Raw genomic sequence first — 57,246 nt, 5'->3', positions numbered from 1 at the left:
CGTTCATTCTGGCGCGGGTGCCGGGCGTGCGGATGGTGGATGTCGATAACCCGGCCCAAGGCCTGGAATTGGTCATGAGCGGACAGGCCGATGCGGCCGTCAGCTCATTGTTCATGACCCGTTACCTGATTGCCCGGTATTACCCGGGACGTTTGCGGATTCGCAGTACCGTGGGCGATGAACCCGCTCGCATCGCCATGGCGTCTGGCAGTGGTGCGCTGGAGTTGCATTCAATTTTGAACAAAGCGTTGTTGAGCATTTCGCCCGAAGAAATGGACGGTCTGGTCGTGCGTTGGGGCAATGATGTGGTTGAGGATGACAATTATTGGCGGCGTTATCGTCCCACCATTCTTCGGGCGTTCGCCGCAGCTGCCGCATTGCTCACGCTGGCCCTGAGCTGGATCGCCTGGCAGCGCCGGCAGATCCGCCAGCGCCAGCAATGGTTACAGCAATTGCAGGACGCCAAAGACACTGCCGACGATGCCAATCGTGCGAAAACCACGTTCCTGGCGACCATGAGCCACGAAATCCGTACACCGATGAATGCCCTGATCGGCATGCTCGAATTGGCCGGAATGCGCGCGAAAGAGGGCGTCGCCGACCGCTCCGCGCTTGAGGTAGCGTCTACGGCTGCGCAGCAGTTGCTGGCACTGATCGGCGATATCCTCGATATCGCCCGCATCGAATCCGGACATTTATCCCTGACACCCGAACGGGTCAATTTGCATGCGCTGGTGGCCTCGGTGTGCCGGGTGTTCGAAGGCCTGGCGCGGGAAAAAGGCCTGGCATGGCGGGTCGACCTGGACGAGCGCAGTGACCGTGACGTGATGATTGATCCCACGCGTTTCAAGCAGGTGCTGTCCAATCTGTTGAGCAATGCAATCAAGTTTACCCAGGCCGGTGAAGTGACCCTGACACTGCGGGTGGTGCCGGGGATTTCAGGTCATCTGGCCGTGGCGGTGCACATCGAAGACAGCGGCATCGGCATCAGCGCCGTTGATCAACAGCGGTTGTTCAGCCCGTTCGTCCAGGCCGGCAACAATCAACAGTCGGGGCGCAAAGGCTCCGGACTGGGGCTGGTGATCAGCCGCACCCTGTGCGAAATGATGGGCGGACGGCTGGCGCTCGACAGCGTCCTGGGGCAGGGCACTCAAGCGGACATCAGTCTGTCCTTGGTGGCGTTGAAAGCTTTGCCAGCCGCTGACGCGATGGACAACGGATTGGCGCTATCCACCCGGTCCCTGACGATTTTGGTGGCCGATGATTATCCGCCCAATCGCTTGTTGCTGACACGCCAGCTGAGCTATCTGGGGCACCAGGTCGTGGAGGCCGAGGATGGTGAGCAAGGGTTTGAGTTGTGGCACGCCCATGAGTTCGACGTGGTCATCAGCGACTGCTACATGCCCCGGTTCAGTGGCTTTGAGTTGGCGGGCGCGATTCGTGATCAAGAGCGCGCCTATGGATTGCCGCCCACGCTGATTCTGGGGTTTACCGCCAACGCGCAACCTGAGGAAAGGATTCGGTGCCTGGAAGCGGGCATGGACGACTGCCTGTTCAAACCCATTCTGCTGGCGGATTTGAGTGCCTGGCTGGCCTTGCGATTTGGCAGTGAGCCGCCGGCACCGGTCGACACGCAAGCAAGCCTCGAGATGGACTTGACCGGCCTGGAGCCATACGTCGGCGACGACCGGACGCTGATCAATCAGTTGCTGCGCGAACTGGCCAAGGCCAACCACGAAGACCTCAATCATCTGCTGCAAGCCCACGCGGGCGACGATCACCCGCGTCTTCAGGAGCTGGCGCACCGTATCAAGGGCAGTGCGCGGATGGTCCGCGCGCAGCGTTTGATCGAATGCTGTGAGCAACTAGAGCGCGCTTGCTTGGAGGGGCGTGCGGCGACGATCGATAAAGCCGTCGATCAGTTGCAACAGGCCATGACCCGACTGGATCAAACCCTCTCACGGGGCTGACGCTTAATCCCACTGCGGCGCGATGCCTTTAGGGCTGGTCAACCGCTGGCCGCGATCAAGGTCGGCGATCAACGCCATGTCGGCGTCGCTCAAGGTCAGGTCGCAGGCTTTCAGGTTGCTTTGCAGGTTGGTGCGTTGGGTCGAGGAAGGGATCACCGCGTAACCCGACTGCATGGCCCACGCCAGCGTGACTTGCGCCGGGGTGGCCTGAAGGCGCTCGGCGATCTGCTGGATGATCGGGTCCTTGAGCACTTCGCCATAAGCCAGGGTCATGTAGGACGTGATCTGGATGCCCTGGGTCTGAGCGAATTCGACGACTTTGCGATTTTGCAGGTACGGGTGCAGTTCGATCTGGTTGGTGGCGATGTGCTCGGCACCGACGGCGGCGATGGCCTGTTTCATCAGGTCGACAGTGAAGTTGGAGACGCCGATCTGCCGGGTCAGGCCCAGCTGTTTGGCTTCAAGCAGGGCACCCATGAATTCCTCGACCGGCACCTGGTCCTCGGGGGAAGGCCAGTGAATCAGCGTCAGGTCGAGGTAGTCGGTTTGCAGTTTGCGCAGGCTCTCTTTGAGGCTGTCGATCAACCGGTCCCTGGCGAAGTTGGCGACCCAGATTTTGCTGGTAATGAACAACTCGTCACGGGGGATACCGCTGCTGGCGATGGCGTGGCCGACCTCGGCTTCGTTTTCGTAGATCTGCGCGGTGTCGATGACCCGGTAGCCCAGTTCCAGGCCAGTGCTCACCGAATCGATGACCACCTGGCCTTGCAGGCGAAACGTACCGAGACCGAAGGCGGGAATAGACATGTGTGACTCCAAAGATTGCAGTGGGAATGAGCGGGAGTATCCCCGCCGCGATCCTTGGGAAAAACCGCTGGATGGGCAAAGCACTGTTTACCGGAAGTCATGAATGCAAAGTGTGATGGTGTTTGTGCCGGCCCCTTCGCGAGCAGGCTCGCTCCCACATTGGATGTATGTACGGCACAACCCCCCTGTGGGAGCGAGCCTGCTCGCGAAGGCCGCGACTCGGTCTAGCCCCTTAACCGCGAGCCTCAAGAATCATGCAAGTCGTCGACCCCGTCGCATACAACCGTCCATCCACATCATAAATCCGCCCCTCGGCCAGCGCAGTCGACCGCCCCAAATGAACAATCTTGCCCTCGGCCCGCACCGGTCCGCTGGCGCCGGTCAGTGCACGCACATAGCTGATGCGCAGATCCAGCGTCGTATACCCCTGTCCCTTCTTCAGCTGTGTATGAATCGCACAGCCCATGCACGAATCCAGCAACGTCGCCGCATACCCGCCATGCACACTGCCCAACGGGTTGTAGTGCCGTGCGTCCGGGGTGCCTTGAAAGATAAACAGCCCGGCGGACCACTCGATGGGGATGAAATCCATCAGCGCGCCAATCGGTGGTGAAGGCAGTTCACCGTTGCCGATGCCTTCAAAGAACTCGGTGGGTGACAGCGCGATGACGTCGGCCATGGGCAGGCTGCCGGGGCCGGCGAGGCGGGCGCGCATGGCCTGTTCCTGGGCGATCCATTGAGCGAGCGTGGCTTCGCGGGTAGGGCTTTGCATGGTCATGTCCTCGGGCTGAGCGGATATTATGGTTGTAATCCAGACCGATATTATGTCCGAAATAAAAACTCCGCCAGCCCCGCGTGTCGCGGCACCTCAAGCGATGTCAGCGTGGTTGAACTCCTCGCCCAGGAAGTCGATCAACGTGCGCACCGATGGCAGCAGTCCACGACGCGATGGAAAGATGGCATGGATGACGCCGCTTTTCGGTGCCCAACCCGGCACCAGATCCACCAGCCGGCCGGCCGCAAGGTCATCGCGCACCACGACGCTCGGCAGGTGCGCGATGCCAATCCCCGCCACCACCGCGTGACGCAAGGCGAGCAGGTCATCGGTGACCATGCGTGGCGTATGCCGAATCAACGCGCTGGCGCCGTCGGCACCGAACAATTCCCACTGGTATTCACGCTGCGCGGCCCCCCAATGCAGGCTCGGCAAACCGCTCAGGTCGGCGGGGGAGGCGGGGGACGACAGGCGTTCGGCCCAAGCCGGGCTGCCCACCACGCACTGGGTGCTGTTGCCCAGCACCTTCATCACCATGTCGGTGTTTTCCAGTGGCGGAAAGCGCACGCGCAGGGCGATGTCGAACCCTTCGTGAATCAGGTCGACCCGGCGATTGGTGCTCTCGATAAATAACTCCACCAACGGGTATTTGAGCATGTAGCGCGTCAGCATCGGCCCGACCCACGAGTTGAGCAGCGCCGTCGGACAACTGATGCGCACCAGGCCTTGAGGCTCGGAGCGATTACGTTCGATCAGCTCGGCGGCGCTTTCAGCTTCCACGCGCATGGCCAGGCAACGCTGGTAATAGGCCTGGCCGATTTCCGTCAATGAACAATGCCGGCTGGTGCGATGCAGCAGGCGGACACCGAGGCGTTCTTCCAGCTCGGCGATGCGTCGGCTGAGCTTCGATTTAGGCATGTCCAGCGCCCGCCCAGCCGGGGCGAAACCGCCGTGTTCCACCACTTGGGTGAAGTAGTAAAGGGTATTGAGGTCTTCCATCATCGTTCCCCAAATAGAACGCAAAGGCTGATTTTTGCAGTCTAGCGCACCAAAGGTTCGAGTTTTAAGCTTTGTCCATGGCTTCACTCACCTCATCAGGAGACACCATGAAAAACATCATCGGTATCTACACCAGTCCACGCACCCATTGGGTCGGTGACGGTTTTCCGGTTCGCACGCTGTTTTCCTACGACACCTTGGGCAAGCACATCAGCCCGTTCCTGTTGCTGGATCATGCGGCTCCGGCCGAGTTCACCCCGACAACTGAACGACGTGGCGTTGGTCAGCATCCGCACCGTGGTTTCGAAACCGTGACTATCGTTTACAAGGGCGAACTGGAACACCGTGACTCCACTGGTAGCGGCGGCACGATCGGCCCTGGCGATGTGCAATGGATGACTGCCGGTTCGGGGATTCTGCATGAGGAGTTTCACTCCGAAGGTTTCGCCAAGTCCGGCGGCACTCTGGAAATGGTTCAGCTGTGGGTCAACCTGCCGGCCAAGGACAAAATGGCCGATGCCGGCTACCAGACGATTCTCGATGGCGACATCCCGAACATCCCGCTCAAGGACCAGGCCGGCAGTTTGCGCTTGATCGCCGGTGAGTTTGACGGCCACACCGGCCCGGCTCGTACCTTTACCCCGATTGACGTCTGGGACCTGCGTATCAAGGGCGGCAAATTGCTGACTCTGGATCTGCACGAAGGTCGCAACACGGCATTGGTGGTATTGCGTGGCACGGTTCAGGTCAATGGCCTGGAGTCGGTGCGCGAAGGGCAGTTGGCCCTGTTCGATCGCAAGGGCGATCAGTTGACCCTTGAAGCCAGCGAAGACGCAGTGGTGCTGTTGCTCAGCGGCGAGCCGATCGACGAGCCGATTGTCGGTCACGGCCCGTTCGTGATGAACACCGAGCAAGAGATTCACCAGGCCTTCGCCGACTTCCAGTCCGGTCGCTTCGGCCGGATGCACGGTTAACCCGAAGTCCGTCAACAACCCGCTCTACACAGGATGCGTAGGCCGGTTCCCAGGCCAGGGATGGCTATTGCCTGAAAGAAAGAGGAGACGCACATGAATACCGTCAACGCGGCCAACTTCAATGGCCTGAAACCGACCATCGATCCCAACGACAGCGCGATGCTGTTGATCGACCACCAGAGCGGGCTGTTCCAGATCGTCAAGGACATGGACGTGCCACAACTGCGCGCCAACGCGATTGCCCTGGCCAAAGCCGCGACCCTGCTGAAGATGCCGGTCATTACCACCGCTTCCGTCCCGCAAGGACCGAACGGGCCGTTGATTCCGGAGATTCACGAAGCCGCTCCGCATGCCCAATACGTGGCACGCAAGGGCGAAATCAATGCCTGGGACAACGCCGAGTTTCACGCGGCAGTCAAAGCCACCGGCAAGAAAACCCTGGTCATCGCCGGCACGCTGACCAGCGTTTGCCTGGCGTTTCCGTCCATCGCGGCGGTGCATGAGGGCTACAAAGTGTTTGCGGTGGTCGACGCTTCCGGCAACCACTCGAAACTGGCCACTGATCTGACCATTGCCCGTTTGGCACAGGCCGGGGTGGTGCCGATCGACATCATGGCTACGCTCTCTGAACTGCAAGGTTCGTGGAACCGTCCGGATGCCGAGCAGTGGGCCGCGGTCTACGCCCAGGCCATGCCGCATTATCAATTGTTGATCGAAAGCTACCTCAAGGCTCAGCAAGTGGCGAATGAACACGAAGTGCTGGACTCCCAGCGCTAAACGACTCCCCCACGCCGATATTCACTCGGCATCGACAACACGCGAGGACTTCTGCAATGAGCACTTCCTACAAACGTCTCGACAAGGACAACGCTGCGGTGTTGATGGTTGATCACCAGGCGGGTCTGCTGTCTCTGGTGCGCGACATCGAACCGGACCGTTTCAAGAACAATGTGCTGGCCCTGGCCGACCTGGCCAAGTACTTCAAGTTGCCGACCATCCTCACCACCAGTTTCGAAAGCGGCCCCAACGGCCCGCTGGTGCCTGAGCTCAAAGCGCTGTTTCCGGATGCGCCGTACATCGCCCGCCCTGGCCAGATCAACGCCTGGGACAACGAAGACTTCGTCAAGGCGATCAAGGCGACCGGCAAGAAACAGCTGATCATCGCTGGCGTCGTGACGGAAGTCTGCGTGGCGTTCCCGGCACTCTCGGCGCTGGCCGAAGGCTTTGAAGTGTTCGTGGTGACTGACGCTTCCGGCACCTTCAACGAGCTGACCCGACAATCGGCCTGGGACCGCATGTCGGCCTCCGGCGCGCAGTTGATGACCTGGTTCGGCCTGGCCTGTGAACTGCATCGCGACTGGCGTAACGACGTGGAAGGGTTGGGCACCTTGTTCTCCAACCACATCCCGGACTATCGCAACCTGTTTACCAGCTACAACGCGCTGACCAACAGCAAGTAACCCGATTGGGTGCCATACACCAATCAAATGTGGGAGCGGGCTTGCTCGCGAAAGCGGTGTAACAGTCAACATAGTTGTTGAATGTTAGTCAGCCTTCGCGAGCAAGCCCGCTCCCACATTTGTTTTGCATCAAACCCTCCTACACTGTGCCCAATGTGTGAGATCTTCGCGCCATTGGCCTTCGTTGGAGTCGCTCGATGCTGTCTTTTTTCACCAATCATCCGTTGGTCTGCGCGCTGGTCCTGATCGTAGTCGATCTTGGACTGTGGCGTTTGATCAGCGCCAGTGGCAGTAACTGGAAACTCCTCGTCAGGCTGGTGATTTTCTCGTTGTTCAGCGTTCTGCTGTTCAACGAAGGCTTGAACCCGCTCGAGATAGCCCCTTGGCCTGAGAATGTGCCATTGCACTTGGCGGCCACCGGCTTGCAGATCGGTTGGTGGTTGTTCGGCGCGCGGACCCTGACGGTGCTGATCGGCGCGGTGATGATGCAGCGGGTCGGGCACACCGGGCGTTTGCTCCAGGATTTGCTCGGCGCGGTGATCTTTCTGATCGCAGTCATCGCAGCACTGGCGTACGTGCTCGACCTGCCCGTCAAAGGCGTGCTGGCCACCTCCGGCGCCTTGGCGATCATCGTCGGCCTGGCCTTGCAAAGCACCCTCAGCGACGTGTTCTCCGGCATCGTCCTCAACACCACCAAACCCTATCAACTGGATGACTGGATCTCCATCGACGGCACCGAAGGCCGGGTCACCGACATCGACTGGCGTGCCACGCGCATGCAAACCGCCCAGGGCAGCATGGCGGTGATCCCCAACTCACTGGCGGCCAAGGCCAAGATCATCAACTTCAGTCGGCCGAGCGACATTTTTGGCGTGTCGATCAGCCTGCAACTGAGCCCCCACGCGCGCCCGCAAACGGTGATCGACGCGCTGGAGCGGGCCATGCAGGGCTGCCGCCATTTGTTGCAAAAACCGGCACCGTGCGTCGCCCTCAAAGGCTCCAGCGCCGCAGGCGTGGAATATGAAATCAGTGGTTTTGTGGTCTCGATGGATCAGAAGCGCATGGTGCGCAACCTGCTGTTCGATCTGTCTTACCGGCATTTGCAGGCGGCGGGTGTCAGCCTGTTGTCGTCCGTCGAATCGAATCTGCCTGCCAGTCTGTCACGGCCACGAGCCTTGCTGGAAAGCTCGGCGATTTTCTCGACCCTGCGTCAGGATGAGAAAGAGACCTTCAGCCAGCACATGACCCTGCAAACCTTCCGTGCCGGGGACATGATCCTGCCGGCGGGGGAGGTCAGCGATCATTTGTTCATCATTGAATCCGGCGTGGTCTCGGTGGAATTGAGCCGAGCCGGGGTCAAGTTCGAGTCGGGACGCATGGGGCCGGGCGAGGTGATCGGCGAGGGCGGGATCTTGCAGGATACCGCGATGCCGGCCGACTTCATCGCCAAGACCGCTTGCAGCCTGTACCGGATCGAGAAGGACTACCTCAAGCCGTGCCTGGATGCGCGGCATGACATTGGCGAGTCGATGAAGGCGCTGCTGGATTTCCGCTTGAACAAGGCGCAGACGTTGACCCAGGAAGTACCGAAGGTGGTGGCGCGGAAGGGGTTTTTGCAGTGGTTGCGTAATAGGGCTTAGCGGTTTGGGGTGAGTGGCCTCCTCGACTTCTGGAATATTGGCTATTTGTCCGAAGGGCCGGCGGGATTAACTTAGCTCCACCCCTACTTGCTACCGGAGCCAACCATGAAACCTCGTATCGATTTCTACACCGCTTCCCCTGACGCGCTCAAAGCCATGATCGCCCTGGAAACCGCGGTGTCGAAGCTGCCGCTGGAAAAGAACCTGATCGAACTGGTCAAGCTGCGCACCTCGCAAATCAACGGCTGCGCCTTCTGCCTCGACATGCACAGCGCCGATGCCCGCAAGGGCGGTGAAGACGAGCGCCGTCTGGCGACGCTGTCGGCCTGGCGCGAAACGCCGTTCTTCACCCCGCGTGAACGTGCGGCACTGGCCTGGACCGAATCCCTGACGCTGGTGAGCCAGACTCACGTGCCGGATGAAGACTACGAGCTGGCCACCTCCGAGTTCAGCGCGAAAGAAATGGTCGACCTGACCGTGGCCATTACCACCATCAACGCCTGGAACCGTCTGGCGATTGGTTTCCGTAAAATGCCTCAAGCCTGATCAGTGAGCGTCCGCTGACGGCGCGGCCGGTGGTTGCACCTTGCGCATCAAGGGCACCATCGCCGTGGCGATGATGAAGCAGACCATGATCATCAAGAACGCGTCGCCATAGGTTTGTGTCTGGGCTTCGCGGTAGGTCAACAGCCAGAGCTGATGCAGGCTGGCGGTGACGCCATTGTCACCGGCCTGGCCGAGGGCGGCGAAGTTGTTGCCGACCTGCGACAGCCACTGGTTCAGCGCCTCGTTGGTGCTGTTCAGGTGTTCCGCCAACCGGGTGAAATGCAGGTTGGTGCGGTCGTTGAGGATGGTCGCACAGGCGGCGATGCCGATGGCACCGCCCAGGTTGCGCATAAGGTTGAACAACCCCGACGCATGTTTGAGCCGTGCCGGCGCCAGACCACCTAAGGTCAGTGTCACGGCCGGTGGCACCGCCAGTTGCTGGGCAATCCCGCGCAACGCCTGCGGCAGCATCAGTTCCTTGGCCCCCCAGTCATGGGTGATCGGGCTGAAATCCCACATCGACAACGCGAACAGCCCCAGGCCGGTCATCATGATCCAGCGCAGATCTACGCGGTTGGCCAGAAAGGCATACAGCGGAATCGCCATGATCTGGAACACCCCGGTGGAGAAAACCGCCAAACCAATGTCCAGCGCGCCGTAGCCACGCACCCGGCCGAGAAACAGCGGCGTCAGGTAAATGGTGGCGAACAGGCCGATGCCGGTGACGAACGAGAAGAAGCAGCCGAGGGCGAAGTTGCGGTCTTTCAAGGCGCGCAAATCGACGATCGGGTTCGCCACATGCAAGGTCCGGCCGATGAAGGCCAGCCCGGCGAGGCCGCTGATCCATGCGGTGGTGAGGATGGTGCTGTCGCTGAACCAGTTCCAGCGCGGGCCTTCTTCGAGGGTGTATTCCAGGCAGCCGAGAAACAGCGCCATGAACACCATGCTCAGGTAGTCGGCGCCCTTGAGCAGCGACAATTCCGGCTGGTCGATTTTCACCAGCATCGGCACCGCCACGGCGACGAAAATCCCCGGCACCAGGTTGATGTAGAACAGCCAGTGCCAGGACGAAATGTCGGTAATCCAGCCACCAATCACCGGCCCCAGCGTCGGTGCCAGCGAAGCCACCGCGCCGATGGTAGCGGCGGCAATCACCCGTTGTTTGCCGGTGAAGAAAAAGAACGCCGTGGTGAACACCAGCGGGATCATCGAACCGCCGAGAAAGCCTTGCAGTGCGCGGAAGGCGATCATGCTCTGGATGTTCCAGGCCGCGCCGCACAACAGGCTGGCGAGGGTGAATCCCACCGCCGAAGCGCAGAACAACCAACGGGTCGAAAACACCCGCGACAGCCAGCCTGAAAGCGGAATCACGATGATTTCGGCAATCAGGTAGCTGGTCTGCACCCATGCCGTTTCGTCGGTGCCGGCCGAGAGCCCGCCGCCAATGTCACGCAACGAGGCCGAAACGATCTGGATATCCAGCAGCGCAATGAACATGCCGATACACATGCTGGCGAAGGCGAACACCTTGGTCGCCGTCGCCATGTTGGCGGGGTTGAACGGTTGCGCAGGGGCGGCGAGGGCGCGGCTCATGGTGCGCTGGCCACGGCAGGGGTGTCAGCTTCTTTGCGGGTATCGACTTCAGCCGTGACCGACAGGCCCGGACGCAAGTGACCGAGCACACCGTCGGCCGGATCGAGGATGACGCGTACCGGCACTCGCTGGACGATCTTGGTGAAGTTGCCCGTGGCGTTTTCCGGTGGCAACACGCTGAACTGCGAGCCGCTGGCCGGCGCGAGGCTGCCCAGATGTCCGTGGAATTCCTGCCCTGAAAGTACGTCCGCATGGATGACCACGCGTTGCCCCGGAATCATCCGCGCCAGCTGATCTTCCTTGAAGTTGGCATCCACCCACAAACCACTCGACGGCACCACCGACAGCAACTGCGAACCGGCCTGCGCATACGCGCCGACCCGCGCCCGGCGATTGCCGATCACGCCGTCCACCGGGGCCTTGAGTTCGGTGTAACCGACATTCAATTGCGCCAAATCCCGTTCGGCCCGAGCCTGCATCAGCGCGGCGCGGGCTTGCTGTTTCTGGGTGTCGATCACGTTCAACTGACGTTGTGCGGCCAGCAATTCGGCCTGGGCTCGGGAGCTGATCGCCTGAGCGGTCTTGAACGTCGCGTCAGCGCGCTGAGCGCTTTCCACCGAGACCGCGTTGGTGCTCACCAGTTTTTTGTAGCGGGCATTGTCGTCCCGCGAACGTGAAGTTTCCGCACCTGCGGCATCGATCCCGGCACGGGCCTGGCCGATCACTGCGTACTGCAATTGTTCGGTAGCGTCGAGGTTCGCCAGCAGCGCCTCTTCAGCCGCCACCGCACCTTCGGCCTTGGCCAGGTTGGCGCGGTAATCGCGGGAGTCGAGGCGAATCAGCACATCGCCGGCCTTGACGGCCTGGTTGTCGGTCACCAGCACCTCTTCGATGTACCCGGCGACTTTCGGGCCGATCACCGTGACGTCGCCGCCGATGTAGGCATCGTCGGTTTCTTCGATGAAACGACCGGCAGTCCACCAGTGGGAGGCATACAGCCCGCCCGCAACCAGGGCAGCGACAACCGCTGTCAGCAGGATCAACCGTTTGAGCAGGGGTGGCTTGGGTGTGCTCACCGGGACAGCTTGGTCGGTTTCAAGGCTGGGCATGCTGGTCATGGGGTTTACCTGTAGGAAGCGGGTTTTTATTACGTAGGTAATATGACGTATGTAATATTTGGTGGCAAATGATTTTTGCTGCCGGTCGTCAGGTGATGGTTCGGTTGTAAAGAGGGGGGAACCGCTTTGTGATCCGGCTTGGTCGACATCTGGTGGCGTGGATACGACCAGATGTTTTTTTCTATCACTCTCTTGTCGTCTTTCTATTTATGTTCTGACTCTGCGGCCGTTAACCTTTTAGGGCGCGCAATAGCCTGTCGGTGCGTCTCTAGGAAATTCCCTACAAGCTAGGGGGCTACTTCCTACGGCGAGTGTTCTACTTTTTAACCAGTATTCAGCGCTTCTCAAAGGTAGAAGAGCGATTGACCCAAAATGGATTACCCGAGGGTTTTGGTGCTGGATGACTACGCGTTTACGCGCAGTATTCACGTAATGATGCTCCGGCGATTGGGCGTAACAGATATTTTTCAAGCCTCGGATACCCGGCAGGCATTGCGAGAGTTACAGGCTTCAGGTGGCGTTGACATCGTATTGTGTGACCTGGTTGGCAGAGACCTTGATCATCTGGAGTTTCTTCAACAGGCGGCCAGGGCAGGATTGGTCCGGGCCGTCGCGCTGTGCAGTACCCTGGAGCCCGCGGTGAGTCGTGCACTGGAGAGAACCGCGCTGTTGGTTGGCTTGGAGTTGCTCGGGGTAATGAGTCAACCCATGCGGATGCGACCCTTGCATCGGATGATTCAGCAGTACCGGCAACGCCGGGGTGAATCCAAGGTACAGCCCGAAATATTGAAACAGGCAACGTGTGCCAACGATATCCGCAGGGGATTGGCGCAAGGTGAATTTCAGGCCTGGTTTCAGCCCAAACTCGCTTTGCGCGAGGGCACCTTGACCGGCGTCGAAGCACTGGTTCGTTGGGAGCACCCGACGCGGGGTTTATTGTTGCCTCGTGACTTTCTGACTGAGGTGCTGGCGAACAATCTGATTCACCAAATGTTCGAGCAGGTTCTGGTGCAGGGCCTGACCTTTTTAAGGGACATGCGCAGGCAAAACATCAATATCGAGATTGCCTTCAATTTGCATGCCTCTCAGATGGCTTCGGATGATTTCGCCGATTACATACAGGGCGCCCTGAAACGATATGAACTTCCAGGCTCGTTATTGATTTTCGAGGTGGCGGAAAGCGGTTTGCTTGATCTCGAGCCGAAGGTCCGGGACAACCTTTTGCGCTTGCGTATGCTGGGTTGTGGCCTGGCAATCGACGATTTTGGTTTGGGGTTTTCTTCGTTGCAACTGCTTTGTCGTCTCCCGTTCAGCCAGATAAAACTTGATAAGAAATTTGTAAATACACTCCATCATCCCATCAGTAAAACCATGGTGGTCAGCACGCTGGCGCTGGCTCAATCACTAAACATGAGCCTCGTTATCGAAGGCATCGGCAGCGAATGGGTTCGGGAATCGTTAGTGCAAATGGGGTGTAAAGAAGGGCAAGGTTTTTTTCTGGGACGTCCGATGTGTGCAAAAGAGCTTCAGCACTGGCTGCGCGAAAGGAACCCGTAGATGGCTTCCAGCAAAAACGTCATGGTCGCCATGCACTAATGCCGAGCCGACCGAGGAAATGTCGGTTTCTGTCTTGGGAGTAAAAAGGAACTCAAATGTTAAAAGCAATCGTTGTAGATGATCATCCATTCATACGTTCGTCGGTCAAAATGCTGTTGGCGAATGAAAATTTTGAAATCGTAGCGGAAACCGATAACGGTGCCGATGCCGTTCAACTGGTCATTGCCCATAGGCCTGACATGCTTGTACTGGATATCACTATTCCGAAGCTTGACGGTCTGGAAGCTATTCGGCGTATTCGGGCGTTGGATATCCCGACCAAGATCCTCGTGTTGACCTCTTTGTCTGCAAAATTTTATTCCATGAGATGCATGAGTGCAGGTGCGGCCGGGTATATCTCCAAAACCGATGGTCTGGATGAACTGGCCAGAGGCGTCAAGGTCATCATGTCGGGTTACAGCTATTTTCCAGACATCCAGGCTCAATCTGTTCGCCGCAGCGATGGAAGCGCAACGGATGACGAGCTGATTCGTTCGCTCTCGAATAGAGAACTGGCGATTCTCAAACAACTGGCGAACGGGCTCAGTAATAAAGAAATTGGTGACCTCATGCTCTTGAGTAACAAGACCGTTAGTACCTACAAGGCACGGTTGATTGAGAAGCTCAATGTGACGTCGGTTGTTTATCTCGCCGACTTCGCCAAACGCAACGATCTGCTTTAAATGATGAAGTATCTTCAGATCTGTCTGTCGCTGGTCGTGTTGGTTCTTGCTACTCACTTCAGTTCCCCGGTTGAGGCCGAGCCGAAAACGCTTGGTCTGTTGGGGCGATCGAACGTCAACGGTGGTTATCACGTAACGCTTGATGAGCGGGATTGGCGTTGGTTGCGCTCCAAGAGTGTTTTGCTATTGGGGGCCTCCACTCCCGATTACGCATCCTTCGATATGACGATCAACCATGATCAGATGGAAGGGGTGACGATTGACTATGCGCAGTTGATTGGCGAGCTTCTGGGACTCAAAGTTGAAATTCGCCGCTATGACAGTCGCGGTGAGGTTGTAGAAGCGGTCAGAAAAGGGGACGTGGATTTTGTCGGGACGGCCAATGAGTTCGAGTCGCAGTTTCCGAACCTGGTGCTCAGCCATCCCTATGCCAATGACAAGCCCACATTAATCACCCGCAAGGGTGACGGCGGTGATTTGCCGGTTGACCTGAACGGCAAGACTATTGCCATGCTTTACCACTACATTTCCCCTGATGCCGTACGCGCTTTTTACCCTAAAGCCACCCTGCAACTTTACCCCTCCATGCTGAGCGCCATTGGTGCCGTAGCGTTTGGGCAGGCGGATGTTTATCTTGGTGATTCTGTCAGCGCCAATTACCTGATTAATAACAACTTTATAAATAATGTCGAGTTGGCGGACTTCTCGCGCATGGAAGTTCGCGACTTCAGTTTCGTCATGAACAGCGACAACCAAACCCTGATTCGTGTCGTCAATGCGGCCATTGCAGCGATTCCAGTGAGTGCGCGCATGGAAATCATGAACCGCTGGGGGGCGGGCGGGGAGAACATACCCGGCAAGCGGCGCCTGAATTTCAGTAGCAGCGAACAACGCTGGCTGGATGAGCATCCGAGTGTCCGGGTCAATGTAGTGGGTGGCTATCCGCCTTTGTCTTTTGTTAACAAAAATGGCGAGTTCGTAGGCATTGCCAATGATGTGTTGAGCAAAGTTTCGCTTCGCACAGGGTTGAAGTTTGATGTTCAGATAGTGCCGTCGGTTTCTGCGATGGTAGAGGCTGTCGGCAACAGTGATTCTGACTTCCTGGCAACACTCACTCCGAGTCCGGTGCGTGAGCGTGTGCTGCATTTCACACGACCTTACCTGGCTTCGCCTTATGTGCTGATAGCCAAGGCAGAGGCCGATATTCCATTTGCACTCGAGCAACTGGCAGGTAAGCGGTTGGTGCTGACTCGCAACAATAATATGCACGAATGGCTGACGAGCAACTATCCAAACATCCGCTTGGTGGAAGCTGACGACTCAGAACACGCTATGAGTATGGTCCTCAGCGGGGAAGTTGACGCGATGGTCGGTACGCTTATCCTCAGCAGTCACATGATCAATCATCGCTTTGAGGGAAAGTTGCGCGTGGTCAGCACCGTCGGTAACGACTTCGCGCAGATGGCCTTCGCGACAAGTCGTGGGGCGTTGGAGCTCCATTCCATTCTCGACAAGGCACTGTTGAGTATTCCACCCGAGGAAATGGATGAAATCAGGAATCGCTGGCGTAACGACGTGATGGTCGAAGACAGCTATTGGGCGCGCAATAGAACGTTTATCGTCGAAGTGGTTTCCGGGTTTTTGGTGCTGTTGGCGCTGGCGCTGGTATGGATCGCCTACATGAAGGTGGCGTTGCGCAGGCGCGATGAGGCTGAGCGTGCACTCAATGAGCAACTGGAGTTTATGCGGGTCTTGATTGATGGCACCCCCCATCCGATTTACATCCGCGACCGCAATGGAATTTTGCTGATCTGCAACTCCAGTTACCTCAAGGTCTTTGGGGTAGACCGCGAGGAGGTGATTGGAAAGGGCAAAGTGAAGTTGCTCCACCCCGAGGACGCGAGCCGTTACGAGGAGGAGTTTCAGCGGATCACCAGTACCGGCATGCCTATGGTTGAAGACCGTGTAATCAGGTTGCTGGATGACCGTGAACTGCAGATTTATCACTGGATGCTGCCGTACCGAGACAGTAATGGCGAAGTGGGCGGCGTGATTGCCGGATGGATCGACATCAGCGAACGCCAGGCGCTTGTCGAGCAGTTGCGTGAAGCAAAGCTGGTCGCCGACGAGGCCAAGGAACATGCCGATGATGCCAACCGGGCCAAAAGTCTGTTCTTGGCCACCATGAGTCATGAAATCCGCACGCCCATGAATGCGGTCATCGGCATGCTCGAGATAGCGATGAAAAAGGCTGATCAAGGCGTCACGGATCGGTTTGCCATTGAGGTTGCGTCTGGCGCGGCTCATGGCCTGCTGGACCTGATCGGCGATATTCTGGACATTGCCCGAATCGAGTCCGGACGTTTGTCTCTGTCGCCAGAGAGGGCCAATTTGCGTGAGCTGCTTGAGTCGGTATTGCGGGTATTCGAAGGTGTTGCCCGACAAAAACGTCTGAGCCTGATACTGGATCTGGACTTCCAGATGCCAAGTGATGTGCTTGTTGACCCTTTACGCTTCAAACAGATTGTTTCCAACCTGTTGAGTAACGCGATCAAGTTCACCCAGGACGGCCAGGTGCGATTGAGCCTGCAAGCCCGCCCCGCGAAAAATTCGCAGTTCATGGCCGTCGCCCTTGTCATTGAGGACACCGGTATTGGCATTTCGGATGAAGATCAGCAGAACTTGTTCAGCCCGTTTACCCAGGCCAGCAATAACACCCAGTGCGCGCGCAGTGGTTCAGGGTTGGGGTTGGTGATCAGTCGCACGCTGTGCGAAATGATGGGCGGGCGTTTGCTCATGAGCAGCGTTTTCGGCAAGGGAACAAAGGTTGAAGTCCATCTGAATTTGCCGGCGCTGGAGCCCCTGGCTGAATTGCCCGGGATGATGCCGTTCGATGTTGCCCTGCAACATCATGTGCTGAATGTGCTGGTCATTGACGACTATCCCGCCAATCGTCTGTTGTTGTCTCAGCAGCTAAGCCACCTCGGACACCGGGTGAGCGATGCCGAGGACGGCGCGCGAGGGCTGCAAGCCTGGCGCAGTCAGTGGTTCGATGTGGTGATCACCGACTGCAACATGCCAATGATGAATGGCTACGAGTTGACTCAGGTCATCCGTGAAGAGGAGCGTACCCAAGGTCGCGCACCGTGTTTGGTCCTGGGGTATACAGCAAACGCCCAGCAGGAAGAGCGGGTCCGTTGCATCGAAGCAGGCATGGACGATTGTCTGTTCAAGCCCATCGGGCTTGAGGAATTGAAGGCGTGCCTGGAGGCTGTAGCGCCCATGGACCGAGGTGAGGAGCAGACCTCGGTGCACGGCAGCAATGAGATTGACCTGAGCAGCCTTGAGCAACTGACTCGGGGCGACAAAGCGTCGATCAACAGCCTGATTGGTGATCTGTCCACGGCGAATGAAGAAGACATGGCGCGGTTGATTCAGTTGTTCACCAAGCATGACTTGAATGCATTGTCGGGCCTGGCTCACCGGGTGAAGGGGGGCGCGCGCATCATCCGGGCCCATCGACTGATTCAGTGCTGTGAGCAGCTTGAAGTAGTCTGCACGGGCCGGGACACTTCCCGATTGGCCGAGGCGGTAGATGAGCTGCAGCGGGAGATGGAGCAATTGGCCGAAAAACTGGACCTCTACGTGGCTTAAACGTAGAGGCTGGCGGGGCAGTCTGTATGAAATCGCTGGCTGAGGATTTCATCCAGACTTCGACATCGCTCCTTAGACCGGAATCCATCGGGACACTGGAACCGAGCCTGGAATTTTAATTTCCAGGCTTCCCTTAAACTTGGTGTCAATGACTTCAAGCAAAGGGGCTGCTTGCATAATACCCAACTGAATAGGCGGAAGCTCCGAGCTGGCAATCATTAAAGACTTCAGCTCACTTAACGGACCTTTAACAGCCTTGGCGGCGGACAAGTCTTTCTCATGCAGTAAATCTGGAGATGCAAAGAACTCGGCCGTGTCGAGTCCCAAGGCGGGCAGTAGACCGGGGTCTTCCAAATCAAATTCTGCATAATGTGTCATTGAAGCCAGAAACCTCCGCTCAGAAACCTTTCCGTCAATGGCTAACAAAAAGAACGTAAATGCGGTATTGCCCAGACGGTTCCAGTCGTCTTCGTTTGTATTGCTTCCTTGAGTTCTATTAAGCGTTTTGACGCCTGTATTAACCAGCTCAAAGTTCGGATTGATGGTGTTATAAGGCGGCGGTCCATCGACTGATTTTGTGTAGTGTCGGAGGGCGAACTTCTTGTTTGATACTTTATCGATTTGTTTTTGACTGGCCTTCTTTTCGGAAAAACTCAGTGAGTCGTTTGTTACATCTTTCATGAGGGTGAAGGGCAACACTCTATCTGTTGCCGAATAACCGCTCTTGTAGTTGTCGAGGATCTCTTGAGCGCTAGCAGATTTCCCGGAGTCTGAAGAGGGTGGAGTCGACTGTTTGGTAGCGCAAGCACCGGTGTGATTAGTCCTGCACTCAGGGCAGATCTTAGGTACTTGAAAAGGCTTCGGTTTTGCCATTACCGGTGGCGGCGCCGGTTTCACCGAGCCGGTTGGCGGAATGAAGGGGGATGTGAGTGTAGAGTTTGCCCCTTGGCCGAGTATTGCGCCTTCTTTTGATTTTTGATTGCCCGGCGGATTGTTGGGATTCGCCGGGCGCAAAACACTAGGCATTGGACTGGAGGGCTTTGTCACAGTAGGCATACATTAGATCACTCTAGACTTTAGTGGTGGTGGGTCACGTCAGATCTTGTGGTTTTGGTTGTAGCAGAGAAGCCCTGCTTAACGTAATCCCTTTGCGTGGATGTGTGAATGCTTCACCAAATAGAGCGGTGAGAATGTAGGACTAAGCCCCTGCTTTTGTAGGAAATTTCCTACCGAAAGGGGCGTGGAGCGAAAGCGTGTCGAAATGTGTTTGTTAGGAAAGAGCGCTGGGAAATTTCCTACATTAAATACAAATCAACCTATCTAAAGTCGCCATTACGGCCTCGGGTAGTTCATCTGGGGGCACTCGACACGCTCAGCAGGAAACGCAATGAACAAGATATTCAAGTTGGTTTGGAGTGCGACACTTAGTACCTGGGTTGTTGCTTCCGAACTTGCAACTTCCAAAACCAAGTCTTCAACGTTGGACAGCGGCGTCAAGAAGATGAGTTCCGCAACTAAGCTCGCCACGGCGGCACTGTTGTTTGGCGCCGGTTCCATCAACGTTGCTTCTGCTGCGCCAGGTAATACCTGCCTGGTTAACGGGACGTGGGTGACTGCCCCCTCGGCGCCAGGGGATAAGGCGCTCGCATGCGGTGAGGGAGCCAGCGCAGCGCAGGCCAATGACCTGGCGATTGGCACTACTGCGAAAGCTGATGGCGCTGTCGATGCTGATGGGCACGTGGGCGGCGCGATTGCCATTGGTACGAACTCAAAGGCGCAATTGTTCAACGCCATCGCGCTCGGTACTGGCGCGGCGGCCTATGGATCGCAGACCATGGCGCTGGGTCAAGGCGCGGTGTCGGGGGTGAGTGGCAACACCAGTATTGTTAAGTCTCTGGCGCTGGGTTTCGGGGCTCAGGCCACTGAAGGCTACACAGTGGGCATTGGTTCAGGTACCAAAGCCACCGGCTACAGCTCAGTCAGTATCGGTAATGCTCCGATTGCTTCGGGTGCGAACGGCATTGCGGTAGGTACCTGGACCATCGCATCGGGCATTAACAGCACGGGTATCGGTAACTTGGCGGTGGCCAGCGGTTCGAGTGCCACGGCGTTAGGCGACAGAGCTAAAGCTTCTGCGCTTAGCGCCATTGCGTTGGGCACGTCTGCTCATGCCGAGGGCAGTTCCAGCATCGCCATCGGCGCCGATAACGTGGTGACCGGCAGTGGCTCCGGTTCCATCGGTACCGGACTTACTACCAATTTCAAAGGAGTATCCGGCAACAACAGCTACGCCCTGGGTAACGGTAACACTGTCGCGAATAACAACACGTTTGTGGTGGGCAATAACATCACTGCCACACAGGACAACAGTGTGGTGCTGGGCAACAACAGCACCGACAGAGCGGCATTGGGTACGCCTACAGGCATCATCGATGGCACGACCTACAACTACGCGGGCGGCTCGCCGTCAGGTGTGGTGAGCGTGGGTTCCGTCAACGGCGAGCGCCAGATCATCAACGTAGCGGCGGGTCAGGTCAATTCCACCAGCACCGACGCCATCAACGGCAGCCAGCTGAACGCGACCAATCAGGCTCTCTCGGCTATCGATTCCAATGCGGTCAAGTACGACGACAGCACCCACAACACCATCACCCTGGGGGGCGATACCTACGACAACAGCACCCACGTCGGTGGCACCAAAATCACCAACGTGGCCAATGGTGTCGCGGACAGCGATGCGGTGAACATGTCGCAGCTCAACCAGACCAACACGCAGGTGGCGACCAACACCACCAACATCAACAACCTGTCGAATGACGCGTTGCAGTGGGATTCCAGCCTGGGTGCTTTCAGTGCGAGCCATGGCGGTACCACCGTCAACAAGATTACCAACGTGGGGGCTGGTGAACTGAGCGCCAACTCCAAGGATGCGGTCAACGGTTCGCAGCTTTTTGCCTTGGGCCAGCAGGTTACCGGTATCGATAATCGGGTGACCAATATCGAAGGCAATATCAACAGCATCACCAACGGTGGGGGCATCAAGTATTTCCATGCCAACTCGGCGGGCGCTGACTCCGTGGCCAGTGGGGCCGAGTCGGTTGCCATCGGACCGAATGCCGTAGCGTCGGGCGCGGGCTCGGTGGCTTCGGGTAACGGTGCAAATGCTTCGGGCGGTAATGCGGTTGCGGTGGGTAACGGAGCCAAGGCGTCTGCCGATGGCAGCGTTGCATTGGGCAGCGGGTCCAGCGATGGCGGTCGTGGTGCGCAAACCTATACCGGCAAGTACTCTGGCGCCGATAACTCGACATCAGGAACCGTTTCTGTTGGCAACGCGGCAACGGGCGAAACCCGCACCGTCAGCAATGTCGCGGACGGTAAGGACGCCACCGATGCGGTGAACCTGCGGCAACTGGATGGCGCTGTGGCCGAGTCGAAGAAGTACACCGACGACTCGCTCAGCACGATCAACAACTCCGTCGTGAATCAGGACAAGCGGATTACCAGCGTCGACAACCGTGTGACCCAGGCAGTGACGAATGTCACTAATCTGCAGAACGGCACCGATGGCATGTTCCAGGTCAACAACACCAGCAACCTGCCAAAACCGTCAGCGACGGGCGAGGACTCGATGGCAGGCGGTGCGGGTGCCAAGGCCTCTGGCAAGAACAGCTCGGCCGTCGGCACCAGCGCCATCGCCGCGGGTAACAACTCGACGGCAACGGGCAACGGCGCCAACGCAAAGGCGGATAACTCGGTAGCGTTGGGTGCCAACTCGGTTGCCGATCGTGCCAACAGTGTGTCGGTAGGCGCAGCAGGCAGCGAGCGCCAGATCACCAACGTGGCGGCCGGTACGGCGCCGACAGACGCGGTCAACCTGAGCCAGTTGAACAAGGGTGTGACGGACGCGACCAACAATGCCAATGCCTACACCAACTCGGTCTACAGCGCGTTGAACAAAGACATCAAGCAGTTGGATGACGACTTGAGTGCCGGTGTCGCCGGTGCAATGGCCATGGCGGCGCTGCCTCAGCCGTACGCCGCGGGTGCAAGCATGACTTCCGGTTCCATGGGCACCTATCGCGGTGAATCGGCGATGGCCTTGGGCGTGTCGCGGATCTCTGATAACGGCCGCTGGGTCACCAAGCTGCAAGCCACAACCAATACCCAGCGCGAATTTGGCGCATCGGTCGGTGTGGGTTATCAGTGGTAAGCCTTTCACGTTGATCCAGAGCCCGGCGTGAGCCGGGCTTTTTCTCCCTTTTTTATCCTGTCGAGAATTTTATGCAAAAGCTCAATAAATTAATGGTGCGTCTGCTGCTGGGCGGCTACGTGGCCGCGACGCTGGCAGCTTGTGGTACCAACCCAAGTCATGTCGATGCGAATGGCAAGTCCAGCGACCTGGCGTTCCCTGCGCTCAAGGATGCCAGCCGTACCGAAGGCAGTTATGTGAACGTGGAGAATTTGCGCAAGGTCGTGCCTGGCCTGACCAAGCCGCAACTTTATGAACTGATTGGTTTGCCGCACTTCTCCGAAGCCATGTTCAACGTCCGCGAGTGGGACTACATCTTCAAGTTCCCACAGCCCGGTACCCACGAGCCGCGGGTCTGCCAGTACAAGGTGATGTTCGACGACAATAAAGTCGCGCAGTCGTATGCGTTCTTGCCACAGACCTGTGCTCATGTGCTCATGTGCTCGACAGCAACTTGTAGTAGTGAGCTACCCAAACGCTGAAACGCTGATGCAAAAAAGAAGGCCCCTGTGGGGCCTTCGTCGTTTCAAGCATTGGAAGTGTCTACAAACCCGCGGGGCAATTCAGTCAGCCCAAAGGCACAGGCGTCAGCCACGACAACAAATCGGCGCCGCTCATGGGGCGGGCATAGAAATAGCCTTGTCCTCTCGAGCAACCCAGCTCAAGCAGTTTGTCCCGTTGCTCCAGCGTTTCGATCCCCTCAACAACCACTGACATGCCCAACGAGTCACCCAGTGCGAGGATGCTGCTGATCACCGTCTGGCAGCGTTGTTCCTGCAAGGACCGCACGAACTCGGTGTCCAGTTTGATTTCATTGAACGGCAGCTGACATAAACGCTGGATCGAAGAAAACCCCGCGCCAAAGTCATCGATGGACAATTGGCAACCCATCATGCGCAGGCGTACCAGTGTTTCGAGGCTGGCCGCTGTTGCTTCCAGCAACCCGCTCTCGGTCAACTCAAACGTCAGGCCAGTGCCTGGGAGGTCGAAGTGATCCAGCATCGATTTGATCCGCTGCGTGAGTTGACCACCGGCCAACTGAGACGTTTGCAGGTTGAATGCAAAATTAAGGTCGATGTTCTTTTCGCTCAATTGCTTTTGCAGCGCCAAGGCCTGGTTCATCTGATCGAACATAAGCTCGTCCATCAGCCCGTCATGCTCAAGTGTCGGGATGAAGAACGCCGGTGACAAAATTCCCAGGATGGGGTGTAGCCACCGGGCGAGCACCTCGACGCCATAGATCTCGCCTGTGTGCAGATTGATTTTTGGTTGGTAATACGCCTTGATCTGCTGGTCATGCAAGGCATGGGCGACTTCCTGGCTGCCCGGCAGCTCAAGGTCCAGATCCGGGGCACGACTCGAGGGTTTGAACGTGCTTGCGGAGTACTTCGCCAGTAGCGGCGTCAATGCTTCCGGACGCAAGGGTTTGCCGGCATCGCCCAATAACTGCATGCCCAGTAAAGAAACGATTTTCTGTACCGAGCACCGCAGATCCGAAGACATCGAGCTGCAGATGATGATCGCGCCCACCAAATTGGAGTGGCTCGCCTGCTGCAGGAACTCCAGGCCATCCATACCATTCATGCGCAGATCGCACAGCGTGAAATCCACGGCGCCAACCTGCTGTAACAACGCCAGCGCCTGCTCTCCGTCTTCGGCTTCGAAGATCTCGGTGCACCCCAAATGTTGCAGCACCTTCACTGCAAACGCTCGCTGAAATGGATGGTCCTCTAGAACCAGTGCACGGAGCGGAAAGCTATTCATCGCAAATGATCTTCTATCCAAAATATCGTAAAAGAACCATTGGCTTTTAATAGCCCAGTGGCCTGAAAAAGTTGAATAGTGCCGCACTAACGCCCCATGGTTTGTAGGCATGAAGCCACTGAAATGTAGGAAAAATCCCAGTGATAGCCGGCTTCGAATTCGCGTGACCTAAGCGGCGTGTCATAACGGCCCACAATCAGGTAATCAAACGCCATGGTTCGCTGAACTCCACAAATAAGAGATCACGACACAAAACCCTGTGGGAGCCGAGCTTGCTCTGGGAGTTAATCTAGGGTGCGAGGAAGAGGCGGGATTGATGGATTGCGACCAGTTGTCGAAGGAAATCATCAAGCGGCTGCGATGCCCGGCGTTGCACCGGGCATCACGTTGATATTTAAACGCGTTCGAAAATCGCTGCGATCCCTTGGCCGCCGCCGATGCACATGGTCACCAGCGCATAACGGCCGTTGGTGCGGTGCAGTTCGTGGATGGCTTTGGTGGCGATGATCGCGCCGGTTGCGCCGACCGGGTGACCCAGGGAAATACCCGAGCCGTTCGGGTTGACCTTGGCCGGGTCGAGGTCCAGTTCCTGGCTGACGGCGCAGGCCTGGGCGGCGAAGGCGATGTTGGCTTCGATCACGTCCATGTCGGCGACGGTCAGGCCGGCACGCTTGAGCGCCAGGCGGGTGGCCGGCACCGGGCCGAGGCCCATCAGTTCCGGTTCAACACCAGCGTGGGCGTAGCTGACCAGACGAGCCAGCGGGCGCAGGTTGTTGCTCTGCACGGCGGCGCCGGTGGCCATGACCAGCGCAGCGGCGCCGTCGTTCAGGCCGGAAGCGTTGCCGGCCGTCACCGAGCCGTCTTTCTTGAACGCTGGCTTCATGCCCGCCAGTTGTTCCAGCGTGGTAGCGCGAGGGTGCTCGTCGACGCTGAACAGCTTGGTCTCTTTGCGATCACGGATTTCCACGCCAACGATTTGCTCGCTGAAGTAGCCATTGGCGATGGCGAAGGCCGCGCGCTTCTGGTCTTCCAGCGCCAGGGCGTCTTGCATTTCACGGGTGATGCCGTTGCGTTCGGCGACGTTCTCGGCGGTGATGCCCATGTGAATGCCATGGAACGGGTCATGCAGGATGCCCAGCATGTAGTCGATGGCCTGAATGTTGCCCATGCGCGCACCCCAACGGGCGGCCGGCATGATGTAAGGGCCGCGGCTCATGGATTCGGCACCGGCACCGACGACGATGTCGGCATCGCCCAGCATCAGGGTTTGCGCGGCATTGATGATCGCTTGCAGGCCGGAACCGCACAGGCGGTTGACGTTGTAGGCCGGGGTTTCTTTCGGGATGCCGGCGTTCATCGCGGCAACGCGGGAGATGTAGGCGTCGCGGGTTTCGGTCGGGATCACGCTGCCCATCACCAGATGGCCAACTTGCGCCGGGTCTACGCCGGAACGTTGCAGGGCGGCCTTGACGGCTGTGGTCGCGAGGTCGGCCAGCGGAACGTCTTTGAGCGAACCGCCAAAGGTGCCGATGGCGGTACGTGCGGCGCTGACAACAAAAATATCCGGGGTGTTCATTACGGCTTTCCTCTTGGTGAATGCTTTTCTGTACTGCGATTGAGTAGGGCGGTCAACGCTGTTTGCGCTTCAGGTGTCTTGAGGCGCTCGATGAACAACAGGTTTTCCTGACGAATAGTGGCTTGCAGCTCCGGCAATGACGCCTGTTTGAGCAGTTGCCGGGTTTGGCGCAGTGAGTCCTGCGGCAAGGCGAGCAGGCGTCGGGCCAGGTTTTGCGCGGCGTCCAGGCATTGTTGGCCGTCGTCGAACAGCTCGTTGGCCAGGCCGCAGGCGACTGCCGCCGCGCCGTCGAGGCTGTCGCCCCACAGCAGCAGACGGGCGGCGCGGGCGTGGCCGATCAGGCGCGGCAACAACAGGCTGGCGCCGAACTCCGGGCACAGGCCCAGGTTGACGAACGGCACGCGCAGCTTGGCGTTTCGCGTCACCAACACCTGGTCGCAATGCAGCAGCAAGGTGGTGCCAATGCCGATGGCTGCCCCGCTGACGGCGGCGATCAACGGTGTTTGCAGGTGAATGACGACGTTCATCAGGCGAAACGCCGGGCTGTCCAAATGAGTCGGCGGGTGCTCGAGAAAATCCGCCAGATCGTTGCCACTGGTGAAGCAGGTGGTGCCACCGGTGATCACGATCACGCCGACGTCTGGGTCTTCGTCCGCCGCCAGCAACTGGTCGGCCAACTGCGTGTACAGGCTGTTGTTCAACGCGTTGAGCTTGTTGGGGCGGTCGAGCGTGAGCGTCAAAACGCCTTCGTTTCGTTGTTGTTTGATCAGCTCAGTCATGGAATGCCCCGCCTGTTTTGTCCGGCAGCCACTCTAAGCGCCCGACGGGCGCGGGAGCTATGACAAAACGAGTCAACGAAACTGCTGCTTTTTGCCATGTTTTCGCCGCAGAGTTGGTCGGCAAAACGGCTCACACACCCATTCGGGGTATGGCGCCGTTGGCCCGATCGCTCAATAGTGGGATCAACCGGTCGTCCAGAACCGACTTCGCTTGATAAGGTGAATTTGCTATGCGCAAGGCCCTCATGGTGATTTCCAGTCTGTTGCTAGTTCCGCTGACACTCAATGTGCACGCCGCCACTGACGTGAACGAAAACAATACGCTGCGGTTGTATAACTGGGCGGACTACATCGGCGAAAAGACCATCGCCGACTTTGAGAAAGCCTCCGGGATCAAGGTGATCTACGACACCTTTGATGCCTACGAAACCGTCCAGGCGAAGTTGCTGACCGGGCATTCCGGTTACGATCTGGTGGTGTTGAACGCCTCCCTTGCGCCGCCCTTGATCAAGGCCAAAGTGTTCCAGCCGCTGGACAAGAAGTTGCTGCCGGGCTGGACCAACCTTGACCCGAAAGTCTTGCAAGACTTGCAGGGATTTGATGCCGGCACCGTGTATTCCGCGCCGTACACCTGGGGCAGCAACGGCATCACCTACAACGTCGACAAGATCAAGGAACGCATGCCGGACGCGCCGATTGGTTCGCTGGCGATGATCTTCGATCCGAAAATCGTCTCGCGCTTCGCCGACTGCGGCGTCACCTTGGTTGATGCACCTACCGAAGTGATTCCGCTGGCCTTGAAGTACCTGGGGCGAGACCCGCGAAGTGCTTCGCCGGAAGACTTGAAAGCCGCGCAGGACTTATTGCTGTCCGTGCGGCCGTACATCAAGAAGTTCGACTCGGTGAACTACCTGACCAGCCTGCCCAACGGCGACGTGTGCATGGCCATGACCTGGTCCGGCGACTACGCCACCGCCATGGCCCGCGCCGAAGAAGCCAAGTTGAAGATCAAACTGGCCTACTTCATTCCCAAGGAAGGTTCGCTGATCTGGTTCGACAACATGTACATCCCGGCCGATGCGCCACACGTGGCCAATGCGCACAAGTTCCTTGAGTACTTGATGCAGCCACAAGTGATGGCGGACGTCACCGACTACATCCACTACGCCAACAGCAACGCGGCCGCCACGCCGTTGCTCAATGCCGATGTGCGCAGCAATCCGGCGATCTACCCCGATGAAGAAACCCGCCAGCGCCTGTTTCCGCAAAAAACACAGGACGCGAAAGAGATGCGCGCCATCACCCGCGTCTGGAGCACGGTGAAGAGCGGGATCTGAACACTAAACCTGTGGGAGCGAGCCTGCTCGCGAAAGCGGTGTATCAGGCAACAACGATGTCGAATGACACTCCGTCTTCGCGAGCAGGCTCGCTCCCACAGGAGTTGTGTAGTGATCTTTCATTTCGTTTACCCCTTCGGTTTGAGGTTTTTGTATGGCTACTCCAACGTTGAAAGCACTGCCGGCCGTTGATGACGCCCAGTTGATCAAGGCTGACAAAGCCCACTACATGCACGGCTACCATGTGTTCGACGAGCACGCCGAACAGGGCGCACTGAACATTGTGGCCGGTGACGGAGCCTATATTTACGACGCTCACGGCAACCGTTTTCTCGATGCGGTCGGCGGCATGTGGTGCACCAACATCGGCTTGGGCCGCGAGGAAATGGCCCTGGCGATTGCCGATCAGGTGCGGCAACTGGCGTATTCGAACCCGTTTTCCGACATGTCCAACAACGTCGCCATCCAGTTGTGCGAAAAACTCGCCAGCCTGGCGCCGGGCGATCTCGATCATGTGTTCCTGACCACTGGTGGCTCCACCGCCGTGGACACCGCGTACCGGCTGATTCAGTACTACCAGAACTGCCGTGGCAAACCGGAGAAGAAGCACGTCATCGCAAGGTTTAACGCGTACCACGGCTCGACCACTCTGACGATGTCGATCGGCAACAAGGCCGCCGACCGCGTGCCGGAATTCGATTACGCCAATGACAAAATCCATCACGTGTCCAACCCCAACCCGTACCGGGCGCCGGATGGCATGGACGAGGCGCAGTTCCTCGAGTTTCTGATCCAAGAGTTCGAAGACAAGATCCTCGCCATCGGCGCGGACAAGGTCGCGGGCTTCTTTGCCGAGCCGATCATGGGCTCGGGCGGGGTGATCATTCCGCCCAAGGGCTACTTGAAGCGCATGTGGGAAGTCTGCCAGCGCTACGACATTTTGTTTGTCGCCGATGAAGTCGTGACCTCGTTCGGGCGTCTGGGTAAATTCTTCGCCTCTTATGATCTGTTCGATGTGCAGCCGGACATCATCACCACCGCCAAAGGCCTGACTTCAGCGTATCTGCCGTTGGGTGCGTGCATCTTTTCCGACCGTATCTGGAAAGTCATCGCCGAGCCCGGCAAGGGCCGCTGCTTTACCCACGGCTTCACCTACAGCGGCCACCCGGTTTGCTGCACGGCGGCGTTGAAAAACATCGAGATCATCGAACGGGAAAACCTGCTGCAGCATGTCGAGGTGGTCGGCACCTATCTCGAAGAACGGCTGGCAACCCTCAGCGACTTGCCGCTGGTGGGCGATGTGCGCTGCCAGAAGTTCATGGCCTGCGTGGAGTTCGTGGCCGACAAACGCACCAAGGCGTTGTTCGGCGATGAGGTCAACATTGGCGAGATGATTCACTCCCGAGCCCAGGCGCGAGGGTTGCTGGTGCGGCCGATCATGCACCTCAACGTGATGTCGCCGCCGCTGATCCTGACCTGCGCCCAGGTCGATGAAATCGTCGAGATCCTGCGGGTGTGCATTCTTGAAGTGGCGGCCGAGCTTGAGAAAAGCGGCCAGTACGTCGGGCAATGAGTTCGATCAATCGGCGGTTACCCGGCGTCGGTTCTCCCGCTAGACTGCGGGGCATGAGCAAACCCAACGACGATACGCTGATAGCATTGCCCTTCGGGGCCTTGCACAAATGGCACGCCGACATGCGCGAGGCATTCGCCAATGTCGACGCGCCTGATGCGCTGCATTACCTGGCGTCGGCGTTCGGGCATCTGGTGTCCATCGAATCGGTGATGATCAGCCTCGAACACAAGGACCGCGCGCCGCAGTTGCTGTACCAGCGCGGTATCCCGGAGCAGTATCGGGACTCGATCATCGACCGCTATTTTTTCGGTGGCTACTTGCTCGACCCGTTTTGCCTGGCGGTGGAGCAGGGCCTGGCCGAAGGATTTTATCACCTGGAGGAAATCGCTCCTGACAACTTCTTCGACAGCGAGTACTACAAGACTTATTACTTGAAGACCGGGTGTTCGGAGGACAGTTTTTACCTGATCGATACGGGGCATGACAGTCAGGTGTCGGTCAGCCTGTTTCAGGGGTTTGGCGGGGAAAGCCTGCGGGCGGAACAACTGAATCTGTTGCGCGCGGTTGAGCCTTTGGTTCGGGAATTCATCAGCGAGTTTGGCCGTCGTGGGCTGGTGCAAAGCGCAGTCACTGAAAGTGACGACCTGAAGCAACGCGTGCAATCCGCCTTCGAAAACTTTGGCTGCGACTTGCTGACCGAGCGCGAGCGGGAAGTGGCGCACATGGTGCTCAGGGGGCATTCCGTGAAGTCCACGGCCAGCCAGATGAGCATCTCGCCGGAGACGGTGCGCATGCACCGCAAGAATCTGTATCTGAAACTGGAAGTCGGGTCGCAGTCGGAGTTGTTTGCGCTGTTTATCGAGTGGTTGCGCCAGCACTAACCCAAATCTACAACCCACCGCCCCCCCTGTGGGAGCGTGCCTGCTCGCGAAAGCGGTGTGTCAGGCAACATTTAAGTCGACTGACACTCCCTCTTCGCGAGCAGGCTCGCTCCCACAGTGGTGGTGGGGTGACCACAAGAATTGTGGTCAGTCCTCGCGTTTAACGACCAGGGTCAAAATGTCGTAACTGGCGACCAACTCACCCAGTTGGTTCGTGACTTCCACATCCCACGCCACCACCCCTTGCGGGATGCCTTGCGGGCTCTTCTTGCCCTGATCGATCTTGCGCTTGCAGGTCAACCGCGCCTGAATCGTGTCGCCAATTCCCACCGGATTGATAAAGCGCAACGTATCCAGGCCATAGTTGGCCAACACCGGCCCCGGCGCCGGGGAGACAAACAACCCGGCCGCGGCCGACAGCACGAAGTAACCGTGGGCAATACGCTTGCCGAACTGCGATTCCTTGGCGGCGATGTCGTCGAAGTGCATGTAGAAGTGGTCGCCGGACAGGCAACCGAAGTTCACCAGATCAGCCTCGGTCACAGTGCGACGGTGGGTCAGCAACGACTCGCCAATCTGCAAATCCTGGAAGAAGCGGCGGAACGGATGCACTTCAGTTTCGATGACCTTGGCGCCGCGCACGTATTCACCGGTAACGGCCGCCAACATGGTTGGCGAACCTTGTACGGCTGCGCGTTGCAGGTAATGTTTCACCGCACGCAGACCGCCGAGTTCTTCACCACCCCCGGCACGACCCGGGCCGCCGTGCTTGAGTTGCGGCAATGGTGAACCGTGACCGGTGGATTCGGCGGCGGACTCGCGATCCAGCACCAGCAAACGACCGTGCCAGGCCGCTGCCACCGGGATCGCTTTGGCGGCGATCTGTGGATCCTTGGTGATCAAACTCGCCACCAGGCTGCCTTTGCCGCGAGCGGCCAGCGCCAGGGCTTCGTCCAGATCGTCGTAGGCCATCAAAGTGCTGACCGGGCCGAACGCTTCGATATCGTGCGCACCACCTTCGGCGTGCGGGTCGCGGGCTTGCAGCAGGGTCGGGGCGAAGAACGCGCCCTGGCTGACGTTCTCGCCGCGCGGTTCGAAACCGTCACGGGCGCCGAACAGCAGGTCGCTGCTCTGCAACAGGCTTTCCAGGCGTTCGGCGACGTCCTTTTGCTGATCGTGGGAAGCCAGCGCGCCCATGCGTACGCCTTCCACCGACGGGTCGCCGACCACGACTTTCTTCAGGCGATCGCGCAAGCGCGTCGCGACCGCGTCGATGTGTTTGGCCGGCACGATGGCGCGGCGGATGGCGGTGCATTTCTGCCCGGCCTTGGTGGTCATCTCGCGGGCGACTTCCTTGATGAACAGCTCGAACTCTTCGTCGTCCGGGGTCACGTCCGGGGCGAGGATCGCGCAGTTCAGCGAGTCGGCTTCGGCGTTGAACGGTACCGAGTTGCGGATCAGGTTCGGGTTGACGCGCAGCTTGGCGGCGGTGTCGGCGGAACCGGTGAAGGTCACCACGTCCTGGCCTTGCAGGCGGTCGAGCAGGTCACCGGTGCCGCCGATGATCAACTGCAAGCTGCCCGCTGGCAGTAAGCCGGATTCGTCCATCAGGCGCACCACGGCTTCGGTCAGGTAGCTGGTGGCGCTGGCCGGTTTGACGATGCACGGCATGCCGGCGAGAAAGCTCGGTGCAAACTTTTCCAACATGCCCCAGATCGGGAAGTTGAAGGCGTTGATGTGCACGGCCAGGCCGCCACGTGGCACCAGAATATGGGTGCCGGCGAAAGTGCCGAGTTTGCTCAGCTGCATCGCCGGGCCTTCGTGGACGATGTTGCCCGACGGCAATTCCCGCGAACCGAGGCTGGCGTAGGTGAAGAGGGTGCTGTTGCCGCCTTCGATGTCGATCCAGCTGTCGGCACGGGTCGCGCCGCTGTGGTGGGAGATCGCGTAGAGCTGTTCCTTGCGCTCGCTCAGGTACAAGGCCAGGGCCTTGAGGCGTTGGGCGCGTTGCTGGAAGTCCAGCGCCATCAAGCCACTGATGCCTTGGCGACGACCGTGTTCGACGGCTTCGGCGAAGTCCGGACGTTCTTCGTGAGTGCGGGCGATTTCATGGCCGTCGATGGCGCTGCGCAGCACCTGGGCACCGTGTTGACCGATCCAGCGACCGGCGATGAAACTTTGCAGGGTAGGGGCTTGGGACATGGCATTGACTCTCAAAAGTGTTGAAAACGCCGCACATCCACTGTGGGAGCGAGCTTGCTCGCGATGAGTGTATGACAGTCGATATTTATGCTGACTGACCCAACGCTATCGCGAGCAAGCTCGCTCCCACAGGGTTTGCGGTGTTCTTGTAAATGGGGTGTTCAGAGCTGATCGAAATCCAGCACCACTTTGTCGCTGATCGGGAACGCCTGGCACGACAGCACATAACCGGCGGCCACTTCGTAGTCTTCCAGGGCGTGGTTGCTGTCCATTTCCACTTCGCCTTCGATGACCTTGCACTTGCAGGTCGAGCACACGCCGGCCTTGCACGAGTAGGGCAGTTCGGCGCCTTGGGCGTTGCCGGCATCGAGGATGCTCTGGCTGTTGCGCGGCAAGTCGAACGCCAGGGCGCGGCCGTCGCTGATCACGGTGATCTGGCTGACCGCCGCATCCACTTGCCGGGCCGCCTCGCGGGCTTCGCGTTTTTGCTGGCTGCCGGCGGCGGCAAACAGTTCGAAATGAATGCGCTCCGGCGCCATGCCCTTGGCCTTGAGGCTGTCGCGCACGGTCTCGGTCATTTCCTGCGGGCCGCAGATGAAGGCTGCATCGAGGGCTTTGACGTCGAGCCAGCGGCTGAACAGTTGCTCGCATTTCTCGGCGTTGATCCGGCCGTTGTACAGGTCGACGTCCTGCTGTTCGCGGCTGAACACGAAGATCAGGTTCAGGCGCTGCAAATAACGGTTTTTCAGGTCTTCTAGCTGTTCGCGAAACAGCGCGCCGGAGCTCGAACGGTTGCCATACAACAACGTGACGCGGCTGTGCGGTTCGGTTTCCAGGGTGGTCTTGATGATCGACAGGATCGGCGTGATGCCGCTGCCAGCCGCGACCGCCAGGTAGTGGCCGTGGCGCGCCGGATCAAGTTCGACACAGAAATGCCCGGCGGGCGGCATGACGTCCAGGCTATGCCCGGCTTTCAATTGCTCGTTGGCGAACGCGGAAAAACGTCCACCGGCCACCCGCTTGACCGCGATGCGCAGTTCGCCGTCGTTGACCCCGGTGCAGATCGAGTACGAGCGACGGACTTCTTCGCCATCCAGCTGAGTGCGCATCACCAGGTGCTGGCCCTGGGTGAAATGAAAACTGTCTTGCAGGTGCTGCGGAATCTCGAAGGCGATGGACACCGCGTCACGGGTCTCGGTGCGTACGTCCTTGATGGTCAGGCTGTGAAATTTACTCATTATTGTTCTCCAGCTGGGACGGCCGATTGCCGCTCAGATGCACTTGAAATAGTCGAACGGCTCGCGGCAATCGACGCAGCGGTACAACGCCTTGCATGCCGTGGAACCAAACTCGCTGAGCACTTCGGTGTGCGCGCTGCCGCACTGCGGGCAGACAATCACCGGGCTTTCGCCGAGCAGGCTGCGCTTGCTGGTGCTGCCCTCCGGCGGGGCGATGCCGTAGGCGCGCAGGCGTTCGCGGCCGCTGGCGCTGATCCAGTCGGTGGTCCACGCCGGGGTCAATTTGCGTTCCAGTTGCGGTGCCTTGAACCCGGCGAGTTCCAGGGCGTCGCGGATATCGCTTTCGATCACTTCGGTAGCGGGGCAGCCGGAGTAGGTCGGCGTGACCACCACGTGCAAGTGCCCGGCCTGCCAGTCCAGGTCGCGGACGATGCCGAGGTCGACCACGCTGACCACCGGCACTTCCGGGTCCATGACCTGCGCCAGGGTCGCCCACGCGGCGGCCAGGTCGGTCGGTTGTGCCGGCCGGGCGCCGAGGTCGCTGGCGATCAACTCACCAGGTCGCATCGGGGTACGCTCGTGGCAGGAACTGCATTTCCGCCAGCAGAATGCCGAGGTGTTCGGTGTGCAGGCCCTTGCGCGCATTCAGGTAGAAATAGTTGGCCGCGTCCGGTACGGGCAGGGTGGCGCTGGCGAAAATCTCACTGACCTTGGCTTGCCAGACAGTGGCGACTTGCGCGGTGTCCGGGGTAATGCCGGCGTCGCACAGGCGTTGCTCGCTGTCGTCGGCGCTGGTCAGTTCGACGGTGAAGCGCCAGACCTCAGGAATCGCGGCCAGCATGCGGCGATGGCTTTCTTCCGTGCCGTCACCGAGGCGCTCGACCCACTCGCCGGAGCGGCGCAGGTGATAGGTGACTTCCTTGACGGCTTTGGCGGCGATCCCGGCGATGCGTTCGTCGCTGGACTGGCTCAAGCCGCTGAGCACTGGCAGGTGCCAGGCGTCATACAAGAACTGCTTGAGGATGGTCACCGCGTAATCGCCGTTCGGTTGTTCCACCAGCAACAGGTTGCGGTAGGCGCGCTCGTCACGACGGAACGCCAGGTCATCGGCGCTGCGGCCATCGTTCAGCAGTTCGGCGGCGTATTCCAGCCAGTTGCGCGCCTGACCCACGAGGTCGAGGCCGACGTTCATCAGTGCCAGTTCTTCTTCCAGCGCCGGGGCCTTGCCGCACCATTGGCACAGGCGCTGGCCCTGGATCAGGGCGCTGTCGCCGAGACGCAGCAGGTATTCGATCAGATCAGTCTGGTTGTTCATGGTCGACCTCACATGTGCCCGACTTCGGCCGGCAGCTCGTAGAAGCTGGCGTGGCGGTAGACCTTGTCGTCCGACGGATCGAACAGCGGGTCTTTTTCATCCGGCGACGAGGCGGTGATCAGCGCCGATGGCACGACCCACAGGCTCACGCCTTCACTGCGCCGGGTGTACAACTCGCGCGCATTCTCGATGGCCATGGTGGTGTCGGCGGCATGCACGCTGCCGACGTGCTTGTGGTTGAGGCCGTGCTTGCTGCGCACGAAGACTTCAAAAAGGGTCCATTCAGACATTTCAATGACTCCACATCAGGTGGCCGATCAGGCGGCGTTCTTGTTCTGTTTTTTGCGGGCGTGGGCGACGGCGGCTTCGCGAACCCAGGCGCCGTCTTCGATCGCCTTGCGGCGGGTGGCGACGCGTTCCTGGTTGCACGGGCCGTTGCCCTTGAGCACTTCGTAGAATTCGCTCCACTGGATCTCGCCGAAGTCGTAGTGGCCGGTGTCGGCGTTCCACTTCAGGTCCGGGTCAGGGCAGGTGCAGCCCAGCAGTTCCAGCTGCGGGATGGTCTGGTCGATGAAGCGCTGGCGCAGTTCGTCGTTGCTCTGGCGCTTGATTTTCCAGGCCATGGATTGCGCGCTGTTTGGCGAGTGTTCGTCGCTTGGGCCAAACATCATCAGCGACGGCCACCACAGGCGGTTGATCGCGTCCTGGACCATGTCTTTTTGCGCCTGATTACCGTGGCGCATCATGGTCAGGAGGATTTCGTAGCCTTGGCGCTGGTGGAAACTTTCTTCCTTGCAGATGCGCACCATGGCCCGGGAGTAGGGGCCGTACGAGGTGCGCTGCAATACCACCTGGTTGACGATGGCGGCACCGTCGACCAGCCAGCCCACTGCGCCCATGTCGGCCCAGTTCAGCGTCGGGTAATTGAAGATGCTCGAGTATTTGGCTTTGCCGCTGTGCAGCTTGGCGATTTCTTCATCGCGGTCGGCGCCGAGGGTTTCCATGGCGCTGTAGAGGTAGAGGCCGTGGCCGGCTTCGTCCTGGATCTTGGCCATCAATTGCAGTTTGCGTTTGAGCGATGGGGCGCGGGTGACCCAGTTGCCTTCGGGCAGCATGCCGACGATTTCGGAGTGGGCGTGTTGGGAGATCTGCCGGATCAGGGTCTGGCGATAGGCATCTGGCATCCAGTTCTTGGCTTCGATCTTGATTTCTGAATCGATTTTTTCCTGGAAGGCGCGTTCCTGGTCGGACATTTCCGACAGGTCTTTGATGCGCTTTACGCCGGTTTCTACGAGCTGTGCGTACATTTTGGGTCTCCCGCCGTGAATCTGTTTGATGGCATGGAGAACTTTATAAGCGATACAGAAATTAATATCAAACGGAAAATGGTGTGTCGTATGTGTTTTTGTATCGCTTTGGGATGGGTGGTTGTTTTTGGTCGGGGGCATATCCGTTTTTTGGGTGATGGCTTCTATTGGTTCCGCTCTTACAGCGGGTCACTTTGGAAAAGCCCCAAAGTAACCAAAGGGCTTTTGCCCCTTTCGTTCGGTGCCTCGCTGTGGCTCGGCATGCCCTCGCTCCGGTCCTGCTCCGTGGGCCCGCCGCCATCGGCCATCCATGGCCGGGGGCGGCTAACCCGGCATCCTTGCCGGGTTGCCCACTGCGCAGAACCTGCTCTCGGCCTCTCGAGGGGGCGGTGCGTCAAGATCAAAAGCTGCAGCGAGCTAACGCTCGGCCTTGAGTGGTGAGGAGCGAAAGCCTTGCGCCGATTTTTTGTGGGAGCGAGCTTGCTCGCGATGCTTTTGATCGTTTCCATACTCCGCGACACCGGTGCCTTCGATTTCTGGACAGCCTGATGGCTACTTAGTAGCATCCGCCGCATACGGATTTTCTCCTGCGCGTCGACTGACGCGGGTCTATCAAGGAATCGAAATGCACACGTTCACCCATGGCGATAAATCGGTTGTTTTCACTGTCTTGAGCGGTGAAGTGGTGGGCAGCGAAAAGCTCAGCGAAACCCGCGTGACGTCCACTGGCGGCGTCCATGTGAACGGCAAGGACAGTGAAGTGACGCCGGTGCGCGTCAGTTCGGTGTCGATCATTAATCATGAGTTCTGGGTCAAAACCCCGGACGGCGTCGAGCACGATGTGAAGCTGCGCGGCGTGGATATTCCGTTGCGCACCGGCCAGGACATCTCGTTGATCAGTGCCTTGAAAAAGGACGGTTCGCCGCTGCACACCATTCTGCAGAACCACACGGCGGCCAAGCGTTGGGTGCTGCGTGACGCCAACGCGCTGCATACGGAGCTGGAGCTGGCGCCCTTCAACTGGAAGACCGTGATGATCGTGTCCGGGTTGTGCGTTGCCGGCCTCGCTACAGGCGGGCTGGGCATCCTGGCGGGGGCGGGGTATTTTTGCTACGCGTGGTACCAGGGCTCCCAGCGCAAGAAACTGCTGGTCAGCGATTTGAATGCCTACATCGACAAACTGGAAGCTGCAGTCGGTAATCGCGGCCGTGCGCCAAGTCCTGCTCAAGTAGTGCAACCTGCCCAGGTAGAACTCTTTGTCGAAGCAGACATCGTGATTGAAGAAGAAAGCCCGGTTCAGGAAGAGAAAGCGGTCGAGGCCAGCGTTGATGCTCCGGCACAAAGCCAACCGCTGAACAGCGACAGCGTACGTCGGGCGTTGTCGCGCAAGCTCTGAAGACGGAACGCGGAGCGTCCCCGGCGGCATTCCCACGCAGAGCAGTGGAACGATCAAAAGCATCGCGAGCAGGCTCACTCCTACAAAAGATAGGCGTACGGCTTTTGCTCCCCACCACTCAACAGGCCGAGCGTTAGCTCGCCTGCAGCTTTTGATCTTGAGGCACCGCCCCCTCGAGAGGCCGAGTGGAGGTTCTGCGCAGTGGGCAACCCGGCATGGATGCCGGGTTAGCCGCCCCCGGCCATGGATGGCCGATGGCGGCGGGCCCACGGAGCAGGACCGGAGCGAGGGCATGCCGAGCCTAGGCGAGGCACCGAACGAAAGGGGCATGAGCCCTTTGGTTACTTTGGGGCTTTTCCAAAGTGACTCGCTGTAAGAGCGAAACCAATAGAAGCCCTGACCGCAGAAACGGATATGTACAGCTGATAGAAAATGGTCGCCTGCCAGAAAGCTTTCGCGAGCAGGCTCGCTCCCACAGGGGGAAGTTGTGGTCCGGCCAAAAAAAGCCCCGCAAAAGCGGGGCCATAAAGGGTGCAGCAGTCATGCTTTAGGGCGCTTATCCATCACGTGACAAGCCTTACCCTCAGAACGCTTGATCGAATGCATCGGCTGCAAAACGATCCGCGAACTGATCCCGATATACGTCTTGATATGCCGGCTCAACTCGCCACAAACAGCCTTCTGCTGCTCATCGCTCAAATGCTGATGCTCAGCCTTGAGCTCCACATGCACATCAACACTGTCCAGATTCCCATTGCGATACAGATGAATCTCATAAGACTCTGAAAGCTGTTTGATCTTCAGCACCTGCTCCTCGATCTGCGTCGGAAACACGTTAACCCCGCGAATAATCAACATGTCATCACTGCGCCCGGTGATCTTGTCGATCCGTCGCATCGGCCGCGCCGTCCCCGGCAGCAGACGCGTCAAATCGCGGGTGCGATAGCGAATCATCGGCAACGCCTCTTTACTCAGCGAGGTAAACACCAGCTCACCCATCTGCCCGTCCGGCAGCACTTCGCCGGTGACCGGGTCAATGATTTCGGGGTAGAAATGGTCTTCCCAAATCGTCGGCCCATCCTTGGTTTCGGCGCATTCCATGGCGACACCCGGCCCCATGATTTCCGACAGGCCATAAATATCCAGCGCAGTAATGCCCAAACGGTTCTCGATGGCACTGCGCAGTTCGCCAGTCCACGGCTCGGCACCGAAGATGCCCAAACGCAGGGCCAGCTTGTGCGGGTCGATGCCCTGGCGCTCGATCTCATCGGCAATGTTGAGCATGTAGGACGGCGTGACCATGATGATGTCCGGCTGGAAATCCTTGATCAGCTGCACCTGTTTCTCGGTCTGGCCGCCGGACATCGGAATCACCGTGCAGCCCAGGCGCTCGGCGCCGTAGTGCGCGCCGAGGCCGCCGGTGAACAGGCCGTAGCCATAGGAAATATGCACCTTGTCGCCGCGACGACCACCCGCCGCACGGATCGAACGGGCGACCACGTTGGCCCAGGTGTCGATGTCGTTCTGGGTGTAGCCGACGACAGTCGGTTTGCCGGTCGTGCCGCTGGAGGCGTGCAGGCGCACCACCTCGTTCATCGGAACCGCAAACATGCCGTAGGGATAGTTATCGCGCAGGTCGGTCTTGGTGGTGAACGGAAACTTCGCCAGGTCTTCCAGGGATTTGATGTCGTCCGGGTGCACGCCCAGCGCATCGAAGCGCTGACGGTACAGCGGCACATTGTTGTAGGCGTGGTTCAGGCTCCAGCGCAGGCGATCCAGCTGGTGTTGACGCAGTTCGTCGATGCTGGCGGTTTCCAGCGGGTCCAGCACAGGATCAAGCACGGCTTTGGCAATTGGCATGTTCATGAATTCACTCGAATTGTTTTTGTGTTTCAGCCCGGCTGCCGCTGGGCTTTGAGTGCATGCCCCAAGGATACCTCTGGGCTCCTTGGGAATCGCAGTTCTTTAGTCGGATAGTCGCTCGATGATCAGCGCGATGCCCTGGCCGACGCCGATGCACATGGTGCACAAGGCGTAGCGGCCCTTGCGTTCCTCAAGCTCATGCAGGGCGGTGGTCACCAGGCGCGCGCCACTCATGCCCAGCGGATGACCGAGGGCAATCGCGCCGCCGTTCGGGTTCACACGCGGGTCGGTATCGCTCAGGCCCAGTTCACGCAACACCGCCAGACCTTGTGCGGCGAAGGCTTCGTTGAGTTCGATCACGTCCATGTCGGCCAGGCTCAGGTTGGCCAGTTCCAGCACTTTGCGCGTCGCTGGCACCGGGCCGATGCCCATGATGCGCGGCTCGACACCGGCGGTGGCCATGGCGACCACCCGACCACGGGCCTTCAGGCCATGGCGTTTGGCGACTTCCGGGCTGGCGAGCAGCAGCGCGCAGGCGCCGTCGTTGACCCCGGACGCGTTGCCGGCGGTGATGCTGCCGCCTTCGCGAAATGGAGTGCCGAGTTTCTGCAATTGCTCCAGCGTGGTGTCGCCGCGCGGGTGCTCATCGTGTTCGACGACTTTGGCCGGACCTTTGCGCTGGGGAATTTCCACCGCGACGATTTCCTTGGCCAGACGCCCGCTGGCCTGGGCGGCGCCGGCGCGTTGCTGGCTGCGCAGGGCGAAGGCGTCCTGGTCGGCGCGGGAGATATTGAACTGTTCGGCGACGTTCTCGGCCGTCTCCGGCATCGAGTCGATGCCGTAGGTTTTCTTCATCAGCGGATTGACGAAACGCCAGCCGATGGTGGTGTCGTATATCTGCGCGTCACGGGAAAACGCCTGCTCGGCTTTGCCCATCACCAGCGGCGCACGGGACATCGATTCAACGCCGCCGACCAGCATCAGCCCGGCCTCGCCACAACGAATCGCCCGCGCCGCCGTGCCAATCGCGTCCAGCCCGGAACCGCACAAACGGTTGAGCGTGGTGCCAGGCACGCTGACCGGCAACCCGGCCAGCAGCGCAGACATGCGCGCAACGTTGCGGTTGTCTTCGCCGGCCTGGTTGGCACAGCCGTAGATCACATCATCCACGGCATTCCAGTCGACCTGCGGGTGACGGCGCAGCAGTTCACGCAGCGGCACCGCGCCGAGGTCGTCGGCGCGCACGCTGCTCAAGGCACCGGCGTAGCGACCGATCGGGGTCCGTACCGCGTCGATGATCAAGGCGTCATTCATTCGGGTTCTCCTGCGGCAATACCGCGCCGCGCACTTTGTAGGATTTGCCATGGAACAGCGCGATCAGCTGGCCCAGTTGGTTTTCGATGCGTACGTCGTAATTGCCGGTGCGCCCGGAACGGCTTTGCTCGGTGCAATCGGCATTCAAGGTGTCACCCAGGCGGGCCGGGGCGATGTAGTCGATGCTGCAACCGATGGCGACCGTGGCTTCGTTGTAGCTGTTGCAGGCCAGGGCAAACGCCGAGTCGGCGAGGGCAAACAGGTAACCGCCGTGGCAGGTGCCGTGGCCCTGGATCATGTCGGCGCGCACGTTCATGCCGATGCGCGCGCAGCCGGGGCCGGCCGACAGCAGGCGCATGCCCATTGCCTGGCTGGCGTTGTCGCGGCTGAACAGGGCTTTGGCGCAGTCGCTGGCCAGGTTCATCGCTTCGTGGTTAGTCATGAAAAGGCCTCCCTTCGGCGACGCGGCGGCGCAACAGCAGCGACGGCCGATAACGTTCTTCGCCGTAACCGGCTTGCAGGTTTTCCAGCACGTTGAGGATGTGCGCGAGGCCGATGGCATCTGCCCAGGCCAGCGGGCCTTGCGGGTAATTGACCCCGGCGCGCATCGCCAGATCGATGTCGGCGGCCGATGCCACGCCTTGCAGTACTGCGTCGGCCGCTTCGTTGGCGAGCATGGCGACGGTGCGCAACACGGCGAGGGCCGGGCTGTCGCTGAGCAGGCTGACGCTGAAGCCGGCCCGTTGCAGCAGCGCGACGGCCTGTTCGAGCGCGGACGGCTCGATGCCGGCCGCGTAGCTGATCGCGAGGCGGCTGGCCTTGCTGTAATCGAATGCGAGGTCGAGCAGGATCAGGTTGCGCAGCCCGTCTTCCCTGGCACGCTGAGAGGCCATACGCCCGTCGCTCAATGCCAGGACCGCATCACCCACTCGCAGCACGCCTTGGCCGTCGCGCTGAATGACCTCGACACCGTGTTCGCGCAGGCGCGCAATCAGCGCGTTGGCAATACCGAGGTCACCTTCGACAACACAGGTTTCAACGGTTTGTTCGCTGCTGATAGTGGCCGGCTGCGGCCGTACGGCACCTTCGGCGTAGCTGTAAAAGCCATGGCCGCTTTTGCGCCCCAGGCGTCCGGCGTCCACCAGTTCCTTCTGAATCAAGGACGGCAAGAAACGCGTGTCGCCGTAATAGGCGTCGAACACCGAACAGGTCACGGCATAGTTGACGTCGTGGCCGATCAAGTCGGTCAGTTCGAAAGCGCCCATCGCGAAGCCACCGGCGTCACGCATCAGCGCATCCAGGGTCGGGCAATCGGCGGCGCCTTCCTGCAGCAGGCGCAGGCTTTCGGCGTAAAACGGCCGGGCCACGCGGTTGACGATGAAACCCGGGGTTGAGCGGGTGTGCACCGGTTTTTTGCCCCAGGCCTTGGCGGTGTCGTACAGGCAGGCGGCCAAGGCCGGATCGCTGGCCAGGCCCGAGACGATTTCCACCAGCGCCATGACCGGTGCCGGGTTGAAGAAGTGCAGGCCGAGCAAGCGCTGTGGATGATTCAGCTGCGCGGCGATGCTGGTGATCGACAGCGACGACGTGTTGCTGGCCAGAATGCAGCGCTCACCGCAGATCTCTTCCAGTTGGCGGAAGAGGGCGCGTTTGACCTCAAGGTTCTCGACGATGGCTTCGATCACCAGCTCGCAATCGGCCAGCGCTTCGATGGCTTCCACCGCCAGCAAGCGGGCGAGGGTGGCTGAGCGAGAGTCGGCGGAGAGTTTGCCGTTGTCGACGCGTTTGCCCAATTGCCGGGCAATGCCGTCGATCGCTTGCGCTGCTGCGCCGGGGCGATTGTCCAGCAGCAGCACGGTGTGACCGGCCTGCGCCGCGACTTGCGCGATCCCGGCACCCATGGCACCGGCGCCGATCACCGCGATGCGCGCATCAATGTTCAGTGCAGTCATGACTCAGCGCCCCTTGAAGCTAGGGCTGCGTTTTTCCATGAAGGCGCTGACGCCTTCGCGGTAATCCTCGCTACGCCCGGCCAGGCGTTGCAGGTCTTTTTCCAGCTCGAGCTGTTCGTCAAAGGTGTTGCTAAGGCTGGCGTTCAGGCTGCGCTTGATCAGTGCCAGGCCGTAGGTCGGTTGGGTGGCCAGGTGGCGGGCGAGTTTCAGCGCTTCATCGCGCAGTTCGGCGTCTTCCACGCAGCGGTAGATCAAGCCCCATTGCTCGGCCTGTTCGGCGGTCAAGCGGTTACCGAGCAAAGCCAAAGCCTTGGCGCGGGCCATGCCGACCAGGCGCGGCAAGGTCCAGGTGCCGCCGGAATCGGGGACCAGGCCAAGTTTGCAGAACGCTTGAATGAAGCTTGCCGAGCGTGCTGCCAACACCAGGTCGCAGGCCAGCGGGATGTTGGCACCCGCGCCGGCGGCCACGCCATTGACCGCGCAGATCACCGGCAGCGGCAGGTCGCGCAATTGGCGGATCAGCGGGTTGTAGAACTTCTCGATGGACTCGCCCAGATCGGGCACGTCGCTGCCCGGTGCGACGTTGCGGTCGCTGAGGTCCTGCCCGGCGCAGAAGCCGCGACCTTCACCGGTCAGCAGCAACACACGCACATCCGGGTTCTGCCGGACCTGTTTCAGCGCCTCCTTCACTTCACCGTGCATCTGCGCGTTGAAGCTATTGAGCTGATCCGGACGATTGAGGCTGAGCAGGGCGACGCCGGCCTCGATGGAAAACAGGATGTGTTCGAAGTTCATGGTCATGGCGCTCTCTGGGAGGTCGTTCGCTTTTTTTGAAATGGATTACTGGCCGGTGAAGGTCGGCGTGCGCTTTTCCTGAAAGGCTTGAATGCCTTCATCGCGGTCGCGGGTGCCGGCCAGCACGGTGAAGGCATGGCGCTCGAAACGCAGGCCGCTGGCCAGGTCAGTGTCCATGGCCTTGAGCAGGGCTTCCTTGGCCAGGCGCACCGCCAGCGGTGCTTTGCCGGCGATGCTGCGGGCGATCTGCACGGCGCGGTCAACGGTGAATTCCGGTTGCGTCACTTCACTGACCAGCCCGGCACGCTGGGCCTGGCGGGCGTCGATCGGTTCACCGGTCAGGACCATTTGCATGGCCATCGATTTACCGACGGCGCGCAGCAAACGTTGAGTGCCACCGGCGCCCGGCATGATCCCGAGGTTGATTTCCGGCTGACCGAAACGGGCGTCTTCACCGGCAATGATGATGTCGGCGTGCATCGCCAGTTCGCAGCCACCGCCGAGGGCGAAGCCGTTGACGGCAGCGATCAGCGGTTTGTTGAAGCGGGTGATGGTTTGCCACGAGGCCTGGCGCGGGTCGTCGAGGATGCCGACCAGATTGCGCTCGGCCATTTCCTTGATGTCGGCGCCGGCCGCGAACGCTTTGCGGCTGCCAGTCAGGACCACGGCGCGGGTGTCGGGATCGGCCTGCGCGATGTTCAGTTCATCGGCCAGTTCACCGAGCAATTCGGTGGTCAGGGCATTCAACGCTTGCGGGCGTTGCAGGGTAATCAGGCGAACGCCTGGCTCGATGATCTCGACAGCAAGGGTTAGAGGCATGGCGGATGCCCTCGTGGTGCATGCACGGCTGCAATGCCGGCTCATTATTGGATCGGCGCAGTGGGCCGGTTTTGCCTGAGTATACCTACAACGTGATACGCAAATACAATAGTAAAACGTATTTAATGTGTCTTATTGACGGATGGCAGATCTGGGTAGAGAGATGTCTATACCCGTCAGATGACTGATTAATCGCCGGTTTTGTTGGGTTTTGTGGTGGATTTACAGGCGTTGAGCGACCTCCCGTCAGGGGCGCTACTAAGTGATACGGATTTTTGTCTTTGTACTGGCAAAAGCGATGTGATACAAAATGACTCTGTATCGGCATCGCTTTACCAATGCGTTCAAAGGACCGTCCCATGACTTGCTACAGCCTCGATGGCTTGACCCCGGTAATTGATCCCACGGCTTACGTTCATCCGTCCGCGGTGCTGATCGGTGACGTGATCGTCGGCCCTCATTGCTATGTCGGGCCGCTGGCGAGCCTGCGCGGGGACTTCGGCCGTATCGTGCTGGAGGAGGGCGCCAATCTGCAGGACACCTGCGTGATGCACGGTTTCCCGGACAGCGACACCGTGGTCGAACGCAATGGGCACATCGGCCATGGCGCGGTGTTGCACGGGTGCCGGATCGGCGCCGATGCGCTGGTGGGCATGAACGCCGTGGTGATGGACAACGCCCGCATCGGCCCGCGCTCGTTCGTCTCGGCGGCGGCTTTCGTCAAGGCCGGTTTCGACTGCCCGGAGCAGTCTCTGGTGATGGGCGCGCCGGCCAGCATCAAGCGCGGTCTCAGCGATGAAGAGGTGTCCTGGAAACAGGCGGGCACCCGCGAGTATCAGCGACTGGCCAAGCGTTGCCTTGAGCAGATGCAGGTCTGCGAACCGTTGACCGAAGTGGAGGCGGATCGCCCGCGCATCAGCGACAGCGGCTTGCGCCCAAAAGGCAGCACCCTGTGAACACTGATCTCCTTATAGAAGTGGGCTTTTGTGGCGAGGGGGCTAGTCGGAACGCCGCATCGCCCCGTTTGAGTGCGCAGCGCTCACAATATTTTGGGGCTGCTGCGCAACCCAGCGGGGGCAAGCCCCCTCACCACAAAGTCTCGCTCCCACAGGGAGTGCGATTAACTGGCGGACATTCGGTATATTCCTTTTCTTTTTTCAGCCCGGTACGCCCATGTCGTCCCTGACACCCTTGAACCAACTGATTACTCGCTTCCAGGAGCAGACGCCGATCCGCGCCAGTTCCTTGATCATTACGCTGTACGGCGATGCCATCGAACCCCACGGCGGGACAGTCTGGCTGGGCAGCCTGATTCAATTGCTCGAGCCCATCGGCATCAACGAGCGACTGATCCGCACCTCGATTTTCCGCCTGACCAAAGAAGGCTGGCTTACCGCCGAAAAAGTCGGGCGTCGCAGCTATTACAGCCTGACTGGCACCGGTCGCCGGCGTTTCGACAAGGCGTTCAAGCGCGTCTACAGCTCCACCGTGCCGGCGTGGGACGGTTCCTGGTGCCTCGTGATGCTCACGCAGTTGACCCAGGACAAGCGCAAACAAGTGCGCGAAGAACTGGAGTGGCAAGGTTTTGGTGCGATTTCGTCCGCCGTGCTGGCGTGTCCGCGCAGCGACCGCACCGACCTCAACGCGACCTTGCTCGACCTCGGCGTCCAGGAAGAAACCATCGTCTTCGAAACCACGGCGCAGGACGTCCTGGCGTCCAAGGCCCTGCGTTTGCAGGTGAAGGAAAGCTGGAACATCGAAGAACTGGCAACTCATTACAGCGAGTTCATCCAGCTGTTCCGACCGCTCTGGCAAGCGCTTCGCGAGCAAGAGAACCTGCAACCGGGCGACTGCTTCCTGGCACGCGTCCTGCTTATTCATGAATACCGCAAACTGCTGTTGCGCGACCCGCAACTGCCGGACGAACTACTGCCCGGTGATTGGGAAGGTCGGGCAGCGCGCCAGTTGTGCCGCAACATTTACCGGCTGATCTACGCCAAAGCCGAGGAATGGTTGAACAGTGCACTGGAAACCGCCGACGGTCCGTTGCCGGACGTGGGTGAAAGTTTCTATCGACGGTTTGGCGGGCTGAAGTAGTCCGTCATTGTTGTGGGAGCGGGGTGGTTAGGGAGAACCGGAGGATTGGCGTAGATAATAAAAATAAGCCTGCGTGAGGCCTGACATGATTTCTGCAAATGCACAGCGCCGTGATGGATTCGACCAGTGGATCCATCAGATCAACCAGATCTGTGGCGCCTTCAATGCGCAAACCCTGGGCGAAGAGTTTTCCGGGCAGATCCGCGAACACCAGAGCGGTGCGCTGAAACTCAGTTTTGTCGATGCTTGCCAGGCGCGGCTGTACCGCACCCCGGCGCAAATCGCGGCGGGCGAGGGCGGCAAATACTTTGCGGTGTTCCAGCTCGATGGCACGGCGGGCATGGCCCAGGGTGACAGCAAGGTGTTGCTGTCGGCCGGCGACATCACCCTGATCGACGCCTCGCGCCCCAGCGACTTCACCTACAGTGAAAACTCCCGGCAGTTGTCGCTGATTCTGCCTTCGTCGCTGATCGAGCAATCCTTGCGCTTCAACCCGGTCAAGTGCGGTCACCGCATCGTCGCGTCATCGCCGATGGCGATGCTCTCGCATCGACTGATTCTCGATGCTGCGCAGCAAAACACCCTGAGCCTGGCGGAAAGCGAGGCGACGCTGGAGGCCATTGTCAGCCTGCTGCGCCCGGCCATCAGCCAAGCTGAAGACAGCAACGATCTGCATGAGCGGATCTTTCGCAAAACGCTGGAATGCATCGACGAGCACATTCGCTCCGAAGACCTGTGCCCGGAATGGCTGGCGCGGGAAGTCGGGATGTCGGTGCGCGGGCTGTACCGGATCTTTGCCAAGAAAGGCTTGGTGGTGGCGAAGTACATCAAGAATCGTCGGCTGGATTTGTGCGCCGAGTCCCTGCGCCAATCGCGTACCGAACAGAAACTGTCGGTGCTGGGTTACTCCTGGGGGTTCTCCGATTCGAGCTACTTCTCCACCGCGTTCAAATCGCGGTTTGGCATTTCCCCCGGCGAGTACCGAAAAAACCGCGCCTGAGATCCGCCTGAATCACTCCTACAGGGTTTTGTACTACGGTTTGAGCATCTGGCTGAACGCCTCCAGCTCGCTTTTCTCCAGATCGGACACCAGCACAAACCGCATGTGATTCGCTTGCCAGGACACCACGTTAAAACCACGAATGGCCTGACTTTGTTGCGGCGTGTCCGCCTCCGGTGTGGGCAGGATAAACACGTTGATAACGTGCTTGGCCCGCCCATAACTCAGGGCCGCCGTGGTCTGGTGTTGCAGGTAATCCAGCCGCCCGCCCAACAGCACAAACCCTTGTGCCGAGTAATCGACGACCGGCGGCGAGAAGTCGAGTTTGCCGGTGAACCAAGGCTTCACAGTGTGGCGGTCGGAAGACACCACATCATTCAAATGCTCACCCATCAACGAGCGGACATGACTGGATACGGCCTCGTCCATCAACGGTTGCTCGCTGGCCGGCGTTGCCACATAAAGCACCACCGCCAGGCCCAGCGCTGCCGCAGAAAAGGCCGGTGCGAACCAGGTCCGCCAGCGCTGGACAATGTTTGGTGGCGGGGCGGCGGCGGCGAACACGCTGGCCGTCAACGACGCCGGAGCCGTGTAATACGGCGCCTGGCGTTTCACGCCGAGCATCAGCAGCCGCGCCTGATCATGTAACTGCGCGCACTCGGCGCACTCGGCCAGATGCCCGGCCACCGTGGCCGTCGTCGGCGGATCAAGTTCCTTGTCCAGGTAGCCATGCATCAACGTCTGGCAAACCGTGCAGTCGAGTTCATTCATGATCGTGCAACTTCAGTAGTTCGAGCTTGAGCATGGCACGCGCCCGGGCCAGTCTCGACATGACGGTGCCGATGGGAATATCGACCACCAGGGCGATGTCCTTGTAGGGCAGGTCCTCGAGTTCTTTCAGAACAATCACCTCGCGAAACGCCGGCGGCAGGGCGCACAGGGCTTGCTGGATCAGCGCCGCATTTTCGGTGTGAATGGCCAGCAGTTCCGGGGTCTGGCCATGACTCAGCGCGGCGTCCTCTTCGGACAGTTCATCGCCGATCGCCACCCAATGATGCCCGGCCGAGGCCTTGAGCCAGGTGTAGCTTTCGTTGCGCACGATGGTCAGGAACCAGGCCCTGGCGTTGCCGTCGGCGAAGCGATGTAAAAAGCGGAAGGCGCGCAGGGCACTTTCCTGCACGACATCGCGCGCGGCGCTGTCATTGCCGGTGAGCCAGCGCGCGAGGTTGTAGGCCGCGTCCAGGTGGGGCGCAAACAGTTCCTCAAATCGCTTCATAGTGGTTCCCGCACTGTCCCACCCCTATAACTGTGTTGCGCGGCCTTTTATTCCCTGGAAAAATTATTTTTTCGACCCGGAATAAAGCCCCGTCCCGCCGGGTTGTACCTCGTGTCAGCACCATCACTGTAGTTCGCCAGCGAGGGAAAACCGATGGACATTCAATCAAGACACCCGCTCCGCACCGACGGCCCGCTCAACCCCGACCGCCGGACACTGCTCAAATGCTCGGCGTGGGCCGGGGCGGGGGTCATCTGGGCCCTGAGCGGCGGCATTCCCCGGGCCTTCGCCCTGGATGCAGCGGGCAACGTTTCCGACCCCAAGGCACTGGCCAGCACCTTCCACTTCGTGCAGATCAGCGACTCGCACATCGGCTTCAACAAAGAGGCTAATCCGGAACCGGTGAAGACCTTGCAAGTGGCGATCGACAAGGTCATCGCGCTACCAAAACCGCCGTCGCTGATCCTGCATACCGGCGACATCACCCACCTGTCCAAACCCGAGGAATTCGACACGGCCGCGCAACTGCTCAAGGGCCTGCCGTCCACCGTGCACTACGTTCCGGGGGAGCACGACACCCTCGACGAGGGCGGCGGCAAGCTCTATCTGGAGCGTTACGGCAAGGGCACCAAAGGCAATGGCTGGTACAGCTTCGATGACCACGGCGTGCATTTTATCGCGCTGGTGAATGTCTTCAATTTCCAGGCCGGACGTGAAGCGACCCTGGGCGCCGATCAACTGGCCTGGCTCGCCGACGATTTGCGCGCCGTGACCAGCAGCACGCCCATCGTGGTGTTTACCCATATTCCGTTGTGGACGGTTTATCAGCCGTGGGGCTGGGGCACCGAGGATGGTGATCAGGCGATTGCCATGCTGCGCAAGTACGGTTCGGTGACGGTGTTGAACGGGCATATCCACCAGGTCATCCAGAAAGTCGAAGGCAATATCACCTTCCACACCGCCCGTGGCACCGCTTATCCACAACCCGCGCCAGGTGCGGCACCGACCCCCGGGCCGATGACGGTGGCGGCGGATCAATTGCGCAATTACCTGGGGATCACCGATGTGCGAGCGACGCAGGGCGATCATCCGCTGGCACTGATTGATTCGACACTGGTTTAGGGGGAGGGCGTTCAGATGAAAAAGCGAGTGTTGGCCGTGGCCTGCCTGATGCTGTCGATGCCGGTTTGGGCTCAGGAGGTGAAAATCGATATCAAGGAGTTCATGTTCGGGCCCAAGGATTTGAACGTGGCCGTGGGCACCAAAGTGACGTGGGTGAACGACGACCAGATTCCGCACACGGTGGCGGAAACCCACAAAGTGTTTCGCTCAGGGGCACTGGATACCAATGACAGCTTTTCCTGGGTATTCAACACGCCGGGGGAGTACGAATATTTTTGTGCGCTGCATCCGCAGATGATCGGGAAGATTGTGGTGAGCCAGTAAAACTGCAAGCACCTGCGACCAATCCACCTGAAGAAACCCGGACCCTTGTGGGAGCGAGCCTGCTCGCGAAAGCGGAGTATCAGACAACATTAATTTGTCTGACACTGCGCTTTCGCGAGCAGGCTCGCTCCCACAGGTTTTGTGCGTGTAGTTACTGCGGGACGCTGAGGTTCAACGTCGGCGTCTCATCAAAGAAATTCCACGGCTTCAACAGCACATGCACCCATTCGGTCGGCATGATCGGCCATTCTTCGGCCCGCGCGATGTGCGTGGTGCCGGTGGTCAGCCAGACCACGTCGTCGGTGTTTTCAATCGACTGGTTATCCGCAGTGAACTGCCCCAGCCCCGAGTCTTTGTCCGAACGGTTCGGGTATTTGCCTTCCGGGTACTTCTCCTGCGGGTCGTAGCGCGTCACCCACAGTTGCTTGTCCATGAAACTGAGGCGGTGATACAGCCATTCATCCTTGCCGAAGTTCGCGCCCTTGGCCACCGGGTGGGTGCCGCCGGCATACGGAATCAGCTGATAGGAAACCGGGTTGCCGACTTTGTTTTCCTTGCTGAAGTTGGTCATCAGGCGAACGGTCGACGGGTCGAACTTCTGTGCCGCCTGCTGCTCGGTGCTGACTACGTTGTGCTCGGTCTGCATCGTGCTGGTGCGCGGGCCGCCACGGTCGTTTGGCAACACCACCGGGTTCACTTCGACCAGCGAGTTGCTTTCGCCATCCACGTCCATGTCCAGGCGGAAGTTGTAGATGTGCTGGTGCGTGGTGCCGACGATGTTGTGGTCCAGCAAGGTGCCGTAGCGCGTGTCTTCCTTGGCGGTGGTGTCGTGCATGGTCTTGGACGCGACGCCCTTGACCGCTTCGATACCGGTGGCGCCAGCGTCAATGCCGATGGTGCCGTTTTGCTGGAAGACCCAATCGAAGATGTAGTCGTAGTTGCCGACGGTGCTGATCCAGCGCACCACCAGCTCACGGCGCTCGGTGCTGAGGTTGGGCTGGCCCATTTCCTGGTGTTTGTATTCCGGGCCGGCGTAGCGTTCGAACACCGCCATGGCGTGCGGAATCGCGGTCGGCGCGCCGGTGTAGTCGGCAATCGTGGCGTCAAGCAGCACGGCGTTTTCCGGGGCGTCTTTGCCGCGGGCAATCGGCGAGGTCAAGGTGCCCATGCCGTAATCGCCGGAATCCAGGTAGGCCTTGAAGTACCAGCCGACGTCGGGGTCGCCGTACGGCACGATCATCCCGCCCAGGGAGCCTTCGTACATGATTTTGCGTTTCTTGCCCTTGTCGTCATACGTGACGGTGGACAGGATCGGGCCGACCCGCGAATCGAGGCGAACGTGGAAATCCCAGTTCTGCCAGTGAATGCTATTGCCGGTGATGGTGTAGTTTTTCCCTTCGGGCTCGATGATCTCCAGCGGCTTGACTTCGGCACCCTTGCGGCCCCGGCCGTCATACGGCGTCGGTTTCATCGGCACCGGGATCAGCGCTTCGTCTTCGATCTTGATCAGCTTCTTTTGCTCAAGGTCGACAATCGCCACCAGGCCTTCGATCGGGTGCGCCCAGTAGTTGCCGTCACCGGTGTTGAGGTAGCTGACGATTTTCAGCAGGCGCTTGTCCTGCGCGAGGCCGTCCTTGCCGTCGAAGTAACCGACGGTCAGCGGCGTGGCCACGACTTTTTTCACATCGGTGATGCCGCGCTTGGCCAGCGCCTGCGCGTACTCGGGGCTGGTTTCCACGGCCGATTGCACGGTGGCGAAATCATCCAGCAGGACCATGCCGTGGGCACCTTCGATCGGTTTCCAGGACTTCAGCGCCTTGGCGTCGAGGTCGACCAGGGCTTCGATCACATGCTTGCCATCGAGCACCACGATGTTGGCCTGGCGCGGCTGGGTGACGTTCTGGCCGGTGAAGACGAAGTTCCAGACCTGATCCTTCGGCGGCTCGTTGACCGAGACTTCGGTGAAACGGAAACCGGGTTGGTAATGCTCGGACTGCTTGACGATGTCCACCGCAGCCTTGATTTCGTCCGCAGTCAACGGATTGAGCGGGTTAGGGCGGGTTTCGACGACAAAGGTCTTGTCCAGGCCGGACTGGAACACCTGATTGATGAAGTCCTTCGGCATGTAGGCGGTGTTGTGTTTGAACACCACCGGGACGGCCAGCTTCATCGGCTTGCCATTGAGCATGGCGACTTTGCTGTCCGGTTTGACCTTGAGGTAGACCCCGTCCTTGGCAATCACGAACAGGTTGGCGTAGTTGTCCCATTTGACCGTGGCCCCGAATTCTTCAAGGGTCGACTGCAAAGGCACCATTTCGGCGGCCCCACCATGGGCCTGTGCAGTGGACATCCAGCCCGGCAAACCGACAGTGCCCAGGGTGATGGCCAGCGCGAGTCGGGCAAGCGGTTTTCTTTTCAGCGAGGCAATGGACGTGAACATTTCTGAGTTCCTTGGGAATCCGGTGACAGCACAGCACACTTTGCTACAGCCAATGGACGGCTTCTTGTGAAATCCTGCCAGATTCTTTTGGCTGCGTGCCTAAATGGTTCGTTGTCCAAGGTTAATCCACAATCAACAACCTGGCGTTGGCCGTCTTCCAGCGGGCCTGATCTGTCGCATAATGAGTCCGCTGGTTTTGATTTCTGTAGTTAACGTAAACGAGTGAGTCGGACATTGATCGAACGACGGCAATTCAGCGGCGGCATGAAGGGTAAAAACCTCCGCTACTTAAACGAACCTGCGGACAAGCCTGTGCCGATGACGCGCACAGGCTTTTTGCTGCTCGAACACTTCTCGCTGCCGGCGTTCACTCAGGCGCTGGACACGATTGTCACCGCGAATCTGCTGCGGCCCGGCCTGTTCGCCTCGCGAACGTTTGGTTTGCATGACGGCGAGGTGGTCAGTGACCTGGGCCTGGTGATCCGGCCTGACGCGCGTTTCGATGCTGCAGCGATTCAGCAACTGGACCTGCTGGTGGTGTGTGGCGGCTACCGCACGGAGCTGAAGGTCGCCGACGACTTCGTCCACTTGCTCAGAGCCGCAGCAGAGCGTGGCGTCACCCTCGCCGGGCTGTGGAATGGCGCCTGGTTCCTCGGCAGCGCCGGCCTGCTGGACGGTTATCGCTGCGCCATTCACCCCGAACATCGGCCAGCACTGGCGGAGGTGTCCAAAGCGGCGCAGGTCACCAGCGAACCCTATGTGATTGACCGCGACCGACTCACGGCGTCGAGCCCTGCGGGGGCTTTCCACATGGCGCTGGACTGGATCAAGGGGCTGCACGACAAAGCCCTGGTCGAGGGCATCGAGGACATTCTGGCGTTTGAAGAGTCGCGCTACCGGCGCATCAAACCGGCGGAAAACATCTGCGTCAGCGCGCCGTTGCGCGAGGTGGTCAAGCTGATGGACGCCAACCTCGAAGAGCCGTTGGAACTGGAACAGCTGGCGGTGTACGCCGGCCGATCACGTCGACAACTGGAGCGCCTGTTCAAGGAACAACTGGGCACCACGCCGCAGCGCTATTACATGGAACTGCGCATCACCGAGGCGCGTCGGCTTTTGCAGCACACCGAGTTGTCCCAGGTGGACGTGCTGGTGGCATGTGGGTTTGTCTCGCCGAGCCATTTCAGCAAGTGCTACAGCTCGTATTTCGGCTACCGGCCGTCCAAGGAAACCCGACTGGTCAAATAAAACAGCCGCGCCCTCTCCCCGGCAGGAGAGGGCGGCTGCTCATCTCAGGTGTGATGGAGCTCGCGGTCCTTGGTTTCCGGCAGGAAGAACGTGCCCAGAATCGCCGTCATCACCGCGATCACGATCGGATACCACAACCCGTAATAGATATCCCCGGTGGCCGCGACCATGGCGAAGGCCACCGTCGGCAGGAACCCGCCGAACCAGCCGTTGCCGATGTGGTACGGCAGCGACATCGAGGTGTAGCGAATGCGCGCCGGGAACAGTTCCACCAGCCACGCGGCGATAGGCCCGTAGACCATGGTCACGTAGATCACGAGGATGGTCAGCAGCAACAACACCATCGGGTAATTGGTCTTCGCCGGGTCAGCCTTCTCGGGGTAACCGGCCTCCTTCAGGGCAGTGGCGAGGGTGGCGGTGAAGGCGTCGTTGCGGGTCTTGAAGTCGCCGGCCGGCAGGCTGGTGCCCTCGAAACTCTGGACCACTTTGTCGCCGATGCGCACCTGCGCGACGGTGCCCGGTTCCGCCTTCTCGTTTTTGTAGGGGATGGCACGCTTCGCCAGCAGGCTCTTGGCGAGGTCGCAGGAACTGGTGAATTTGGCCTTGCCCACCGGGTCGAACTGGAACGAGCACTGGCTCTGATCGGCGATCACCGTGACCGGGTTTTTCTCCTGCGCAACGAACACGTCGGGGTTACCGTACTGAGTCAACGCGTGGAAGATCGGGAAGTAGGTCAGCGCCGCCAGGATGCAGCCGGCCATGATGATGCCCTTGCGACCGATGCGGTCGGACAGGCTGCCGAATATCACGAAAAACGGCGTGCCGATCAGCAGCGAACCGGCAATCAACAGGTTGGCGGTTTGCGGGTCGATCTTCAGGGTTTGCAGCAGGAAAAACAGCGCATAGAACTGCCCGGTGTACCAGACCACGGCCTGGCCGGCAGTCCCGCCGAGCAACGCCATGATGACGATTTTCAGGTTGCCCCAACGGGCGAAGGATTCGGTCAGCGGCGCCTTCGACGCCTTGCCTTCTTCCTTCATTTTCTTGAACACCGGCGATTCGCTCAGTTGCAGGCGGATGTACACCGAGACAATCAGCAGCAGGATCGACAGCAGGAACGGAATCCGCCAGCCCCAGGCCTCGAACGCCTCGGTGCCAAGCAGGGTGCGGCAGGCGAGAATCACCAGCAGCGACAGAAACAGGCCGAGGGTCGCCGTGGTCTGGATCCACGAGGTGAAGTAACCGCGCCTGCCGGGCGGTGCATGTTCGGCCACGTACGTCGCCGCGCCGCCGTATTCGCCGCCCAGTGCCAGGCCTTGCAACAGGCGCAAGGTGATCAGGATGACCGGTGCCGCCACGCCGATGGTGGCATAGCCGGGCAGGAAGCCGACGATGGCGGTGGAGATGCCCATGATGACAATGGTGATGAGGAAGGTGTGCTTGCGCCCGATCATGTCGCCCAACCGGCCGAACACGATGGCGCCGAACGGCCTCACGGCGAAGCCCGCAGCGAAGGCGAGCAGGGCGAAGATGAACGCCGTGGTCTCGTTGACGCCGGCGAAGAAGTGCTTGGCGATGATCGCGGCGAGAGAGCCGTAAAGGTAGAAGTCATACCATTCGAATACGGTACCCAGGGACGACGCGAAAATGACTTTGCGTTCCTCCTTGGTGATGCCGTGTCCGGGCGCGCGGCCCGTGGTGGTAGTGTCGATTACGGCCATGAGTGTTCTCCGTCTTGCTCTTGTTTTAGGCCGGAGTACCTCTCAACAATTGCCGCACCCAGGCCCCGGGGCTGATGTCGTCGGATTGCAAATTGCACGAAGCAGGGCGCCGGCATTGCTGCCGGGTTACTTGAAGCATAATCAGCTTCGTGCAGATATCCACTCGCCATCACACGGCTTACAAATCAGTGCCCCCTCTAATTCTGGTCAACGCCGACTTGTGGCGAGGGAGCTTGCTCCCTCGCCACAGATTGCGGTAGTTACAGCAGCGAGATCGTGTAGTTGACGATAAAGCGGTTTTGATCGACGTTGCGCCCGGCATCGGTGTTGGACTTGGCGTTGCGCACGGTAAAACCGAGCCCCTTGAGCGTGCCCGATTGCAGCACGTAGTCCAGGGTCATGTCGCGCTCCCACTCGGACTGATCGCTGGCGTTGCGGGCCTTGATGTCCGTGCCTTTGAGGTACGCCACAGTCGCTTTCAAACCCGGCACGCCCAAGGGCGCGAAGTCATAGGTGTATTGGCCGAAGTTGGTCTGTTCACCGGCGCGGGCAAAGTTCTGGATCATCTTGTCCGTGGGCAGGTAAACGCTGCCGCCACCGGCACCTTTGTCCACCAGGCTGCCCTGGTTGGGCTGGACGAAGTTGCTGCCATCGCTCACCTGTTGATGCCCCAGCGACACCGAATGGCCACCGTTCACGTAGGTGATCATCGCCGCCCAGGTGTTGTTGTCGATCTCGCCGTTGTTGTCCTCGGTGTAGCCCGACATGCCGTAGCCTCGGGCCCGGCCGGCGGCGCTGCTGTTGGCGCCGGTCGACGTGGTGTTGAAGTAACGCAGGTCAGTGGTAAGGGAGCTTTTGCCGTCAATCGGCAGGACGTGGACCAGCCCCAGGAAGTTCTGGTTGTAGAACTCTTCCAGCTGCGCGAAATAGTACTGCGCCTTTAGATCCTTCGTGATGCTGTAGTCACCGCCGGCGTAGTAGAACTTGTTGCTGTCCTGCGTTGCACCGGGCACCGACAGGCCAGTACGGTCCGTCGAAGCGCGGCCGACCGCGTGCTCAAGCACGCCGCTGGTCAGGGTCAGGTTTTCGATGTCGTTCGAAGTGATCTGGGCGCCAGTGAATGATTGCGGCAACAGGCGCGCATCGTTGGCGATGAGGATCGGCAACTTGGGCAACAAGGTGCCATAGCGAAACTCTGTCTTGGAGATGCGCATCTTCGCCGTCGGGCCGAAGCTGCTCCAGGCACCCACTGCACCGTCGCCGTCGGTGGGGATCATGCCGCTGCCGACGTGGCGGCCGTCGCCGCTGTCCAGCGTGATACCAAGCAGCGCCTGCGCATCCAGGCCGAACCCTACCGGACCTTGGGTGAACCCCGACTCATAGCGCAGCACAAAACCCTGGGCGGTCTCCTCGGTTTTCGAAGGCGCCGCGGTGCCGTCGCGGTTGTCGCTGTTGAAATACAAGGTGCGCATCGACAGGGTGGCTTTGCTGTCTTCCAGAAAACCGTGCGCGGCGGTGTCTGCGGCCTGCGCGCACAAGGAACTGGCGGCCAGCAAGAGGGCGGTGGGGACGGCTCGTGTGTACATACGGTGCTCCTGGTGATTTCTTATGATTTTCTGGAGAGTCGCCGCCACCCCGAAACCGGCGCGCAGAAGGGCGCGCCCGATGAGCGACCAGAGCAGCAGGCCGTCGGGGTGACGTGTTTTTTGAGTCGAATGGCGCGCGGTTAAATCAGATAGGAAAGGCCAACGGTCAGGCCGAAAGCGACCACGGAAATGATGGTTTCCAACACGGTCCAGGTCTTGAAGGTCTGGGCCACGGTCATGTTGAAGTATTCCTT

48 protein-coding genes (1 of these 48 only partly in view) are annotated in these 57,246 nt (G+C 59.6%); 21 read left to right on the top strand and 27 right to left on the bottom strand.

Annotated elements, in window-relative coordinates; all coding sequences use genetic code 11:
• On the top strand, window positions 1-1,970 hold the 3' portion of the coding sequence (locus ACWKV5_RS25240; RefSeq protein ID WP_483843469.1) for a transporter substrate-binding domain-containing protein. 1,249 nt of this gene lie to the left of the window's left edge; only the last 1,970 of its 3,219 coding nucleotides appear in the window; its start codon lies off the left edge, out of view; it ends in the stop codon at window positions 1,968-1,970.
• Window positions 1,971-1,973: 3 nt separating this feature from the next.
• On the opposite strand, the gene dkgB is transcribed toward ACWKV5_RS25240, so the two are convergent.
• The 3 genes from dkgB to ACWKV5_RS25225 form a co-directional block, all read right to left on the bottom strand.
• Entirely contained in the window at window positions 1,974-2,777 is an 804-nt protein-coding gene (gene dkgB, locus ACWKV5_RS25235) for a 2,5-didehydrogluconate reductase DkgB (RefSeq protein WP_483843468.1), read from the bottom strand.
• Between the two features lie 232 nt (window positions 2,778-3,009).
• Window positions 3,010-3,549, bottom strand: a complete 540-nt coding sequence (locus tag ACWKV5_RS25230; protein ID WP_483843467.1) for a PaaI family thioesterase — start codon at window positions 3,547-3,549, stop codon at window positions 3,010-3,012.
• Between the two features lie 96 nt (window positions 3,550-3,645).
• A complete protein-coding gene (locus tag ACWKV5_RS25225; RefSeq protein ID WP_483843466.1) occupies window positions 3,646-4,551 on the bottom strand; it encodes a LysR substrate-binding domain-containing protein in 906 nt (301 codons plus the stop codon).
• Between the two features lie 107 nt (window positions 4,552-4,658).
• Between ACWKV5_RS25225 and ACWKV5_RS25220 the strand changes: the two genes are divergently transcribed.
• The 5 genes from ACWKV5_RS25220 (at window position 4,659) to ACWKV5_RS25200 (ending at window position 9,171) form a co-directional block, all read left to right on the top strand.
• Window positions 4,659-5,525 carry a pirin family protein gene (locus ACWKV5_RS25220; protein ID WP_483843465.1) on the top strand — a complete coding sequence of 289 codons (867 nt, stop codon included), beginning with the start codon at window positions 4,659-4,661 and terminating at the stop codon, window positions 5,523-5,525.
• A gap of 93 nt (window positions 5,526-5,618) precedes the next feature.
• A complete protein-coding gene (locus ACWKV5_RS25215; protein WP_483843464.1) occupies window positions 5,619-6,302 on the top strand; it encodes an isochorismatase family protein in 684 nt (227 codons plus the stop codon).
• A 56-nt stretch (window positions 6,303-6,358) separates the two neighbouring features.
• The gene (ycaC, locus tag ACWKV5_RS25210) at window positions 6,359-6,985 is read left to right on the top strand and encodes an isochorismate family cysteine hydrolase YcaC (RefSeq protein WP_483843463.1); all 627 of its coding nucleotides are present in this window, start codon (window positions 6,359-6,361) and stop codon (window positions 6,983-6,985) included.
• Window positions 6,986-7,182: 197 nt separating this feature from the next.
• The gene (locus ACWKV5_RS25205) at window positions 7,183-8,625 is read left to right on the top strand and encodes a mechanosensitive ion channel domain-containing protein (RefSeq protein ID WP_483843462.1); all 1,443 of its coding nucleotides are present in this window, start codon (window positions 7,183-7,185) and stop codon (window positions 8,623-8,625) included.
• 105 nt (window positions 8,626-8,730) lie between these two features.
• Window positions 8,731-9,171 carry a carboxymuconolactone decarboxylase family protein gene (locus ACWKV5_RS25200; protein WP_483843461.1) on the top strand — a complete coding sequence of 147 codons (441 nt, stop codon included), beginning with the start codon at window positions 8,731-8,733 and terminating at the stop codon, window positions 9,169-9,171.
• Here the strand turns inward: ACWKV5_RS25200 and ACWKV5_RS25195 are convergent, their stop codons facing one another.
• Both ACWKV5_RS25195 and ACWKV5_RS25190 read right to left on the bottom strand, forming a co-directional pair.
• Window positions 9,172-10,764, bottom strand: a complete 1,593-nt coding sequence (locus ACWKV5_RS25195; protein WP_483843460.1) for a DHA2 family efflux MFS transporter permease subunit — start codon at window positions 10,762-10,764, stop codon at window positions 9,172-9,174.
• Window positions 10,761-11,882, bottom strand: coding sequence for an HlyD family secretion protein (locus tag ACWKV5_RS25190; RefSeq protein ID WP_483843459.1), 1,122 nt, complete (start codon window positions 11,880-11,882; stop codon window positions 10,761-10,763). The genes ACWKV5_RS25195 and ACWKV5_RS25190 overlap by 4 nt, the downstream gene beginning before the upstream one ends.
• Window positions 11,883-12,275: 393 nt before the next feature.
• Between ACWKV5_RS25190 and ACWKV5_RS25185 the strand changes: the two genes are divergently transcribed.
• From ACWKV5_RS25185 to ACWKV5_RS25175, 3 genes are all read left to right on the top strand, one after another.
• Complete coding sequence (locus ACWKV5_RS25185; RefSeq protein ID WP_483843458.1) at window positions 12,276-13,439, top strand: EAL domain-containing response regulator; 1,164 nt, start codon at window positions 12,276-12,278, stop codon at window positions 13,437-13,439.
• 95 nt (window positions 13,440-13,534) lie between these two features.
• Window positions 13,535-14,161 carry a response regulator gene (locus tag ACWKV5_RS25180; protein ID WP_483843457.1) on the top strand — a complete coding sequence of 209 codons (627 nt, stop codon included), beginning with the start codon at window positions 13,535-13,537 and terminating at the stop codon, window positions 14,159-14,161.
• Window positions 14,162-17,815, top strand: a complete 3,654-nt coding sequence (locus ACWKV5_RS25175; protein ID WP_483843456.1) for a transporter substrate-binding domain-containing protein — start codon at window positions 14,162-14,164, stop codon at window positions 17,813-17,815.
• A gap of 72 nt (window positions 17,816-17,887) precedes the next feature.
• Here ACWKV5_RS25175 and ACWKV5_RS25170 read toward each other — a convergent pair whose 3' ends face one another.
• Window positions 17,888-18,871 (bottom strand): hypothetical protein, encoded by a 984-nt coding sequence (locus tag ACWKV5_RS25170; protein WP_483843455.1) that lies wholly within the window; start codon window positions 18,869-18,871, stop codon window positions 17,888-17,890.
• A 331-nt stretch (window positions 18,872-19,202) separates the two neighbouring features.
• Between ACWKV5_RS25170 and ACWKV5_RS25165 the strand changes: the two genes are divergently transcribed.
• Window positions 19,203-22,025, top strand: coding sequence for a YadA-like family protein (locus ACWKV5_RS25165; RefSeq protein WP_483843454.1), 2,823 nt, complete (start codon window positions 19,203-19,205; stop codon window positions 22,023-22,025).
• A 71-nt stretch (window positions 22,026-22,096) separates the two neighbouring features.
• Window positions 22,097-22,546: an outer membrane protein assembly factor BamE gene (locus ACWKV5_RS25160; RefSeq protein WP_483843453.1), complete on the top strand. Its 450-nt coding sequence runs from the start codon at window positions 22,097-22,099 to the stop codon at window positions 22,544-22,546.
• Window positions 22,547-22,631: 85 nt separating this feature from the next.
• Here the strand turns inward: ACWKV5_RS25160 and ACWKV5_RS25155 are convergent, their stop codons facing one another.
• The 3 genes from ACWKV5_RS25155 to ACWKV5_RS25145 form a co-directional block, all read right to left on the bottom strand.
• Window positions 22,632-23,828 (bottom strand): EAL domain-containing response regulator, encoded by a 1,197-nt coding sequence (locus tag ACWKV5_RS25155; RefSeq protein ID WP_483843452.1) that lies wholly within the window; start codon window positions 23,826-23,828, stop codon window positions 22,632-22,634.
• 394 nt (window positions 23,829-24,222) lie between these two features.
• Window positions 24,223-25,404: an acetyl-CoA C-acyltransferase family protein gene (locus tag ACWKV5_RS25150; protein WP_046032657.1), complete on the bottom strand. Its 1,182-nt coding sequence runs from the start codon at window positions 25,402-25,404 to the stop codon at window positions 24,223-24,225.
• Window positions 25,404-26,183, bottom strand: coding sequence for an enoyl-CoA hydratase (locus ACWKV5_RS25145; RefSeq protein WP_483843451.1), 780 nt, complete (start codon window positions 26,181-26,183; stop codon window positions 25,404-25,406). Before ACWKV5_RS25145 ends, ACWKV5_RS25150 begins: the two co-directional genes overlap by 1 nt.
• A 230-nt stretch (window positions 26,184-26,413) precedes the next feature.
• On the opposite strand from ACWKV5_RS25145, the gene ACWKV5_RS25140 reads away from it, so the two are divergent.
• The 3 genes from ACWKV5_RS25140 (at window position 26,414) to ACWKV5_RS25130 (ending at window position 29,977) form a co-directional block, all read left to right on the top strand.
• Entirely contained in the window at window positions 26,414-27,520 is a 1,107-nt protein-coding gene (locus ACWKV5_RS25140; RefSeq protein WP_123432481.1) for a polyamine ABC transporter substrate-binding protein, read from the top strand.
• A 154-nt stretch (window positions 27,521-27,674) separates the two neighbouring features.
• The gene (locus tag ACWKV5_RS25135) at window positions 27,675-29,093 is read left to right on the top strand and encodes an aminotransferase (protein WP_483843450.1); all 1,419 of its coding nucleotides are present in this window, start codon (window positions 27,675-27,677) and stop codon (window positions 29,091-29,093) included.
• The gene (locus tag ACWKV5_RS25130) at window positions 29,090-29,977 is read left to right on the top strand and encodes a helix-turn-helix transcriptional regulator (protein ID WP_483843449.1); all 888 of its coding nucleotides are present in this window, start codon (window positions 29,090-29,092) and stop codon (window positions 29,975-29,977) included. Before ACWKV5_RS25135 ends, ACWKV5_RS25130 begins: the two co-directional genes overlap by 4 nt.
• Window positions 29,978-30,124: 147 nt before the next feature.
• Here the strand turns inward: ACWKV5_RS25130 and paaZ are convergent, their stop codons facing one another.
• From paaZ to paaA, 6 genes are all read right to left on the bottom strand, one after another.
• Window positions 30,125-32,179, bottom strand: coding sequence for a phenylacetic acid degradation bifunctional protein PaaZ (gene paaZ / locus ACWKV5_RS25125; protein WP_483843448.1), 2,055 nt, complete (start codon window positions 32,177-32,179; stop codon window positions 30,125-30,127).
• 161 nt (window positions 32,180-32,340) lie between these two features.
• Entirely contained in the window at window positions 32,341-33,417 is a 1,077-nt protein-coding gene (gene paaE / locus ACWKV5_RS25120; RefSeq protein ID WP_483843447.1) for a 1,2-phenylacetyl-CoA epoxidase subunit PaaE, read from the bottom strand.
• A 33-nt stretch (window positions 33,418-33,450) separates the two neighbouring features.
• On the bottom strand, window positions 33,451-33,984 hold the full coding sequence (paaD, locus tag ACWKV5_RS25115) for a 1,2-phenylacetyl-CoA epoxidase subunit PaaD (RefSeq protein WP_483843446.1): 534 nt from the start codon (window positions 33,982-33,984) through the stop codon (window positions 33,451-33,453).
• Entirely contained in the window at window positions 33,971-34,732 is a 762-nt protein-coding gene (gene paaC / locus ACWKV5_RS25110; protein WP_483843445.1) for a 1,2-phenylacetyl-CoA epoxidase subunit PaaC, read from the bottom strand. Before paaC ends, paaD begins: the two co-directional genes overlap by 14 nt.
• An 8-nt stretch (window positions 34,733-34,740) precedes the next feature.
• Window positions 34,741-35,022, bottom strand: a complete 282-nt coding sequence (paaB, locus tag ACWKV5_RS25105; RefSeq protein ID WP_007943393.1) for a 1,2-phenylacetyl-CoA epoxidase subunit PaaB — start codon at window positions 35,020-35,022, stop codon at window positions 34,741-34,743.
• Window positions 35,023-35,049: 27 nt separating this feature from the next.
• Window positions 35,050-36,039 (bottom strand): 1,2-phenylacetyl-CoA epoxidase subunit PaaA, encoded by a 990-nt coding sequence (gene paaA / locus ACWKV5_RS25100; protein WP_483843444.1) that lies wholly within the window; start codon window positions 36,037-36,039, stop codon window positions 35,050-35,052.
• A 625-nt stretch (window positions 36,040-36,664) separates the two neighbouring features.
• Here paaA and ACWKV5_RS25095 point away from each other — a divergent pair.
• On the top strand, window positions 36,665-37,435 hold the full coding sequence (locus ACWKV5_RS25095; RefSeq protein ID WP_483843443.1) for a hypothetical protein: 771 nt from the start codon (window positions 36,665-36,667) through the stop codon (window positions 37,433-37,435).
• Window positions 37,436-37,975: 540 nt separating this feature from the next.
• Here ACWKV5_RS25095 and paaK read toward each other — a convergent pair.
• The 6 genes from paaK to paaF form a co-directional block, all read right to left on the bottom strand.
• Window positions 37,976-39,301, bottom strand: coding sequence for a phenylacetate--CoA ligase PaaK (paaK, locus tag ACWKV5_RS25090; RefSeq protein WP_483843442.1), 1,326 nt, complete (start codon window positions 39,299-39,301; stop codon window positions 37,976-37,978).
• A 99-nt stretch (window positions 39,302-39,400) separates the two neighbouring features.
• Window positions 39,401-40,612 carry a 3-oxoadipyl-CoA thiolase gene (pcaF, locus tag ACWKV5_RS25085; protein ID WP_483843441.1) on the bottom strand — a complete coding sequence of 404 codons (1,212 nt, stop codon included), beginning with the start codon at window positions 40,610-40,612 and terminating at the stop codon, window positions 39,401-39,403.
• The gene (gene paaI / locus ACWKV5_RS25080) at window positions 40,605-41,054 is read right to left on the bottom strand and encodes a hydroxyphenylacetyl-CoA thioesterase PaaI (protein WP_483843440.1); all 450 of its coding nucleotides are present in this window, start codon (window positions 41,052-41,054) and stop codon (window positions 40,605-40,607) included. The genes pcaF and paaI overlap by 8 nt, the downstream gene beginning before the upstream one ends.
• The gene (gene paaH / locus ACWKV5_RS25075) at window positions 41,047-42,564 is read right to left on the bottom strand and encodes a 3-hydroxyacyl-CoA dehydrogenase PaaH (RefSeq protein ID WP_483843439.1); all 1,518 of its coding nucleotides are present in this window, start codon (window positions 42,562-42,564) and stop codon (window positions 41,047-41,049) included. Before paaH ends, paaI begins: the two co-directional genes overlap by 8 nt.
• Window positions 42,565-42,567: 3 nt before the next feature.
• Window positions 42,568-43,359: a 2-(1,2-epoxy-1,2-dihydrophenyl)acetyl-CoA isomerase PaaG gene (paaG, locus tag ACWKV5_RS25070; protein WP_483843506.1), complete on the bottom strand. Its 792-nt coding sequence runs from the start codon at window positions 43,357-43,359 to the stop codon at window positions 42,568-42,570.
• Window positions 43,360-43,404: 45 nt separating this feature from the next.
• The gene (gene paaF / locus ACWKV5_RS25065) at window positions 43,405-44,178 is read right to left on the bottom strand and encodes a 2,3-dehydroadipyl-CoA hydratase PaaF (RefSeq protein WP_483843438.1); all 774 of its coding nucleotides are present in this window, start codon (window positions 44,176-44,178) and stop codon (window positions 43,405-43,407) included.
• 359 nt (window positions 44,179-44,537) lie between these two features.
• Here paaF and paaY point away from each other — a divergent pair, with 359 nt between their 5' ends.
• From paaY to feaR, 3 genes are all read left to right on the top strand, one after another.
• The gene (gene paaY, locus ACWKV5_RS25060; RefSeq protein WP_483843437.1) at window positions 44,538-45,134 is read left to right on the top strand and encodes a phenylacetic acid degradation protein PaaY; all 597 of its coding nucleotides are present in this window, start codon (window positions 44,538-44,540) and stop codon (window positions 45,132-45,134) included.
• A 217-nt stretch (window positions 45,135-45,351) separates the two neighbouring features.
• Window positions 45,352-46,275 carry a phenylacetic acid degradation operon negative regulatory protein PaaX gene (gene paaX, locus ACWKV5_RS25055; RefSeq protein ID WP_483843436.1) on the top strand — a complete coding sequence of 308 codons (924 nt, stop codon included), beginning with the start codon at window positions 45,352-45,354 and terminating at the stop codon, window positions 46,273-46,275.
• 85 nt (window positions 46,276-46,360) lie between these two features.
• Window positions 46,361-47,275 carry a transcriptional regulator FeaR gene (gene feaR / locus ACWKV5_RS25050; protein WP_483843435.1) on the top strand — a complete coding sequence of 305 codons (915 nt, stop codon included), beginning with the start codon at window positions 46,361-46,363 and terminating at the stop codon, window positions 47,273-47,275.
• A 33-nt stretch (window positions 47,276-47,308) separates the two neighbouring features.
• Here the strand turns inward: feaR and ACWKV5_RS25045 are convergent, their stop codons facing one another.
• Complete coding sequence (locus tag ACWKV5_RS25045) at window positions 47,309-48,046, bottom strand: anti-sigma factor family protein (protein WP_483843434.1); 738 nt, start codon at window positions 48,044-48,046, stop codon at window positions 47,309-47,311.
• On the bottom strand, window positions 48,039-48,551 hold the full coding sequence (locus ACWKV5_RS25040; protein WP_483843433.1) for a sigma-70 family RNA polymerase sigma factor: 513 nt from the start codon (window positions 48,549-48,551) through the stop codon (window positions 48,039-48,041). Before ACWKV5_RS25040 ends, ACWKV5_RS25045 begins: the two co-directional genes overlap by 8 nt.
• A gap of 153 nt (window positions 48,552-48,704) precedes the next feature.
• On the opposite strand from ACWKV5_RS25040, the gene ACWKV5_RS25035 reads away from it, so the two are divergent.
• Both ACWKV5_RS25035 and ACWKV5_RS25030 read left to right on the top strand, forming a co-directional pair.
• Window positions 48,705-49,673: a metallophosphoesterase family protein gene (locus tag ACWKV5_RS25035; RefSeq protein WP_483843432.1), complete on the top strand. Its 969-nt coding sequence runs from the start codon at window positions 48,705-48,707 to the stop codon at window positions 49,671-49,673.
• Between the two features lie 15 nt (window positions 49,674-49,688).
• Entirely contained in the window at window positions 49,689-49,997 is a 309-nt protein-coding gene (locus ACWKV5_RS25030; protein ID WP_483843431.1) for a cupredoxin domain-containing protein, read from the top strand.
• A 151-nt stretch (window positions 49,998-50,148) separates the two neighbouring features.
• Here the strand turns inward: ACWKV5_RS25030 and tynA are convergent, their stop codons facing one another.
• A complete protein-coding gene (gene tynA, locus ACWKV5_RS25025) occupies window positions 50,149-52,437 on the bottom strand; it encodes a primary-amine oxidase (protein ID WP_483843430.1) in 2,289 nt (762 codons plus the stop codon).
• Between the two features lie 234 nt (window positions 52,438-52,671).
• Between tynA and ACWKV5_RS25020 the strand changes: the two genes are divergently transcribed.
• A complete protein-coding gene (locus ACWKV5_RS25020) occupies window positions 52,672-53,685 on the top strand; it encodes a GlxA family transcriptional regulator (RefSeq protein WP_483843505.1) in 1,014 nt (337 codons plus the stop codon).
• A gap of 44 nt (window positions 53,686-53,729) precedes the next feature.
• Here the strand turns inward: ACWKV5_RS25020 and ACWKV5_RS25015 are convergent, their stop codons facing one another.
• From ACWKV5_RS25015 to ACWKV5_RS25005, 3 genes are all read right to left on the bottom strand, one after another.
• Window positions 53,730-55,406 carry an MFS transporter gene (locus tag ACWKV5_RS25015; RefSeq protein ID WP_483843429.1) on the bottom strand — a complete coding sequence of 559 codons (1,677 nt, stop codon included), beginning with the start codon at window positions 55,404-55,406 and terminating at the stop codon, window positions 53,730-53,732.
• 260 nt (window positions 55,407-55,666) lie between these two features.
• A complete protein-coding gene (locus ACWKV5_RS25010) occupies window positions 55,667-56,992 on the bottom strand; it encodes an OprD family porin (protein WP_483843428.1) in 1,326 nt (441 codons plus the stop codon).
• A 140-nt stretch (window positions 56,993-57,132) separates the two neighbouring features.
• The coding region (locus ACWKV5_RS25005) for a GntT/GntP/DsdX family permease (protein WP_483843504.1) at window positions 57,133-57,246 on the bottom strand (114 nt) is incomplete at its 5' end.

This window comes from Pseudomonas oplopanacis, assembly GCF_057128725.1.
Note: the sequence above shows the minus strand (reverse complement) of the source record. Positions and strands in the feature narration are given on the sequence as shown.

Excerpts from the sequence above, each read along its gene's own strand:
- dkgB (WP_483843468.1), bottom strand. The coding sequence starts at position 2,777 with ATGTCTATTCCCGCCTTCGGTCTCGGTACGTTTCGCCTGCAAGGCCAG.
- ACWKV5_RS25230 (WP_483843467.1), bottom strand. The coding sequence starts at position 3,549 with ATGCAAAGCCCTACCCGCGAAGCCACGCTCGCTCAATGGATCGCCCAG.
- ACWKV5_RS25225 (WP_483843466.1), bottom strand. The coding sequence starts at position 4,551 with ATGGAAGACCTCAATACCCTTTACTACTTCACCCAAGTGGTGGAACAC.
- ACWKV5_RS25220 (WP_483843465.1), top strand. The coding sequence starts at position 4,659 with ATGAAAAACATCATCGGTATCTACACCAGTCCACGCACCCATTGGGTC.
- ACWKV5_RS25215 (WP_483843464.1), top strand. The coding sequence starts at position 5,619 with ATGAATACCGTCAACGCGGCCAACTTCAATGGCCTGAAACCGACCATC.
- ycaC (WP_483843463.1), top strand. The coding sequence starts at position 6,359 with ATGAGCACTTCCTACAAACGTCTCGACAAGGACAACGCTGCGGTGTTG.
- ACWKV5_RS25205 (WP_483843462.1), top strand. The coding sequence starts at position 7,183 with ATGCTGTCTTTTTTCACCAATCATCCGTTGGTCTGCGCGCTGGTCCTG.
- ACWKV5_RS25200 (WP_483843461.1), top strand. The coding sequence starts at position 8,731 with ATGAAACCTCGTATCGATTTCTACACCGCTTCCCCTGACGCGCTCAAA.
- ACWKV5_RS25195 (WP_483843460.1), bottom strand. The coding sequence starts at position 10,764 with ATGAGCCGCGCCCTCGCCGCCCCTGCGCAACCGTTCAACCCCGCCAAC.
- ACWKV5_RS25190 (WP_483843459.1), bottom strand. The coding sequence starts at position 11,882 with ATGACCAGCATGCCCAGCCTTGAAACCGACCAAGCTGTCCCGGTGAGC.
- ACWKV5_RS25180 (WP_483843457.1), top strand. The coding sequence starts at position 13,535 with ATGTTAAAAGCAATCGTTGTAGATGATCATCCATTCATACGTTCGTCG.
- ACWKV5_RS25175 (WP_483843456.1), top strand. The coding sequence starts at position 14,162 with ATGATGAAGTATCTTCAGATCTGTCTGTCGCTGGTCGTGTTGGTTCTT.
- ACWKV5_RS25170 (WP_483843455.1), bottom strand. The coding sequence starts at position 18,871 with ATGCCTACTGTGACAAAGCCCTCCAGTCCAATGCCTAGTGTTTTGCGC.
- ACWKV5_RS25165 (WP_483843454.1), top strand. The coding sequence starts at position 19,203 with ATGAACAAGATATTCAAGTTGGTTTGGAGTGCGACACTTAGTACCTGG.
- ACWKV5_RS25160 (WP_483843453.1), top strand. The coding sequence starts at position 22,097 with ATGCAAAAGCTCAATAAATTAATGGTGCGTCTGCTGCTGGGCGGCTAC.
- ACWKV5_RS25155 (WP_483843452.1), bottom strand. The coding sequence starts at position 23,828 with ATGAATAGCTTTCCGCTCCGTGCACTGGTTCTAGAGGACCATCCATTT.
- ACWKV5_RS25150 (WP_046032657.1), bottom strand. The coding sequence starts at position 25,404 with ATGAACACCCCGGATATTTTTGTTGTCAGCGCCGCACGTACCGCCATC.
- ACWKV5_RS25145 (WP_483843451.1), bottom strand. The coding sequence starts at position 26,183 with ATGACTGAGCTGATCAAACAACAACGAAACGAAGGCGTTTTGACGCTC.
- ACWKV5_RS25140 (WP_123432481.1), top strand. The coding sequence starts at position 26,414 with ATGCGCAAGGCCCTCATGGTGATTTCCAGTCTGTTGCTAGTTCCGCTG.
- ACWKV5_RS25135 (WP_483843450.1), top strand. The coding sequence starts at position 27,675 with ATGGCTACTCCAACGTTGAAAGCACTGCCGGCCGTTGATGACGCCCAG.
- ACWKV5_RS25130 (WP_483843449.1), top strand. The coding sequence starts at position 29,090 with ATGAGTTCGATCAATCGGCGGTTACCCGGCGTCGGTTCTCCCGCTAGA.
- paaZ (WP_483843448.1), bottom strand. The coding sequence starts at position 32,179 with ATGTCCCAAGCCCCTACCCTGCAAAGTTTCATCGCCGGTCGCTGGATC.
- paaE (WP_483843447.1), bottom strand. The coding sequence starts at position 33,417 with ATGAGTAAATTTCACAGCCTGACCATCAAGGACGTACGCACCGAGACC.
- paaD (WP_483843446.1), bottom strand. The coding sequence starts at position 33,984 with ATGCGACCTGGTGAGTTGATCGCCAGCGACCTCGGCGCCCGGCCGGCA.
- paaC (WP_483843445.1), bottom strand. The coding sequence starts at position 34,732 with ATGAACAACCAGACTGATCTGATCGAATACCTGCTGCGTCTCGGCGAC.
- paaB (WP_007943393.1), bottom strand. The coding sequence starts at position 35,022 with ATGTCTGAATGGACCCTTTTTGAAGTCTTCGTGCGCAGCAAGCACGGC.
- paaA (WP_483843444.1), bottom strand. The coding sequence starts at position 36,039 with ATGTACGCACAGCTCGTAGAAACCGGCGTAAAGCGCATCAAAGACCTG.
- ACWKV5_RS25095 (WP_483843443.1), top strand. The coding sequence starts at position 36,665 with ATGCACACGTTCACCCATGGCGATAAATCGGTTGTTTTCACTGTCTTG.
- paaK (WP_483843442.1), bottom strand. The coding sequence starts at position 39,301 with ATGAACATGCCAATTGCCAAAGCCGTGCTTGATCCTGTGCTGGACCCG.
- pcaF (WP_483843441.1), bottom strand. The coding sequence starts at position 40,612 with ATGAATGACGCCTTGATCATCGACGCGGTACGGACCCCGATCGGTCGC.
- paaI (WP_483843440.1), bottom strand. The coding sequence starts at position 41,054 with ATGACTAACCACGAAGCGATGAACCTGGCCAGCGACTGCGCCAAAGCC.
- paaH (WP_483843439.1), bottom strand. The coding sequence starts at position 42,564 with ATGACTGCACTGAACATTGATGCGCGCATCGCGGTGATCGGCGCCGGT.
- paaG (WP_483843506.1), bottom strand. The coding sequence starts at position 43,359 with ATGAACTTCGAACACATCCTGTTTTCCATCGAGGCCGGCGTCGCCCTG.
- paaF (WP_483843438.1), bottom strand. The coding sequence starts at position 44,178 with ATGCCTCTAACCCTTGCTGTCGAGATCATCGAGCCAGGCGTTCGCCTG.
- paaY (WP_483843437.1), top strand. The coding sequence starts at position 44,538 with ATGACTTGCTACAGCCTCGATGGCTTGACCCCGGTAATTGATCCCACG.
- paaX (WP_483843436.1), top strand. The coding sequence starts at position 45,352 with ATGTCGTCCCTGACACCCTTGAACCAACTGATTACTCGCTTCCAGGAG.
- feaR (WP_483843435.1), top strand. The coding sequence starts at position 46,361 with ATGATTTCTGCAAATGCACAGCGCCGTGATGGATTCGACCAGTGGATC.
- ACWKV5_RS25045 (WP_483843434.1), bottom strand. The coding sequence starts at position 48,046 with ATGAATGAACTCGACTGCACGGTTTGCCAGACGTTGATGCATGGCTAC.
- ACWKV5_RS25040 (WP_483843433.1), bottom strand. The coding sequence starts at position 48,551 with ATGAAGCGATTTGAGGAACTGTTTGCGCCCCACCTGGACGCGGCCTAC.
- ACWKV5_RS25035 (WP_483843432.1), top strand. The coding sequence starts at position 48,705 with ATGGACATTCAATCAAGACACCCGCTCCGCACCGACGGCCCGCTCAAC.
- ACWKV5_RS25030 (WP_483843431.1), top strand. The coding sequence starts at position 49,689 with ATGAAAAAGCGAGTGTTGGCCGTGGCCTGCCTGATGCTGTCGATGCCG.
- tynA (WP_483843430.1), bottom strand. The coding sequence starts at position 52,437 with ATGTTCACGTCCATTGCCTCGCTGAAAAGAAAACCGCTTGCCCGACTC.
- ACWKV5_RS25015 (WP_483843429.1), bottom strand. The coding sequence starts at position 55,406 with ATGGCCGTAATCGACACTACCACCACGGGCCGCGCGCCCGGACACGGC.
- ACWKV5_RS25010 (WP_483843428.1), bottom strand. The coding sequence starts at position 56,992 with ATGTACACACGAGCCGTCCCCACCGCCCTCTTGCTGGCCGCCAGTTCC.